The sequence below is a fragment of the Paenibacillus sp. JCM 18996 genome (assembly GCF_055392555.1).
In genome coordinates this window covers 1,299,132-1,356,802 of sequence record NZ_AP043884.1, presented here as the reverse complement: position 1 = coordinate 1,356,802, position 57,671 = coordinate 1,299,132, and the positions used below count along the sequence as shown (strand labels likewise).

The following is a 57,671-nucleotide window of genomic DNA, read 5'->3' as shown; positions in this document are numbered from 1 at the left end:
CCTTTTAAAAAAGAAAGCCTAAGATCATCGTTTATATATATCATCAAATTTTTTGTCCCATTGTTTCCAATGGAATTCAAGTAGTTGGCAAAATGTTTTCATATCCCAATCGTCAAACAATCTTTCTCCATAAAGATCGTGCGAAATAATTGTGAGAAAGCGCTGGAACGTGCGGAGGACATGTTCTTGCGTGGCAAGTTCGATAAAACTAAGTATAATCGGTATCAAACGAGATACCAAGGTGAAATTCTGAATCTGATAGTTGAGCTTGATGAATTGGAAAGGTCAATCGAGGTTCAACGTACCTCACGTTTCAGACGAAGATCGACTTAAAGCAATAAAAGCCTTTAAGGAAGCGTGGAACACAGACGATATTACAGCAGAAAACCTAAACAGAACTTGCGAAAGCAGTGATTGGCCGTATAGAGTACATCCGCGAAAACGATAATGTCCAATTAAATGTCAAGTTTCTATAAGTTTCAGAAGCGAGCCCATGCCAATTTCGGTATGGGTTTTTTCCTTTTCTTAGGGATATGCTAAGATCGTATTGTGGACGTAAATTATTCCAGATCGGAGTTGTTTAAAAATGCTCGATACAACCGAAAAACACAAACACAGACCTAACCGTTTGATAAATGAAAAGTCGCCGTATTTACTACAACATGCTTACAATCCTGTCGATTGGTTTCCGTGGGGAGAAGAAGCGTTCAGTAAGGCAGCAAGGGAGAGCAAGCCTGTATTCTTATCGATAGGCTATTCCTAGCCTTCGGGCTATGAATAAGAACATATGATTGGTTATACTATCAACTTGCCATTGGTGTCATGTAATGGAGAGGGAGAGCTTCGAGAACGAGGAAGTGGCCGAGCTGCTAAACCAAGATTTTGTATCCATCAAAGTGGACCGCGAGGAAAGACCTGACGTCGATCATCTCTATATGTCGGTGTGCCAGGCGATGACGGGGCAGGGGGGATGGCCGCTCACTATCGTGATGACTCCCGAGAAAAAGCCGTTTATTGCCGCAACGTACATACCAAGGGAACGCAAATACGGCAGGCGCGGCTTGATTGAGCTACTGCCCCAGATAGCAGGGAAGTGGAAAGAGGACCGCGAGGGAGTCTCCGGGATTGGGGATCAGGTAGTGGACGAAACGCAGAAGCGGTTGATCGCCAAACTGAAGGGCCAAGTATCCGAGCAGACGCTGGAGAAAGCTTACCGTATTTATGCAACGACGTTTGACGGGGAGTACGGCGGTTTTGGGGATGCTCCGAAGTTTCCAACGTCGCACAATCTGTCCTTTTTGATAAGATACTACAAGAAAACCGGGGAAACTCATGCTCTCAATATGGTGGAGAAAACGCTGGATTCGATGAACCGCGGCGGGATGTACGACCATATCGGCTTTGGCTTTGCCAGGTACTCTACAGACGGGCAGTGGCTTGTTCCCCATTTCGAGAAAATGCTGTATGATAACGCACTGCTCGCCATGACTTATGTGGAGGCCTACCAGGTCACCGGCAAAAAGAAGTACGCCGACGTGGCGGAGCAAATCTTTACCTACGTGCTTAGAGATATGACCGATGAAGGCGGCGCGTTCTACTCTGCGGAGGATGCCGATTCCGAAGGGGTGGAAGGAAAGTTCTATGTATGGACTCCTGAAGAGGTTCTTGAAGTTTTAGGCTTGGAAGAAGGAGAGCTCTTCGCGGAAGCGTACGACATCACGGAGGAAGGCAACTTTGAGGGGCAAAGTATACCCAATCTCATCCACACCTCACTGGAATCCTTTGCGCAGCAGAAGGGGATCAAGCCTGCCAAGCTCATGCAAAGACTGGAAGCGTCACGCCAAAAGCTGTTTCAACACCGCGAGCAAAGAATTCATCCCCATAAGGACGACAAAATCCTCACCGCATGGAACGGCTTGATGATTGCGGCCCTGGCAAAAGGCGCAAAAGCTCTGCAGAAAAGTGAATATGCAGATGCGGCACGAAAAGCAGCCGATTTCATTCTGCACCGCTTGGTCAGGGAAGACGGAAGGCTGCTGGCCCGGTACCGGGATGGAGAAGCGGCTTTTGCAGGATACGTGGACGATTATGCTTTCCTGATCTGGGGGATCATCGAGCTGTACGAAGCGACTTTCGAGATCGGGTATCTGAAAAAAGCGGTTGAGTTGAACGAACAGATGCTGCGCCTGTTCTGGGACGAAGAGAACGGAGGGTTTTTCTTCTACGGCTCCGATGCGGAACAGCTCTTTACCCGCCCCAAAGAGATTTACGACGGGGCCATGCCCTCCGGAAATTCAGCGGCTGCTTTGAATCTGCTGCGACTGTCAAAGCATACATACGACGCCAGGCTGTCGCAAAAAGCCGATGAACAGATCGAAGCTTTTGCCGGTGCGGTCAACACTTATGCTGCGGGACATGCTCTTTTCCTTATGGCGCTTGATTACGCGTTTGGACCAGGCCAGGAGATTGTGATCGCGGGCGATCCTCAGGAGGAAGATACGCGTGAGATGCTTCGCACCGTGCAGCAAAAATTTCTTCCATACGCGATTCTTCTGCTGCATCCGTCCGGTCAAGCAGGGGAAGCGGTCAGGGAGTTGATCCCTCTCGTCAGGGACAAGATAGCCCTCGGAGGAAAAGCGACGGCATATGTATGCGAGAATTTCGCCTGCCACGCTCCGACCAACGATTTGGAAGAGCTTGAGGAGCTATAAAAAGCAACAAAACAGGCCGAGCGCTCATGGTGAGCGTCCCGGCCTGTTTTAATGCGGTACTAATTCTGAGGATAAAGGTTAACTTCACTTTGGAAATTCATTTAAGGATCAATATTTCTTTTGCAGCATCGTTTTCCACAGATCAAGGGTATCGTATCCGAGACGCCAAGCCGCTACTCCGGCAAGGTCGTATTTTTTCGCTATGTCCAGACGCGCCATGACGGTTTCTTCATTTTCCAGCCAGAGTACGTACTTAAAACCGCCTTCTTCATACTCCGCCTTGTATTGGTTAAAGCTGGCGTCCCAGGTTAGAACCGCTTTTTTCGCGGCAAGCAGCTCCGGAACGCTCTTCATGTAAACCGCGCGGTTCGATACGCCCTTGCCGGAACTGTCCAGCTTCCACTCCCGTACATAGAAAGGAATACCCATGATCAGCTTATCTCGGGGAATCCCGTAGGAAAGGAACTCTTTAATTCCTTCCTCGGCCCACTGCAGCCCTGCGACGGAGCCAGGTGTGGCACTGCCGCTGTAATATTGGTCATATGCCATAATCATTATATAATCGGCGATATGGGCCAGTTTCTCGTGGTCGTACGCGCCCAGATGGTTCCATTTCACGCTGCCTCTCGGCAGGTCGATGGAGAGCGTGAGGCCGCGCGCGTGGGCTCCATCCGCAAATTTCTGCACAAACGCTGTGTAAGCGGCGCGGTCTTTGCCGAGCAAAGCTTCAAAATCGAGATTCAAGCCGTCAACCCCGATTTCAGCTGCACGCCCAACGACCGATGCAATGAATTTATTCTGTGCTTCTGCGTTAGCAAGGAACAAATTCGTCATATTTCCGTCAAATTGATTATGAATAAGCGGATGAACCTGAATCCCTTGTTTCTTCACGATATCGACGGCTTCTTTGTTTGAACTGTCTTTAAGCCCGCCGTCCTTATCAGCTAATTGGAAGAATGTTGGAGAATCGGCATCCAGTCCGGTTGTTCCCGCCACATGCGCTTTTACCGTGTTCGCATCCGATTGGCCGTTCCAGCCCCAGAACATCAGCTGGCGGTAATTTGTCCACAAGGTGACGCCGTCCAAGGCTCGTATCGAGCTGCGGCTGTACTTGAGAGCAAGGTCTAAAGCACCGGCAATCGTATTGGAGTCGGCAATAAGAGCCTCTTTTTGATATACACCATAATAAGGATGATTGCTCCAAATGGCTTTTCCGTTCAGCATAATCGAAGAATGCGACAGCTGCCTGGCATAATCCGCGGCTTCGTCCAGAGATACGAACTCGGCCATTGGCGTTTGGTTCTGGTAGACTTTATACTGCATTTCATTCTCAAAAACTACGCTGTTTGCCGTCGTATTCACGATGTGCGAATTCCCCCAACGGAGCGATTCATTGACGGCGTCTCCCAAATACGCGAATTTCCAGTTCTCAGGAGCGTAGTTTCCTTGCACGACTTGATACATCTTTGCCTGCGTGCGAAGCTGCTGCTTGTCGGCGGAAGAAATGTTGTCCCATACCCAATGATTGTCGTTCAGCTGGATAATGTGGGAGTTTGCCCATCGTGCCGCTTCTTTCAAAGCGTCGCCATAGGATTGGAACTGCCAATCGGGGAGCGTTATATCGCCTTGGTATATTTGATAACGGGGATAATTGTTCCACACCCAGCCTGCTGATTGAAGATCCCTGACACTTGCGTGGCTCCAGCGCCTGGCTTCATTGACGGCATCTTCCAATCTGGAAAACTGCCATTCCGGCAATGTCGTGTCATATTGATACACACGGTAACGGGGGAAATTGTTCCAAACCCACTTGCGTGTGCCGATTTCCTCCACATAGGAATTCGTGTAATATTTCGCATAATTCACAGCGCTGTTCTTATCCGCAAATTCAACCAGCAGATGATCGTTCTGATAGACCCTGTAATTTGTCGTCTTGTCTGCTGCCATAACCGTGCCCTGCGCCATAAGGAATGCCGCAAGGCAGCCGATCCATAAAACCTTCTTCTTCAATCTATCACGCCTCTCCAGTTTCTACTCTCCCTAGTATTAAACGCAGATAGAGTAGAAATGGTTGCGGTAAAGAGGAATTTTCTAGTTGAGGATCTTGATAATACGAAAAGCCGCCTCATCCTCAGATGAGACGGCTTGTGTACGTACAGTTACACCTGCACAATCGCTTCGATTTCATGCTCCAGCCTCAGCTGGATCTGGTCCCTGAACACTCGCATTCCATGTTGATTCAGCATATAGCGTTCGATAGCCTCAAGGATATTGGCCGCTATAAGCACCTGGTTTCTTCCTTGCACGGTGACTTCGGCCGAAAACCCGTAATCGTCGTCATACATCAGCCCGACTTGCACTTCCGTGGGACGGACTCCTTTGCGTTCGGCCATATTCAGGCATATGGCGTTGCTGATCTCCTGCTCCGATAAAATCATGGATTAGTACCTCTTGTGATCGAATTTTTTCCGGTTCATAAAATATCTGATTACCCCGACAACGAGCGAAATCAGAATCACTATGGCCAGAACGTTCACCATAAAGCCCAGCAGACTGCCGAGGCCCCCCATGTGACCGAACAATCCGCCGAAAAGCATGCCGGCGAGTCCGCCGATCATCATTCCCTTCAATAAAGATCCTCCGCCGCTGAAAAATCCGCGTTTGGCGGTTGAATTGTTGATCGGATTGGTAGCTGCTTTATCAGGCGCCGGTGTAGGCCGGGTGTAGTTGGTATTAGGCGCTTTGCCCGGAGCGGAAGGGCTGTAGCTTCGCGTCGGCGATTTGTAGGAAGCTGCGTCAACCGAAACCGGCGCGGTAAAGCTGAACACAAGGGCGAAGGCCATTACTAGCGCGATCCATTTTTTGTACATTGTCAGTTTCCTCCTGGGAAGTTATGTTTGTTCATAACTCTAATACGGATAATCTCCTCTATGGTTTCGGATTTTATCCCACCCTGATACAATAATAGAGATAACACGTGTAAATGAGGCGATCAAGTGAACACCTACCCCGAGGAATGGGTGCAGTATCTGGTTTATTTTCACGGTGCGAGGGATTATTTCGAATGCCATGAAGTGATGGAAGCCTACTGGAAAAACCATCCGGGCAGTCCTTGCCGCCCAACCTTTCTGGCTCTGATCCAGATTGCCGTTTCCCTATACCACCACCGGCGAGGAAACCACTCGGGTGCCTATAAATTGATGTCCGGCGCAAGGAGCAATATCCGGCGTGAGCATTTGGACAAGCTCGGTATCGACGGACAGGGATTGATAGAAGTAATAGAGCAAAGGCTTCAGGCGTTTTGCGAGGATGCGCGGCCTCCATTCGCGGATATCTGCATTCCCATAGCCGACGGCCGGCTGCTGGAACAATGCCGAAAAAGCGCGGAGCGGTCCGGATTCCCTTGGAACGGGCGGTCCGATTTAGCCGATGAGTACTTGATCCACAAGCATAAAAAGAGGGACCGCTCTGACGTGATTGCGGAGAGGCAGCGCAGTATAGCGCACAAAGCCAGAATGAGGGGAGAGCGGCCCTGAATAAGCGGAATGAACCGAAGTAGATACCTGCAGGATACCTCAAAGCCAGGCTGGAGGGGAAAGCGGCCATGCATAAGCGCGATGAAGGGGAGCAAGCCAAAGGTCGGGACGGTTCTCTTATTGTTCGTCGAGGATGAATCTGTCTCGAATTTCTTTGGTGGGAATCATACAGGAGTCCAGCCTGCCGAACCATTGATAACGCCTTTCGGCGATAAGCCGGTAGACAGCGTTTCGCAGCGCTCGGGGTACGAAAATAAAGAGATAGATCAGCTTCCAGAAGCCTGACAAATGTCTGCAGATCCTCAAAGCTGCGTCGGATTCGGTGTAATACTGTCCAGCTTCCATCAGAATTATAGAATCGATATTGGCCAGCTCCGGGCGGCGGGCCACTGCCTCCCGGCCGGCAGCCGACTGCAGCGGAGCAAACCGGAACTTCCCTGCCGGATCGTGCCGGATAATAAAATTTACGGCACCATTGCAGAAGCTGCATACGCCGTCGAATAAAATGATCGAATCCCCTTGTTTTGCCATGGACTGCACCCCTCTCGCAGGAAAACAAAGAAACCTCGGCTTCTGGTACCCAGCCGCCAAGATTTCTTTGCGTACGAGCGTGTTACTCGGCAAAGCCTTCTTTTACAATATCAAGCAAACCGGTTTCGGGGTTCATGATCAGGCCGTGCACCGGAACATCTTTCGGCAGAAGTGGATGGGAGCGGACAATATTGACGCTGCGGGTCACGCTCTCTTTTACATCGTCGAAGCCTGTCAGCCATCTGTCAAGGTCTATCCCGGAGTTCCTTATCGTACTGATGGTCTCGTCGCTGATTCCACGCTCGCTGGCTTTGGCGAGAACGGATTGCGGATTCAAGGCCGTCATGCCGCAGCCGTGATGGCCGATGACGAAAATCTCTTTCGCCTGCAGTTCATACACAGCAACCATGATGCTCCGCATTACGCTTCCGAAAGGATGGGAGATGATGGCTCCGGCGCTTTTAATAATTTTGGCGTCTCCGTTGCGCAGGTTCATCGCTTTGGGCAGAAGCTCCACCAGCCGGGTGTCCATGCAGGTTAGAATGACCATGCGTTTATCCGGGAATTTATCGGTCAGAAACTCCTCGTAATCCTTGTTCTCAACAAACTGGCGGTTATACGTTACAATCTCATTCAGTAAACTCATCGGTCATCCACTCCAATACAGGTTTATCTTTTATCTATTATATTTAAGTTTGCGTTGTAGATCTGGTTGTCGCTTTTCAATACGTAACGATGAGAACCGGGCAAATAGTCGATGACCATTTCCTCTTCAAAATATACCTCATGCTTCCGGTCCACTATAACGGGGAAGGGTTCGCCTTCAAGCTCCATATCGTACTCCCTCGACCGGGACACCAGCCAAATGGCGGGTACGCCGTTCACCGCGCAGCCGCATCCCTCCGAATCGAACACCAGTTTCATAAAAGCCGGCTTCTCCTGAATGGAGTGGTTGATTTCATAAACAGCGGTATCCGTAAAAGTTATATGCATGGTCTGTCCTCCTTTTTCAATATTTTATCATATTATCCGTTTCTGTTGCGAATGAATTAGTTACCCGCTATGATGAACATAATTATAGTTGAAAGGGGCGGTCGCCTGTGAGCCGAATCGAAGAATTCAGAGCATACATACGCAAAATGAGAAACTATGAAGAAGCGCTTGGCCTGCTTTACTGGGATTTACGGACCGGCGCCCCCAAAAAAGGCGTGAATACCAGGTCCGAGGTCATCGGCATGCTTTCGGGAGAGCACTTCCGGATGACGACTTCGGAGGAGATGGGCCGTTATGTGGAGGAGCTGTCGCAGCCCGAACAGTTTGAAGGCTTGAGCCGCGTAGACCGCCGCATGGTGGCCGAAGCGAAAAAGGATTACGAGCGCAGCAGCAAAATTCCGGCGGATAAATTCGAAGCCTACGTGGTACTGACGTCCCAGGCCGAATCCGTGTGGGAGGAAGCGAAGCGCAATAACGATTTTGCAGTATTCCAGCCCTATTTGGAGAAAATTGTGGCGATGAAGTCCGAATTTGTGGAGCTTTGGGGCTACGAAGACAACCGGTATGACACGCTGCTGGATATGTATGAAGAAGGAATGACGGTGAAAAAGCTCGACAGCGTATTCGGGGCTCTCCACGGCAGGCTGGTGCCTCTGCTGTCCGAGATTCAGGGGGCTGCCCAGCCGGACACCTCTTTCCTGCATCAAAGCTTCGACACCGCAAAACAAAAGCAGTTCTCCCTGTTCATCCTGGGGCAGCTGGGCTATGATTTTGAAGCGGGGCGGCTGGACGAGACGGTGCATCCTTTTGCAACGGGGCTGAGTCCAGGCGATGTCAGGGTCACTACGCGATACCTGCCGAACGATGTGGTAAGCGCGCTGTTCGGTACGATCCACGAATGCGGCCACGCTCTGTATGAACAGAATGTGTCACCCGATTTGATAGGCACTTCTCTATGCTCGGGCACATCAATGGGAATCCACGAATCGCAGTCGCGTTTCTGGGAGAACGTCGTCGGGCGCAGCGTTCCGTTCTGGAACCGGTACTATGGAGATCTGCAGAAGCAGTTTCCGGGGCAGCTCGATCAGGTGCCTGTGGACGTTTTTTACAAAGCGATCAACCGGGTGGAGCCTTCCCTGATCCGGATTGAAGCGGACGAACTCACTTACAACCTGCATATAATGGTGCGGTATGAGATCGAGAAGGGCCTTTTCAACGACTCGTTCAAGGTGAAGGACCTCCCGGAAGTGTGGAACCAGAAGTACAAAGACTATCTCGGCGTATCACCCAAGACCAATGCGGAAGGCGTGCTGCAGGATGTGCACTGGGCCGGCGGCGATTTCGGCTACTTTCCGTCTTATGCCTTGGGCAACATGTACGCCGCGCAGATTGCGCATACGATGCAAAGGGATATGCCGGAGTTCGACCTGTGGGTCGGGCAGGGAAACCTGGAGCCGATTAAACATTGGCTGGTTGAGAAGGTGTACCGCCACGGCAAGGTGCTGACTCCGAACGAAATTATTACTTCCGTGACGAACGAGGAGTTGAATCCGGAATATCTGGTGGAGTATTTGGAACATAAATATAAGCCGCTGTACGGTTTGAAATAGAGGGGGACCCGCAAGGGTTCTTTTTTTTTTGTTGGCAGGCACCCTCCGCACCTTTTCTGGGCTTATGCATAGGATGGAGTACATATATTATTGGAGGGATTTGTATGAAAAAAGGGCTATCGCTGCTCATCGTTGTAATGGTCAGCTTGGGGGTGCTGCTCTCGGGATGTGCCGGAAGCAACGGGCAAACCCGGAAAATCCGGATAGGTGAAGTCACTCGCTCAATTTTTTACGCTCCTGAATATGTCGCGATGACGCAGGGCTTTTTCAAAGAGGAAGGGTTGGACATTGAGCTCACCACGACACCCGGCGGGGATAAGACGATGACGGCGCTTCTCGCAAACAACATTGACGTGGCGCTCGTCGGTTCGGAAACTTCCATTTATGTGTACCAGCAGGGCTCTGACGATCCGGTCATAAACTTCGCCCAGCTGACGCAAACGGACGGGACTTTTCTTGTAGCGCGCAAGCCGATTGCGAATTTTGATTGGAACAGCTTGAAGGGCGTGACCTTCCTTGGACAGAGAAAAGGCGGAATGCCCCAGATGGCAGGAGAGTTCACGCTGAAAAAGCACGGCATCGACCCGAAAAAGGATTTGAACCTGATACAGAACGTGGAGTTTGCCAATATCCCGCCTGCCTTCATATCCGGTACCGGCGATTATGTTCAAATGTTCGAGCCGCAGGCGACTATTATCGAGAAGCAGGGCAAAGGGTATGTGATAGCGTCCTTCGGCACCGAGAGCGGAAAGCTTCCTTATACGTCTTTTATGACGAAAAAAAGCTATCTAAGCAAAAACTCCGCCGATCTGCAGAAATTCACCAATGCCATCCATAAAGCCCAGAAATGGGTCCAGGAAAAAAGCGTAAATGAAATCGCCGCTTCCGCAGCTCCTTTCTTCCCGGACACCGACATCGAGATCGTGCGTGCAGTGGTGAAGCGATATAAGGATCAAGGTTCTTTCGCGACCGATCCGATCATTGACGATAAAGAGTGGGATAATCTTCAGACTGTAATGGAAGCCGCCGGGGAATTGAAGAAAAGAGTGGATCTCAAGACGCTGGTCGACAATTCTTTTGCGGAAAAAGCAGTGAAGAACGTGAAATGACCGGTCAAACCGCCGCAGGCGGGCTGCTGTCCGGGTTGGGGCATGCACGAGAGCGCCGGGCAGCATACTTGCGGCAATCACAGCATACAAGGGGGCAAGGTCGTGATACCTGCCGTTGATGTGAATGATGTTACGCATGTATATGTAAATGAGAGCGGGGCCGCCCTGGCGATCGAGAAAATCAATCTGACGCTCACGGACGGAGAATTCGTCTCTTTGGTGGGCCCGAGCGGCTGCGGCAAAACGACGCTGCTGTCCGTTATTGCCGGCTTGATTACACCTGCTCGGGGGACGGTTGAGATTGCGGGTCAGCCCGTGAAGGGGCCTACTCCGAAGGTGGGCTATATGCTGCAGCAGGATTTTCTGTTCCCATGGAGAACGATCGGCGAGAATGCAGTCATAGGATTGGAGCTTATGGGCTGCCTGACGTCCGAGAAAAAGGCGTTCACGCTGCATCTGCTGGAAGAATTGGGGCTTGGGCAGTACGTGCATAAATACCCGAACGAACTGTCGGGAGGAATGAGGCAAAGGGTCGCGCTGGTGCGCACTTTGGCGACTGAGCCGGAGCTTTTGCTGCTCGATGAGCCTTTCGCGGCATTGGATTATCAGACGAAGCTGCAGCTGGAAGATCTTATATTTCAAACGTTAAAAGACCACCGCAAGACCGCCTTGCTCGTAACCCACGATATTACCGAAGCGCTGGCGATGAGCGACCGGGTCATTGTGCTGGAGCCGAACCCGGGCAAAATCCGCACGGAAGTCGTCATCCCGCGCCGAATCGCCGAGACTCTTCCTGTCCAGTCCCGCGATCAGGAAGGCTTTCATGCTTTGTTTCGCGCGATCTGGAAGGAATTCGAGTCCATGGAGAGAAAGAGGTGACCTTTCATGGAATCCGGGAGGAAGCCGCTTATTAATGAAATGGCGGAGCCGCAGATTATCTACGAACGTTTTCTGGGCAAAAGAAAAAGGCAGTCGCTGTATGTGCTCACTGCGCAGATTTTGCTGCTCCTTTTGTTCGTCGGCAGCTGGGAGGCGGCAGGCAGGGCCAAGTGGATCGATGTGCTGCTGTTCAGCTATCCCAGCAAGATCGGATGGCTGCTCAGGCAAAAGCTGATGGACGGCTCGCTGCTGCCCCATGTCGGAATCACGGCGGTGGAGACAATAGCCGGTTTTATCCTTGGAACGCTGTGCGGACTGGGAATCGCAGTGGTCATTTGGTGGAGTCCTTTTCTGGCCAGGGTGCTGGATCCCTACTTCGTAGTTCTAAACGCTCTGCCGAAGGTCGCTTTGGGACCGCTGTTCATTGTCGCGCTGGGATCCGGGATGCTTTCGATTATATCGACCATTCTTTCAATTACGGTCATTATAACGACTTTGGTCATTTATTCTTCTTTTAAAGAGGTGGATCCCAATTACATCAAGGTGGTGCGGGTGTTTGGCGCGGGCCGCAGGCAGGTATTTACGACGGTCATTCTGCCCGCTTCAGTTCCGTCGATCGTATCCGCGCTAAAAGTCAATGTAGGCCTAGCCTGGGTCGGCGTCATTGTGGGCGAGTTCCTTGTTGCCAAGCAAGGATTAGGTTATTTGATCATTTATGGGTTTCAAGTGTTTAATTTTACGCTGGTCATCGGCAGCTTGTTCGTTATTGCTATCGTCGCGACCGTTATGTACCAGGCCGTTGCCCTGCTGGAGGCAAGAATCGTGCGCAAGCAGTAGCTGGTGCAGTGGAGCAAGCATGAAGCCCTTGGAGGGCTTTTCTTGTTTAAGCAATGCATTTGTGACCTGGCCCGAAATCAGTTACGATGAAGACGATACTTTCTAACGGGCGGGGTTAAAAAAATGGGTCTTCGAATCGTCAAGTCGGCTGTGGCTTCCGTGCTTTCCATTTATTTGGCAACGGCTTTCGGATTGCATTCTCCGAATTCGACCGGGCTGCTCGCCATTCTGGGTGTAGAGGTGACCAAGAAGAGAGGGCTGACCGTTTCGCTTAAGCGGATTGGAGCCTCTCTGCTCGGGCTGTTCATCGCCTCTTTGTTATTCAGTGTATTCGGGTTTCACGCATGGGTGGTCGGCTTCTATATTATGACCGCGTTTCCGCTGCTCAGCCGCCTGAACCTCAGTCAAGGCATCGTCACCTCTTCAGTTGTCATGTTCCACTTGTTATTGTATCAATCGACAAGCTTCCAGGTCATTTTGAATGAAGTGTATTTGCTCCTGTTGGGATTGGGTACTGCGACCGTCATTAATTTGACCTACATGCCCAAGGTGGACGAAGAGCTGCTGGACGTGAAGGGGCAGGTGGAGCAATTGTTTTCCTCCATATTTAAGGAACTGGCGGGACATCTGAAGGACCAAGTGCATATATGGGACGGAAAAGAGCTGCTGGAAGTGTCCGAAACGATAGAGAAAGGGTTGAAGCTGGCCGAAAGATCCAGGGAAAACGCGCTGATCTCGGAGGACCGCAGCTGGATTACTTATTTTGTAATGAGGCAGCAGCAGCTCGATATAATACACCATATGGTCGATTTAACCTCGCAAGTGTATATGAGGCTTCCCCAGGCGGAGCGGCTTATTTTCATTTTTGAGGAATTAAGCAAGGACGTGAAATCCGATTATTATACGGGAAGATGCGAGCAAGCTTTAAAAGAAATGGGAGAAAATATGCTCAATATGCCGCTTCCGGCGGGCAGAGTGGAGTTTGAAATTCGGTCCGCTCTGCTTCAGCTGCGCCTGGAACTTCTAAACTACCTATCCATCGCCAAGAAAAAGAAGAAAAAACAGGGTCGTCAAGAAAATTGAACAAACTTCCAAAATAGTTGTCACCCTAGACGAATGTCCTGCATACAATTTAAATGAATGATTGTATGGAGGAGGTAGAAAGGATGTCCTTAGATAGAGACATGCAATGCAGAGAGATCATCACCAAGGCAGTCTGCGGCAAAGGTCGTAAGTTCTCGCACGTCAGCCATACCGTGACGCCGTCGAATGCTCCTTCCAGCATCCTGGGGGCCTGGATCATCAATAACCAATATGAAGCGGTGGGTTCAGGGGACGGCGTAGAGGTAGTGGGTAGTTACGACATCAATATTTGGTATTCTTACGACAGAAATACCAAAACAGACGTTGCCAAAGAAACGGTCTCTTATGTAGAAGTCGTGCCGCTCTCTTACCTAGACAAAAAACACAGGTCTTCCACAGCAGAGGTTTCGGCGGTCGCAACGCAGGAACCGAACTGTGTGGAAGCAAGCGTATCCGCTAACGGCAACAGTGTCATTATCCGTGTGGAACGCGAGTTTGCGGTGGAACTGACGGCGGAAACCAAGGTATGTGTGCACGTCTGCAGCCACTGCTCGGATTACGATGAAAAGCACGTTGATTTCGACAGCGCGGACGACGGCGATTTCGAGGATCTCGATCCGGAATTGGTTGATGACGAGCTGAATTGACGCACGGTTGTTTCGTAGTTGACAACAGAAGTTCCTCCCTGGGTTCCGGTTGCAACCTGCCGTGCTGGACTCGAATGATTCGCTGCAATTCGACCCGAACCTGACTTTGCCCTCCGCTCCAACGAACTTGATACATCATATGTTGAGCAAAGAGTTTCGGCAGAGGGCATATGCCCTCTTTTTTGTATTACGGCGGGTTTGCAGTAAAAATGGGCGTTTTTCATTGGACTGCCTAAAAGCAACGGCAATGAACCGCAGAGCTTGGCCTCACTGTGTGAGGATGAAATTAGGGGGCGAGGTCCATGTTTCTGCTTCACTCTAATGAACCGGGTATACGGCATCTGTTAGATCATTTAAGGATTCCGTCCGGGACATTGCCGCCGCAGACGGAGGGAGAAACCATCATTCGTTGGGGCCTGAAGCCTTGCGGCGTCGAAGTCTCTTGTCTGCTGCAGCCGGAGATGCCCGTGCTGAGCTCGCTTGACAGAAGCAAGGCGGCAACCGTGCTCAGAACCCATGGGATTCGCTGGTTGGACAAAAAGCAAGCTCCCCCAAGCGTCGATTATCCCTGCCGGTACATAGTACCGGTTTTTCAACAACAGGCACTCGCCGTATTTGAAAGGAAAAGCGCCGTATTTTTGAACGGTTCGGGTATCACAGTAGGCAGCAGCGGGGGAGGATATTCCGAGCTGCACACGGAAGAGCTCGGCTTTCATTCCAAAAGGGCCAAAAAGGAAGCGGTCAAGGCCGTCTACGCATTAGGGCTGGATTACGGCCTCGTCTATCTTGCCGTGACTTCGCGAAGCCATACGGGCGTATTGCAGGTCAAGCCGATACCTTCGTTGAACCGGCGGCTCGGTCTGCTGTTCGCTCAGGCAATCAATGCGTTTGCCGAAGAGATGAAGCGGGACGAAGGACGGGAGGAGCAGGCCATGCTCGGCTGCGACCCTGAATTTGCGCTGCGCAATCCGGAGGGCAAAGCCGTGTTCGCGTCGCGCTTCATGGAGAAAGAAGGCCGAGTCGGCTGCGACTCCATTGTGCTGAGCGGCCAGCGCAAAATCTACCCCCTCGCCGAGCTGCGCCCGGCCCCAAGCCGCGACCCGCTGACGCTGGCGCGCCAGCTTCGCCGCACGCTGCACCTGGCAGCGGCGAAAATCACCGACCCCAGCCTCGATTGGGTGGCCGGGGGAATGCCGCTGAAGGGATTGCCGCTGGGCGGACACATCCATTTCAGCGGCATTGCCCTCAGTGCCCGCCTGCTGCGGGCGCTGGACAACTATGTGGCCCTGCCGCTCCTCATGGCAGAGGCCGAAACCACCGGCAGCCGCCGTCCGAAGTACGGCTGCCTCGGGGATTTCCGCCGCCAGCCTCACGGCGGCTTCGAGTACCGGACGCTGCCGAGCTGGCTCGTCTCGCCCTTGCATACCAAGGGCGTGCTGGCGCTTGCGGCGCTGGTCGCGAACCATTACAGGCTGCTCACGAGGCAGCCTCTGTCCGAGCCGGAGCTCGCGGCCTGCTACTACTCCGGCGATAAACAGCGGCTGCAGCCCTGGGTGAGGCTGCTGTGGGAGGATCTCGAGCGGCTGCCGGCTTACGGGGAGGTCCGCGAGCCGCTCGATTGGCTGAAAAACCAAGTGCTGGCCATGGTTCCCTGGGGGGAGCAAGACGATATCCGGATAAGCTGGGGAATCTTCCAATTTGACAAGAAACCCACTACCCTCCCGCAATTCATGGTATAATGGGTCGAATAGAAATAGTCGGCAATCATCCAGTATTACACAAAAGGACAGTACAACGACAAAGCTCCGGAGGTCCGAAAAGGAACAAGCCACGAGCACTTTAAGAGAGTTCGTACGGCCCCGGGGCCCACAGGTAAGGAGCGGAAATTAACGACCGATGGCCACGAAATATACGCCGATGATAGAGCAGTACCTTTCAGTGAAAGAAGGGGCCAAGGACGCTTTTTTGTTCTTCCGGCTAGGCGATTTTTATGAATTGTTTTTCGAAGACGCGGTCCTGGCAAGCAGAGAGCTGGAGATTACGCTGACAGGCAAGGACGGCGGGGCCGAGGAGCGCATCCCCATGTGCGGCGTGCCTTACCATTCGGCGGAAACTTACATAGCGAGACTGATTGAAAAAGGGTATAAAGTCGCCATCTGCGAACAGGTGGAGGACCCCGCCCAGGCTAAAGGGATCGTCCGCAGGGAGATCGTGCGCATCGTTACTCCGGGGACGGTTATGGACAGCAGATCTCTCGGCGAAAAAGTCAACAATTACATCGTGTGCATCACCGGGCAGGAAGGCGGTTACGGCTTCACGGCATGCGACATTTCAACCGGGGAGCTGTACGTGACGGAAATAGGCGGATCGCTCCAGCTGGTGCTGGACGAGACGAATGTGTACAATCCGTCGGAGCTGGTGGCGGACAGCGGGCTTTTGGAGAGAGTGCGGCCTCACGCGGCCGAGAGGGACAAGCCTCTCGTGCTGACTCCCTGGAGTTCGATTGATGCTGAGCTGCCTGGGCGGCATTTTGGCGGGGAAGCCCTTGACTGCTTATCCGCCGTGCAAAAAGAAACGGTGTCCATGCTGCTCTGCTATCTCCAGGAAACTCAGAAAAGGTCGCTGCTCCACATTAAACATTTGAAGCTGTACGAGCAAAAGCAGTACATGACGATGGACCCTTTTACGAGGCGCAATCTGGAGCTGGTGGAAACGGTCCGCGACCGGTCCAAGAAAGGCTCGCTGCTGGGGCTGCTGGACCGCACAGTAACGGCAATGGGCGCAAGGATGCTGCGCAGATGGATCGAGAAGCCGCTGCTGCAGGCGGCACAGATCGAAGAGCGGCTGGAAGCGGTGGACAAGCTGTACAACGGTCTGATCGCGCGAGAGGAAATCAGGCAGCAGCTGAAGGAAGTGTACGACGTCGAACGGCTGAGCGGCCGCGTCTCGTACGGAAGCGCGGGCGCCAGAGACTTGCTGTCGCTGAAGGCGTCGCTGGCGCAGGTGCCGGTTCTCGCCCGGCTGTGCCGGTCTTCGGGGTCGCAGACGCTGATGAAGCTGGTGGATTCTCTAGATGAATGCGGCGATATCAAAGATTGGATCGGCGAGGCGATTGCGGAAGAGCCGCCTGTCGGCATCAGGGACGGCGGGATGATCAGGGAAGGGTTCCATGCCCATCTGGATCAGCTGCGGGAAGCGAGCAGGAACGGCAAGCAGTGGATCGCCGAACTGGAAAAGCGCGAGCGCGACCTGACCGGCATCCGTTCGCTGAAGATTGGATACAACAAAGTGTTCGGCTACTACATTGAAGTGACCAAAGCGAATGCGGCGATGCTGCCGGAAGGCCGCTACGAGCGCAAGCAGACGCTGGCGAACGCGGAGCGCTACGTGACTCCCGAGCTGAAGGAGAAGGAGGCGCTGATCCTCGAAGCGCAGGAGAAAATGGCTGACATCGAGTTCGAACTGTTCACCGGGCTGCGCGAGCGCATTGCGGCGCAGATTTCGCGCCTGCAGAAGCTGGCAGAGACCGTCGCCACGGTCGACGTGTACCAGTCGCTGGCCGCCGTGTCGGCAGCGAACCGCTACAGCCGCCCGCAGATTGGCGGCGGCTACGATCTTCGCGTCGCGGACGGCAGGCACCCTGTCGTTGAAGCGGTGATGAACGATGGATCGTTCATCGCCAACGACACGGAGCTGACGTACGCGGACAGCCGCATGCTGCTCATCACCGGCCCGAATATGGCCGGGAAGAGCACGTACATGCGGCAGGTGGCCATCATCGCCCTGATGGCCCAGATCGGCTGCTTCGTGCCGGCGCGGGAGGCGGTCCTGCCGGTGATCGACCGCATTTTTACGCGGATCGGCGCGGCGGACGACCTGATCGGCGGACAGAGCACGTTCATGGTCGAGATGATGGACATCCGGACCATGACGGAGAAGGCGACGCCGAACAGCCTGGTCATCATCGATGAGCTCGGGCGCGGCACGTCGACCGGGGAAGGGATGGCCATCGCGCAGGCGGTCATTGAGTACCTGCATGACCGCGTCGGCTGCAAGACGCTGGTATCGACGCATTTCCACGAGCTTGCGCACCTGGAAGAAAGCTTGGGCCATCTCCGCAACCACTGCATGGCGGTGAAGGAGAACTCCGGGCAGGTGACGTTCCTGCGCAAGCTGATCCGGGGCGCGGCTAGCACCAGCTACGGCATCTACTGCGCGCAGATTGCGGGGCTGCCCGAGAGCATAATCCAGCGCTCTTATTCGCTGCTGCACGCCTTTGAGGCGAGGGCCGCCGTACCGGAGGGGGCGCTGCAGGAGAATGCTGCGGCCTATGCCGCAGCGGGCGGCACTCACGCCGCGGACGCTTCGCCGGCTGCGCAGGCGGCAGGCTCCGCCGTGCAGCTGAGCCTGTTCGGCGAAGCGCCGGAGCCTGCGGCCGCAGGCCAGCCGCGAAGCGCGCCGGCTGACATTCTCGGCCCGGCGGACAAGGCAGCCGGCTTGGCTGCCTCCGAGACGACCGAATCCGCCCAAGCCGCACCCGTCCTGCCCGCTGTGGAAGCCGAGCTCATTCACTCGCTCAAAACCGCGGATCTCATCAACATGACGCCGCTGCAGGCGATGAATCTTCTCTACGAATTAAAGCAGAAGCTGCAGCACCCATGATTCCAACTTCCGAAAGGGGACATCTCATGTTCGCCCGAAAAAACAATAAATTCAAGCTCGTTCTCGCAGCAGGCGCCGTTGCCCTTGCGATTTCTCCCTTTCATGCTTTTGCGGAAAGCAATGCGGCTTCAGTGAGCGATTTGCAGGAGGTGCTGCAGCTGTTGCAGACCAAGCATATAAGCGGAACGGCGAAGGAAGAGCTGGAAAAAAACGCCATCAACGGTATGATCCATTCCCTGAAGGATCCTTATACTTCCTATTATTCCAAAGATGAGCTTGCTTCCTTTACGTCGTCGTTGGAGAACGAGTTCGTGGGCATAGGCGTGCGGATGAGGCTGGTTGAAGAAGGGATGTATTTGAGCGAGGTCATGCCGGACACTCCTGCGTCCAAAGCGGGCCTGCAAAAAGGGGACCTGGTCACCGCACTGAACGGAGCCTCCCTGCAAGGGAAAAATGCCGGTGAACTCGCCCGCAGCATACAAGGTAAAGAAGGAGAGTCCGTTAAGCTGACGGTAAAGCGCGGTGCCGCCGTACTTGACTTCAATGTAACCCGGGCCAAGTTTCAGGTGCCTGCCGTCACCAGTAAATATTTTAAAGAGAGCGGTGTCGGGTATCTGCAGCTGACCGATTTTTCAAGCGCGTCGGGGGACCAGTTCGCCAATCTGCTGCAGGCCTTGAAAGCGCAAGGAATGAAGTCGCTGATCATCGATCTGCGGGATAATCCGGGCGGTTACGTCACTACAGCTGAGCAAATAGGCAAGCTTTTTATAAAAGAAGGGGCCTTCATACATACAAAAGACCGCGATAATGTCGATCATCCCGATATCATTGAGGGCGGAGCGACCCAGTCATTCCCTGTGGCCGTTCTGGTCAACGAAAACAGCGCAAGCGCGTCGGAAGCGTTAACCGGGGCCCTGCAGGATTACAATGCGGCAAAAGTGATCGGCACACGAACCTTCGGCAAAGGTGTGATGCAGTCGATCATCCCGCTCAGTTCAGGCGGAGCGCTTAGAGTCACCACTGACGAATATTTGACGCCAAAGCTGCGTAAGGTGGACAAGCTCGGCATTCAGCCGGATCTGGAGGTGCAGGGGGATCTGCCTCAGTGGCTGGCGGCTTTTCATACGCTCGGAGCTCCCGATCCGGAAGTGAAGCTGGGGGCGTATTCGGCACAGATCAACGGTGTGGACATCGATGTGCCGGGTTCGGTGCTCCGATCCGAGGGCAAGGTCTATGTGCCGACCCGAATCCTTGTTTCTGTGCTGGGCGGAACCGTGGTTTGGAACGGGGTGGACCAATCGCTGCAGGTTGCTGTGGACGGGCTAACGAATCAATTCAAGCTGTCGAACGGCGATTTTGTAATGAACAATGGGACCACCTACATCAACCCCGCTGTATTCGCCAAGCTGTACCCTCGGTTGTATTGGAAAGATTCGGCGGACGGGGTTGTCCTGACAACGCGCAAAGGGAAATAGCAGAAGGGGAAATGGCCTATGGGGAAAATACAAATACTGGATGATCATATTGCCAACCAGATCGCTGCGGGAGAAGTGGTGGAGCGCCCATCCTCGGTGGTGAAGGAGCTTGTGGAGAACTCGATCGACGCGCAGAGCACACGTATTGACGTGACGGTGGAAGAAGGCGGCCTGCAGCTGATCCGGGTGAGCGACAACGGTACCGGGATGGAAAGCGACGACTGCGAGCTGGCGTTCAGCCGCCATGCCACCAGCAAAATCGTCTCCGGCAGGGACTTGTTCCAGATCCGGACCTTGGGATTTCGCGGGGAGGCGCTGCCCAGTATTTCAGCGGTAGCCAAAGTGGAGTGCACGACCTCGGACCGCAGCGACGGTTTAGGGCGGAGGATCCTCATTGAAGGAGGCGCGGTCCAATCCTTCGGCGAGGCGGCCGCTTCGCGGGGCACGGACATTCAGGTGCGCGAGCTGTTCTTCAACACCCCCGCAAGGTTGAAATATATGAAAACGATCCAGACCGAACTGGGGCATATTTCGGACTATATGTACCGGCTCGCTTTGGCTCACCCGGGTATTTCATTTTCTTTAAGGCATAACGGCAATTTACTGTTTCAAACGTTGGGCAATGGTGATTTGCTGGGCGTTATCGCCGCGATCTACGGCACTTCCACCGCCAAGCAAATGGTCGCGGTCCAAGGGGAGCACCCCGACTATAAGCTGGCCGGGCACGTATCCAAACCGGAGCTTACGAGAGCCAACCGGAATGCGATGACTACGATCATCAACGGCAGATATATTCGAAGCTATCCGCTGAATTTGGCGATTGCGGGCGCTTTTCACACGTTGCTGCCGATCAACCGGCATCCGATCGCCGTTTTTCACATTGAGATGGATCCGGTGCTGGTCGACGTGAATGTTCATCCCGCTAAGCTTGAAGCCCGCTTCAGCAAGGAGCGTGAGCTCGTGCACTTTGTCGAGCAGCTTGTTCGTGAGGCTTTGGGGAAGCAGGTGCTGATCCCTCAGGGGGCGAAGCCGGTACCCAAAAGGCAGCTGGTCCAGGAGCAGATGGTGCTCTACCGGCCTGATGCGGGGGCGGCACCCTCTGAAGGCGGAGGAGCCACTGTCTCGACTGCCCGTGAGGGCAGCGGCTCTGAACATGCTCCGAGTGAGTCTGACGGTATCGAATCGAATAGTCACTCGCCTATTCACTCGCCCTCATCGACTGACGGTGCCGGATATGGGCGCACTTCCGCTCCGTCCGAAGCAAAAGGAGCGGAGTCCGGAGCGAAAGAAGCGGAGTTCGATGCGAACGGCACACCGGTGCCTGGTACCCGTCAACGTCAGGAGTCCGTTTCCTCGGGACCGGAGGGACTGCTTGCACGGGATTCTTATGGCGCCGCCATGAGCGAATCCGGCCGCCCATCAGCTTCTCCGCGCACGGACTCGGGCCGATTGACAGCCGAATACCAACGTGCTTCGGGAAGCCCGGCCGCAGTAAAGAAGTATATGGAGTACGCTGCTCCCGGGCAGTCGGGCCATGCTGCAGAGCTGCCCGCTTTCCCAAGGCTTTATCCGATTGGTCAGATGCATGGGACTTACCTTTTGGCCCAGAACGAAAACGGTCTGTATTTGATCGATCAGCATGCTGCGCATGAACGTATCAACTATGAATATTACTATGAACGATTCGGCCGCCCGGCGGACGCCAGTCAGGAGCTGCTCGTACCCATCACGCTGGAATTCACTCCCTCGGATTCGGAATGGCTGAAAGGTCAACTGAAGCTTTTTGAAGGCGTGGGAGTCTATATGGAGCACTTCGGCGGCAATACGTTCCTTGTCAGAGCACATCCGCACTGGTTTCCTTCGGGACTCGAGCAATCGATCGTGGAAGAAATGGCCGAATGGGTGCTGGCAGAGAAAAAGTCCGTCAATCTGGCAAAGCTGCGGGAGCAGTCTTCCGTCATGTGTTCGTGCAAGGCATCGATCAAAGCCAACCAGAACTTGAGCATGGCCGAAATGGAGTCATTGCTGGACAGGCTGGGCCAATGCAGCAACCCGTACACCTGCCCTCACGGCCGCCCGATTGTCGTGAGCTTCTCCACCTATGACCTGGAGAAAATGTTCAAGCGGGTCATGTAACATTCCGAACCGGCGCGCCGAGGGGCTCGGCTGGAAGCGGCTCAAACACCCGACAAGACGAACTGGAAAACGTCCAGCTAATCTTGCCCTGATGCGCTCTTTCGGATCCTTTTGCTGTAAAAGCGGCTAGGCCCCCTAAATCCGGAGTCCGCACCAATTAAAACCGTAGTTTATCAGAATAGCTCTATTTCTCGAGATTTTACAGGGCTTTGTGGAAGATCGAACGGTCTTCCAGTTGCATGACCCACTCTGAAAATTTAGCAGGCGGCATTCGTTTTAAGCTGCCGTGCATTTTTCGATTATTGTAAAAGTCCATGTAACGATCGATCTCGGCGTAAGCCTCCTCAAAGGACATGAAGTCCATCTTTGAAAAGAGGTCACGTTCCAGCAAGCTATGGAAGGATTCAATATATGCATTCATGTTTGGGGTTCGCGGCGGGATCCGCTCATGAACCATTTCGAGACTTTCACAAGTATCTCCGAAAAGTGTGCTGACGAATTGAGGCCCGTTGTCCGTGCGAATCACGGGTAGCGTTTCTCCCGCATGGATTCGCTTCTGTAGCGCTCGCCATAACGTTTGACAGGCATGTTTGGCTTCGCATACAGGACCTCTATAATAGTCGACGACGACACGGTCGAACACATCAATGATGCTGAGTACAAAAAAGAAGCGTTCACGACCAGGAACATAGCCGTATTTAATATCCATTTGCCACAGCTGGTTCGGTCCAGTCACTGTGCGGTTCTTAGGCAGTCTGCGAGGGTGCTTGGTGTGCTTCTCCCGCTGTTTCTGCAGGATACCGAGTTCCTTACAAAGTCGATAGGACTTCTTTTTATCCAGCACCAATGCGCGCTCATTTCGGAGAGATTGGGCGAGGAGCTTATACCCATACACATGTTCCTCGCCTTCTACAAGCTCCAAGAGCCATTCTTTAATCTGTTCATCGCTTATTTTCTTCCCTTCGGTTGTCAATGAATAACCGGGGCAGGGCCTACCTTTCTGGCCGTTAGACGCGTGAACTGTCTCTGTAGCCGCTCGCTTCCTCCGATCGTAGTAAGTTGACTCTGACAGACCTATGATTCGCAGAACTAGCGCTGCTTGTTCACCCCGCTTAATAAACCGGTCTGCTATTTCGTATTTTTCGGATAAGCGGGGTTCTTCTTTTTTAAGAGTTCACGCAGTATTTCAATCTCAAGCTCTTTTTCACCAAGAATTTTGACTGCTTTCTCATATTTCTCTTCGACCTCTTGAAGCCTTTTCAGCTCCTGAATTTGTTCATCAGTCGAAGGGATTTCGTCGGTACCCACTTGATCTCGGTACTCCCTAAGCCAGTTACGGATGGTCTCGGGATGAATCTCGTATTTTCTAGCTAATACCGCAATCTTGATCCCTGAGAGGGCCTCTCGAACGATCTTTAACCGAGTCTCTTCAAATACTTTTTTCGAACGCATTTTGTCCCGCCTCCCATTACCTTCAGTCTAATTTATTGGGGGCTCGGACTCCAGTTTAATTAGGGGGCCTAGGAGAAAGCTCCAGTTAATATTGTAAAAAACTTCTCCTGCAGGGGTCAAAGTGCCCAATTACATGGAGAAAATCACGTTAGAGCCGATATGTACATCTAAGAAAGCAGATTAGATGGAGCTTTTCCAGTTGCTTGATGCGTAACCGTATCCATTTCAATCTTTAGATCAACTATAATCTAAACTCAACAACGAATTGAAAAGACTTTCGACGGATGGACGACTTAACAATGAGTCGTTTTGGGGACTAACACCCGTCATACATAAAACAAAGTTCACGTTGATTTTTTGAGGGGAGGGAAACCGCTTCTTGAACATTTTGAAGTTATTAATCATGCCGAGGCTATCAGGTTTGTCGAGGAACTGGTTCGTCAAGAGGCTTCCCTAAGCGAGTTTATTATTAAGCAGCTTCACCGACTGTGTTGAAAAATATCAGGGAGCGGGAAGCGGGAACCTACCGCACCATGATGAAAACTAACTATTATAGCCCTAGACATACATGATTATACCTGTTAGAGGGACACTATCAGTAAAGCTTTTTGAACAAAAATAGTGCCGCGACGTTTTCGAGGATACTGCCGGTTTTTCAGCAAAAATGGAATGCCCGAAAATTTATGGCATACAGTTTTGTAGCGTGTATCCGTAAACCCGCGCCACGACTGGTTTTCCTAGCGACCGTCAACGGTCGGCAACATTTGACCCGAATGAAAGAGGGGACTGAAAGCAGCCTTATATTGAAGGCGGGCCAAAAACAGAACCTCAAGCAGGCTAACTTAACAATATTCCCAAACGTAATCGCTTTTATACCAAGGTCTAAAAAATAAATGGGCCTGGGCATCCTATTGTCAATTTTGACTAATCCTGCAACTTTCATAAAGACGAAAAGCGGACATACGTGCGTTATGATTTTCACAGAAAAAAAGGAGAAACTAAAGTCTCCGCTTAATATCCCTAATCTCTAAATCGGCTTCCACATACTTCAATGACAATGTTTCCAATATGCGTTCATGCCGTTCCTGATTATTATTAATCTCTTTCACGTCCTACTCTACTCTCCCAAGCCCTTCTTCTACTCGTTCAAGCGTTTCTTCTACTCGCTCAAGCCTCTTTTCAATTGCATCGACTTTGTGCGCTAAACTGGCAACCATCGTGACCAATTGACCAACCATTTGATGCGTTTGTTCAAGCAAATTTTCTTTATCCACACGCTTTACCATCCCACTTAAATATATCATTTTGAATATAATATTAATACAACGGTGTTCTAAAATCACACACAATTCCTCTAAGTCATCATTGGCTTTAACCGCATCTATGCAACATCTGTGTAACATTTGACCCTAATGAAAATAGGGACTGAACCTCCCGCACTGCGGAAAGTTGTTCCGCAATAAAGAATAAGCTATAATTTGAATATCTTTCCGCGGCGAACCTCTGAGAAAGAGCTTTCTCTTCTTTTGGAAGGTTTATTTTTTACCGCTGCTACAGAACAGGTGAAATCAATGCTTGTTACAACTACATACGACCCTGCCGAAGAAGCGGTGCGCACCGCCAAAGGGCTGGCTGTGGAGTTCTCCGCACGTTGGGTGCCCAGGCGCAGAATGTCTCTTCCCCAGTTAACCGAGAAATTTGGCGATGACGAATTCCTTGTCGTTTCCAAGGAAGGCTTGAAATGGATTCGAGGGGGACAGGCTCCTTTCTTTTTTCATCCCAGCACGGCGCAGGTGCGCGCCAAAAGATGGCTTCGCGGCGAAACCGACATTCTGCTGAAGGTGGCCGACGTGCAGCCAGGGGACCACGTGCTGGATTGTACGGCAGGGCTGGCTTCTGACGCGATCATATTCGCTTTGGGAGTCGGTGCTGAAGGCTCGGTTACCGCTATCGAGAGCCAGAGGATGCTGGCTTTTATCACAAGGGTAGGGCTTGCCGTATATAAATCGGACGTGCCGGAGCTGAACCGGGCGATGAGGGCTGTCCGGCTTGAGCATGCCGATCATTTGGAATATTTGAAGCGGCTGCCGGACCGGTCTGTCGATATTGTTTATCTGGATCCGATGTTCAGGCATCCGATAGAGGAATCGGCTGCCATTTCCGCGCTGCGGGGAGCAGCTAACAATCATCCGGTCCGGGAGGAAACGATCGGAGAAGCTAGACGGGTGGGACGGAAAACTATCGTGCTCAAAGAGCATCGGAACAGCAGGGAATTCGTCCGCCTCGGTTTTCGGGAGATCCACAAATCCGGAGCCAAAATTGCCTATGGAGTGATCAGACTGTAATGCGGCAACCACAGAAAAATAAACTGCTGGTCTTGATCGGGCCTACGGCGGTCGGCAAGACCAGACTCAGTTTATACATCGCTCAACGCTACGCTTGTGAAATTATTTCTGGCGATTCGATGCAGGTTTACCGGGGGATGGATATCGGTACAGCCAAAGCGTCCGAGGAAGAACGAGATTTGGTCCCGCATCATATGATCGATATACACGATCCGGATTTTCCTTATTCGGCAGCGGAATTCCAGAAGGAAGCCGGAAGGCTGATCGAGGAGATTTCTGCCAGGGGCAAGCTGCCTTTTGTCGTTGGCGGCACCGGACTGTATATCGAATCCTTATGCTATAATTTTACGTTTAACGAGACCGGCGCGGATGAGGCGTTTCGGGAAGAGCAGCGAATTTTCGCGGAAACGTACGGAGCGGAAGCGCTTCATGCCAAGCTCAGGGCAGTAGACCCGGAAATGGCGTCACGACTGCATCCCAACGACCAAAGAAGAATCATCCGGGCGCTTGAAGTCTATCATGTGACCGGAGAAACTTTGTCGGAGCAGCAAAAGGGACAAAAGAAGGAATCCCCCTACGAATTATGTATCATCGGGTTGACAATGGATAGAACTGTACTATATAAACGGATTGAGGAGAGAATCGATCAAATGCTGCATGAAGGCTTGGTCGATGAGGTGCGCCGCCTGCTTGCAGACGGTTACACCCGGGGGATGGTATCGATGCAGGCTTTGGGCTACAAGGAAATTGCCGCGTATCTACATGGGGAAATTACACTATCCGAAGCCATCGTCCTGCTAAAAAGAGACACCCGCCATTTTGCCAAAAGACAGCTCTCCTGGTTCCGCCATATGAAGGACATCGAATGGGTGGACGTAACGGAACAGGCAAAATTTGACGAGCAATTGCGAGAAATCAATGGTATAATAACAAGAAAGCTTATGTTCCATTAAGGGCGGTTTTCCGTTGAGCCGCATAGGCGAAGCAAGCCTTTAAGTCATTCGTTTTCTAATTTATAGGGGGACCCAGGGATGAATAAATCGATCAATATTCAAGACAACTTTCTGAACCAGCTGCGCAAGGACAGCGTCCCGGTTACGGTTTACTTGACGAACGGTTTTCAAATTAAAGGGGTAATCCGGGCGTTTGACAATTTCACGATTGTCATTGACAGCGAGGGCAAGCAGCAGATGGTTTACAAGCACGCTATTTCTACTTTCACACCGCAAAGAGCGGTTTCCCTAATGAATAACGAAAACCAACCGGAAGCATGACCCAAAAAAATCACATCTGGTTTCAGCATAAATTTTTCAGTTTACAAGAGTATATGGCAGAAGGAGCAACCCATGGACATGAGGTTGTTCTTTTGCTTAGTGGTAAATAATATTTTTTCCGAACAGACCGAAGAGTATCAATGATGTGCTTGAACTTGTCATCGCTTCAGGGCTTGCGTCAGAGGGCAATTACAAGGCAAATAGAGAGAAGTAAGGGGTCGGTAGAATGGGAACGAGCAAGGAGAAAAACGCACCTGGGAAAAAGAAGAAATCCGGCTTCAAAAAGTTTATGGCATGGGTCCTTGTCGCCGGCTTGTTAGCGGTTGTCTGCGCATTGGGATTTTATATCTGGATTATTTATAACGGCCAAAGAATGCTGAACGCAAGCTTGAACGACAATAAATTCGATTTGGCGGAATCATCCCATATCTATGACAGCTCGGACAAGCCTCAGGAGATTTACACCCTTGCCAGAGAGAACCGCCAGATAGTAACCGGCGATCAAATTCCAAAGAGGCTGAAAGACGCTTTTATCGCTACGGAGGACCGCAGGTTTAACGAGCACGCAGGAGTCGACTTCTATGCCATTGGCCGCGCGATTTATAAAGACGTAGTCGAACGCCGCGCCGCGGAAGGAGCAAGTACAATCACGCAGCAGCTCGCCAAGAACGTGATCGTCGGATCGGATAAAACGATTTTCCGTAAAGCGAACGAGGCGGCGGTAGCTGTAGCACTGGAGAACCAATATACGAAAGATCAGATTCTGGAGCTGTATTTGAACCGGATTTTGTTCGGAGGCAACGCTTACGGCGTGAAAACAGCTTCCATGCGTTATTTCGGAAAAGACGACCTTAACAAGCTGGAGCTGTGGGAAATTGCTACGTTGGCGGCTTTGCCTAAAGCGCCGAATACGTACTCCCCCCTTACCAACCCGGAGAAATCCAAGGAGCGCCGCGGGGTTGTGCTTCAGCTTATGAAAGACCAGGGATATATTACCGAAGCCGACAGGGCAGCCGCCGCCGCGGTGGATTATGTTCCGCCGAAGCAAGCGGCCACCGGGGTAAAGAAAGATTTTGCAAGCTATGCCGATTATGTAGTGAAAGAAGCCGCGGATATGTACAACATCGATGAGGATGAGCTGCTGCGCGGAGGCTACAAGATTTACACGTCTATCGATATCAACGCACAAAAAATTCTGGAGCAGGCATATGCCAATCCGAAGTTTTTCCAAGAGGATGCACCGGATGGGGTCAAAATGCAGAGCTCTACCGTTATCGTCAATAACAAAGACGGCGGTATTGTGGCGATGATCGGCGGACGTGACTACAAAACAAAGGATATGAACCGCGCCGTGGTTGGCCAGCAGCCGGGTTCGTCTTTCAAGCCGATTGTCGATTACGCGCCTGCTTTGGAATCCGGGAAATTTAATCCGTACAGCAAGCTTCCCGACGACCCGAGCATTTCCTTCGGAGATTACAAGCCGCGCAACTGGGACGGCAAATACCGCGGGGAGGTCACGATGTTTGACGCGCTTAAATATTCGATCAATGTGCCCGCAGTATGGACTCTGAATGAAGTAGGGATTACGAAAGGAATGAAAATGGCTGCGGATATGGGCATCCCGCTCGATCCGGCCAAAGACCGCAACCTGGCGATTGCGCTGGGCGGTTTGACGGGTGGCGCGTCTCCGCTTCAAATGGCCCAAGCCTATTCGGCTTTCCCGAACAACGGCGTAATGTATAAAGCCCATGCGATCTTGCGTATTGTAGACTCGAAGGGCCGCGAACAGGTCGCTTTCAAGCAGGACAAAAAGCAGGTCATGAGCGCCAAGACCGCATATTACAGCACCTTTATGATGCAAGGTGTCGTGGAGCCTGGCGGACTGGGCTCAGCCGCAAGGTTTAACCGCCCTGTGGCCGGTAAAACCGGAACGACGCAGCTTACGATTCAAGGCTTAGAAAAATACAATAAGGACGCCTGGTTTGTAGGTTATACGCCGGAATGGACGGCGGCTACATGGATGGGATTCGACAAGACCGATTCCAAGCACTATGTGAGAACGGGCAGCGACAAAACGGCGGCCCTCTTCAGGGAATATATGTCCAAATCGCTGGATGGCGTTCCGATTACCGATTTCAAACGACCGCCGGGTGTTCCGGACTTGAACGCGCCGGATATGAATACGCCCAAAGGCATTGGAGACTTGTCTGCGCATTATGCGAGAGATAGCCGCTCCGTGAAGCTGGACTGGTCTCCCATAGGTCAGAATACGATTTATCAGGTGTTCAGGAAAGACTCCAAATCACCGGACTTTGTTCAGATCACCTCTTCTGCCACTCCGACCGCCACTGACTTGTCCGTAATCACGGGCGAGACTTATCAATATTATGTGGTTCCGGTTAATCGCGATACGAATGAAACAGGGGACCGTTCGAACGTGGCATCCTTGACGATTCCGCAGGATCAGTTGCCGGCGCCGGGAACTGATCAGAATCAGAAGCCGGGAGGGCAGACCGGAGGAGGAACGCAGCCGGGAGGGCAGACCGGAGGAGGAACGCAGCCGGGAGGGCAAACCGGAGGATCGACGCAGCCGGGAGGGCAGACCGGAGGAGGAGCGCAGCCGGGAGGCCAAACCGGAGGATCGACGCAGCCGGGAGGCCAGACCGGAGGAGGAACGCAGCCGGGAGGGCAGACCGGAGGAGGATCGACGCAGCCGGGAGGGCAGACCGGAGGAGGATCGACGCAGCCGGGAGGGCAGCCCGGAGGACCGACGCAGCCGGGAGGGCAGCCCGGAGGACCGACGCAGCCGGGAGGCCAAACCGGAGGAGCAACGCAGCCGGGAGGCCAAACCGGAGGAGCAACGCAGCCGGGAGGCCAAACCGGAGGAGCAACGCAGCCGGGAGGCCAGCCCGGAGGATCGACGCAGCAGCCTAAACCGGTGCAGCAAGGCGGAGGAAATCCTCTACCTGTGCCTGGACAATAAAACAGATCAGCTCGGGGGAAAGGTTCCTCGGGCTGTATCAATTTCTTTTTCGGAGATGACAACTATAAATGAAGCAAATGAAAATGATGAAACTTTTGATTCCAGTACTAAGTTTATTGCTGCTTCTTGCGGCTTGCGGCACGAAACCAGCGGATAATTCGAATGCTTCAGGAGGCCAAACGCCTAAACAGGATAGCAATCAGAATCCTGCTCTGGCAGAACAAAATAAGGCGAAACCCTGGAAAACTCCGCCTGCCATGTCGATTGATCCTAACAAGAAGTACAAGGCGGTCGTTGCTACCTCCAAAGGAACCTTCAGCATGGAGCTGTTCGCCAAAGAAGCACCCAAGACGGTAAATAATTTTGTTTTCCTGGCTAAAGAAGGGTTTTACAACGATATCGTGTTCCACCGGATTATTAAATCGTTCATGATCCAAACGGGAGATCCAAAAGGAAACGGCTCGGGAGGCCCCGGATATACTTTTGAGGATGAATTGAAAACTCCCTACAAATACGAGCCAGGCATTGTCGCCATGGCTAACTCGGGCAAGAATACGAACGGAAGCCAGTTTTTCATTTGCACCGGAGACGACAGCAAGAATCTGAACCGAAAGCCGGATTATACGATCTTCGGCAAAATTGTTGACGGAATGGATACCGTTCAGGCTATCGCAAGCACACCGGTCGCGCAGGGCGGCGAGTCTGTACCCAGCAAACCCATAGAAAAGGTAACGATACAATCTATTTCCATACAAGAATCGCAATAAGCGTGGTTTCCACGCTTTTTTCCTACTTTATATTATGCCGGGGTGAGCGCTTATGAAGAAATTCCCTTGCTTGCTGCTGCACGGTTTTACCGGCGGGCCCTTCGAGGTTGAACCTTTAGCCGATTATTTGCGTCATGCAGGATGGGAATGCATCGTGCCAACACTGCCCGGCCACGGCGGAGACCTGTCCAGGCTGCGGGGCGTAAAATGGGGAGAATGGCTGGATTGTGCAGTCATGGAAGCCGAAAAACTGACAGAGCAGTACGGAGGGTTTAATTTAGTCGGATTCTCCATGGGCGGGCTGATTTCAGCCTATTTGGCCAACCGGTATCCTGTCAAAAGGCTGGTGTTGCTTAGCACCGCTGTCGTCTTCTTCAGCCCGGGACGTCTGGCGAAGGATATCAGGTACAGGATCAGTCAGAGGGATTGGAGAACACTCCGTAAAAAAACTATCACTCCGATCGGCTCCGCTCTGCAGTTTGTGAAGCTTGCCTTGAATTTAATCCCCCAGGTTTCTCAGATTCAGGTTCCCACGCTCATCGTGCAAGGACAAATGGATGAAGTGGTGCATCCGGTGAGCGCCGCTTACATATACAATAACTTGCAGGGTCAGAAGGAACTGCACTATTTGCCAAGATCCAAACACATGGTCTGTTTGGGGGAAGAGACGGAAGAGCTGTTTGGAAGGATCGGAAGCTTCCTGGAAATGGAATAAGAGGCGCCACAAAATAACCTGACGAAAAACCGCTGAATCGGTGCGGTTCCATCAGGTTTTTTGTTAGGGTACAGAAAACGTTACTTGGCAGGCGGTTAACCGTTGATGATTTGTCCGCCGTTGATATGCAGTATTTGGCCTGACATATAAGAAGAGTCGTCGCAGGCCAGGAATACATAGGCGGGGGCAAGCTCCTCCGGCTGTCCCGGGCGTTTCATCGGTGTGTCGGAGCCGAATTTCGCCACCTGTTCTTCCGTGAATGTCGACGGAATGAGCGGCGTCCAAATTGGTCCGGGAGCCACACCGTTTACACGGATGCCTTGTTCGACCAGCTGCTGCGACAGGGAACGGGTAAAGGACACGATCGCTCCTTTAGTGGAGGAGTAATCGACTAGCATCGGATTGCCTTTGTAGGCTGTGATCGACGCGGTATTTATGATGGCGCTGCCTTTTTTCAGGTGGGGCAGGGCGGCTTTGGTCAAGTGGAACATTGCGAAAATATTGGTGCGGAACGTCCGCTCCAGCTGTTCGGCGCTGATGTCTTCCAAGCTTTTTTGCGGATGCTGCTCGGCCGCGTTGTTGACCAGGATATGCAGGCCTCCCAGTTCCTGGACCGTCTGCTCCACCGCCTGCTTGCAGAAAGTTTCCTCACCGATATCGCCTGAAATGAGCAGGCATCTTCTGCCCTCCTGCTCCACCTGCTGCTTCGTTTCCTCGGCGTCTTTGTTCTCATTCAGGTAGACGATGGCGATATCGGCGCCTTCTTTGGCGTATGCAACGGCTACCGCGCGGCCAATCCCGCTGTCTCCTCCGGTGATCAGGGCCACTTTTTGCTGTAATTTACCTGCAGGCTTATAAGCTCTGTCTTCGAATTCGGGCTGGGGATGCATTTGCGATTCAATCCCTGGCTGCCGGTTTTGATGCTGCGGGGGATTGGTCTGTTCATTGCTGGAACTATTCGACATGTTCAATTCCTCCTTAGGCATAAGTCGCTTAAATATACTCTCCTTACGCGGTAAATCTATGCGATGTCCATCTATTTGTTACCCTTCATGCTACCCGTTTAAACAATAACTGTAGACGAGCCGGCAGGAAATAACGATAATAAAAGGATCATGGACCATTGGTCGTTTCACGGGAGGGAGATTGGATCTTATGGAGGAAAATGTCCGGCATTACGAAGCATTCAGCCCCAAAGCCGGAAAGGGCAATCCTGCCGGACTCGTGCTAAACGGGGAAGATTACACTGAACAGCAGATACAGCAATTCGCATATGAAGTGGCGCCGCAAAAATATAATTCACCCTCTTCTGGGCTCCTGCGTATATTGATATCACCTTACAGTGAGGTGAGAAGCAATGAACGAAGTTGTGATGACCGACAGCGCCAATGCGTTAAAAAGATCCAGGCAAATTAATATCGTGCTGCGAAACGGAGAACCGGCAGGTTCGGCCGCTGCCGGTCCAGCATCAATAGGCGCGGGGAGAGCTTTTGCAGAGCAGGGTGCTTTAGGGGAGATACTCAAAGAGCTTGACCGTATGATCGGTTTGGATAACGTCAAGGACCTAGTCTACGAGATTTACGCACTTCTGCAGATCGGTCAATTCCGTGAGGATGCGGGGCTTCAGACTAACACGCAAGTATATCATATGGTGTTCAAAGGCAATCCGGGAACCGGCAAAACCACCGTTGCGCGCATCATGGGGAAGCTGTTCCAGACGATGGGCGTGCTGAGCAAAGGCCATTTGATAGAAGTGGAACGGGCGGATCTGGTAGGGGAATATATCGGGCACACGGCCTTGAAAACCCGCGAACTCGTGAAAAAAGCGATCGGCGGCATTCTTTTCATCGATGAAGCTTACAGCCTGGCCCGCGGCGGGGAAAAGGATTTCGGCAAAGAAGCGATCGACACGCTGGTCAAAGCGATGGAGGACAACAAAAACCAGTTTATTCTTATTTTGGCCGGTTACTCTGAGGAGATGGAATATTTTCTCTCGATGAATCCGGGCATGCCTTCCCGTTTTCCCATCCAGATCGATTTTCCCGATTACACTGTGGACCAGCTGATGCAGATCGCCGGATTGATGCTAAAGGACCGTGAATACACCTTCAGCCCGCTGACCGAGCAAAAGCTGCGCCTTCACCTGATGAGCGAGAAAGACGAGGCGTACTGCTTCAGCAACGCGCGTTATGTGAGAAATATCATCGAGAAGTCGATGCGGGCCCAAGCCGTGCGGCTGTTGAATTTGCGCGTCACTCCGAGCCGCCAGGATTTAATGACGATCCGTCCGGAGGACATGAAATTTGAAAAAAGACCCTCATTTGATAGATAATAGGGGTGAGGTTCGTTCAGAAAGATCAATAACGATCAGACCTTACAGGAGATGTGCCATGAGACCGAATTCACATGAAGTGCAGAAAGAAAGCAATGACCGCGCCATTCTGATTAGTTTGGTCACGCAGGAAGATAAGCGAAAAGCCTCCCAGCTGGAATATTCACTGGATGAGCTTGTCCAATTGGCCGAGACCGCGGGGGTAACGGTGCTGACCACGATTACTCAGAACCGGGAAACGGCGGATTCCAAATGGTTTATCGGCAAAGGCAAAGTCCAGGAGCTCAAAGCGTTGATCGACGAGCTCGACGCGAACACGGCCATATTCGATCAGGAGCTGTCCGGAGCCCAGGTGCGCAATCTGGAAGAAGCTTTGGATGTGAAAATTATTGACCGGACGCAGTTGATTCTGGACATATTCGCCGGAAGGGCCAAAACACGGGAGGGGATCATCCAGGTTGAGCTGGCCCAGCACAGCTACCTGCTGCCCCGCTTGTCCGGCCATGGGAAAAACCTGTCGAGGCTGGGAGGGGGCATCGGCACAAGAGGTCCCGGGGAAAGCAAGCTCGAGACGGACCGCCGCCATATCCGCAACCGGATCAGCGATTTGAAGCGGCAGCTGGAAGAGGTCGTCAAGCACCGCAATCTTCACAGGGAACGCAGAAAGAAATCGGGCATATTCCAGGTGGCGCTGGTCGGATACACGAATGCGGGCAAGTCCACGCTGCTTAAACAGCTGACCGACGCGGACGTCTATATCGAGAACCAGCTGTTTGCCACATTGGATCCCACCTCACGCAGCATGCAGCTTCCGAGCGGCAAAGAGATCGTTCTGACCGATACGGTCGGCTTCATCCAGAACCTTCCCCACGATCTCGTGGCCTCGTTCCGCGCTACATTGGAAGAGGTGCTTGAAGCGGATCTGGTGCTGCTGGTAGTGGACAGCTCTTCTCCGATGAAAGAGGAACAGATGAAGGTGGTGCACGAGGTGCTGGAAGAGTTGGGGGCCGACGATAAGGAGAAAATTACGGTTTTCAACAAAATCGACCTGATTTCTCCCGGACAGTCGGACATGCTTTATACAGACGGGCTGTTTCTCAAAATTTCCGCTTATTCCGATTCGGATTTGGAGAAGCTGAAGGAATTTATCCAGGATAAGCTGATGGGCGGCACGAAGACATTCCGTATTCCAGCCGACAAAGGCGACGCCATCTCGGTGGTGTACCGGGTCGGGGACGTGCTGGAAAGCGGAGTGGACGGAGAAGAGATGGTGTTTAAAGTCCGCATTGACAAGCAGGATTATGAAAAGGCCGGTCATTTAATCGAGCCGTTTGAACAGTGACCGTGTAAAGACAGAGGAGTGTAGGATGTATTGTTTAGCGAACGCATTACGGCGCTGATGGAAACTTCTGAGACGCTGATTGAACCAAGATTGAAAGACATTGACCGGATCGTAGACCATAATCAATGGAAGGTGATACGCGCTTTTCAGAAGCATAAAGTAAGCGATTACCACTTTGGCGGCTCGACAGGCTATGGTTATAACGACAGAGGCCGGGAAGTACTCGACCTTGTGTATGCGGAAGTGTTCGGCGCAGAAGCGGCTTTGGTCAGGCCGCACTTTGTATCGGGCACGCATACGATAGGTACGGCGCTGTTCGGGTTGCTTAGGCCGGGAGACGGGCTGCTGTACATAACGGGCAAACCGTATGATACGCTGCATAAAGTGATCGGGAAGCCGGGAGACGGTACTGGTTCGCTCCAGGATTGGGGAATCGCCTACGACGAGGCGGCACTGCTGCCGGACGGCAAGCCGGATTGGGAAGGCATCCGCGCCAAGCTGACGCCGCGCACCAAGGTGGTTGGCATTCAGCGCTCGCGGGGGTATGACTGGAGGCCTTCCTTTACGGTGCGGGAAATAGGCGAAATGGCCGCTTTTGTCAAAAGCCTCAGTCCGGACGTGGTGGTGTTCGTTGACAACTGCTACGGAGAATTCACTGAAACGATGGAGCCCACCGAAGCAGGGGTCGATCTCATCGCCGGATCGCTGATTAAAAATCCTGGCGGAGGCTTGGCAGCCACGGGAGGTTATATCGCCGGCAAGCGAGATGCTGTGGAGCTGGCGTCTTACCGGCTGACCGCGCCGGGCATCGGCGGGGAAGTAGGCGCGATGCTGGGAACGGCAAGATCGATCTACCAGGGGTTGTTCCTCGCTCCGCATTTGGTCGGACAGGCGGTGAAAGGGTCTGTTTTTGCAGCCGCCATGTTCGAGCAGCTGGGCTTTACGACCCGCCCGCATTGGAACGGCGAAAGGACTGATTTGATACAAGCTGTCCAATTTACCTGTGCGGAGCATTTGATCGCTTTTGTGCAAGGAATCCAGCAGGCGGCCGCGGTCGATTCGCATGTCGTGCCTGAGCCATGGGACATGCCAGGATATGAGCATCCGGTGATCATGGCTGCGGGAACGTTCATTCAGGGAGGCAGCCTGGAGCTGTCCGCCGACGCCCCGATTCGGGAGCCTTATATCGCATACATGCAGGGAGGTCTAACTTACTCCCACTGTAAGCTCGGTGTTTTATCGGCCATTCAGAATATGATAAACAACCAATTACTGTAATCAAACCTTACACAGATTGACACTTTTATGTCGTTCCGGATACAATAGAGAGTAGATTGACATTGTACAGGAGTGATGGTCATGACTGATGAGATCAGGCGCAATATGGCATTGTTTCCAATCGGCATCGTAATGAAGCTTACAGACTTGACGGCAAGGCAGATCCGCTATTATGAGCAGCATGAGCTGGTCATTCCGGCAAGAACGTCCGGCAACCAGCGGCTGTATTCGTTCAACGACGTCCAGAGATTGCTTGAAATCAAGGATTTGATCGAAAAAGGGGTCAATATCGCCGGGATTAAACAGGTTCTTCTGCCGGTGTCCAAAGATTCCGAGGACGCAACGATCATAACGGAGCAAACCGAAGTCAAGCGTAAGGAATTGTCCGAAACCCAGCTGCACAAGATGTTGAAACAGCAGCTGATGGGAGACAGGCGCCCGGGTCAGGTATCGATTATCCAGGGAGAGCTCAGCCGATTTTTTAAGCGTTAAAATTTCGGTCAAGTCTGTTATGATTAGGTAATGGTATCTTGCTTATTTAGGCGATTGTTATTTTCTAATAGTGCTAGGAGGAGAAGCTAATGGGTTACACAAAAGAAGACATTCTCAAGGCCGCCAAAGAACAGAACGTGAGGTTTATCCGGCTGCAGTTCACGGATTTGCTGGGTACGATCAAGAACGTGGAAATTCCGCTCAGCCAGCTGGAGAAAGCTCTGGACAACAAGATGATGTTCGACGGTTCATCCATCGAGGGGTATGTCCGCATCGAAGAGTCGGATATGTACTTGTATCCCGATTTGGACAGCTGGGTCGTGTTCCCTTGGGTGACGGAAGACCGTGTGGCAAGACTTATCTGCGACATTTACCTTCCGGACGGCCGCCCGTTTCCAGGTGACCCGCGCGGTATTCTGAAGCGTGCGCTTAAGGAAGCTGAGGATATGGGCTATACGGCTATGAATGTGGGTCCGGAGCCGGAATTTTTCTTGTTCAAAACAGACGAGAAAGGCAATCCTACCACGGAATTGAACGACCAAGGCGGATATTTCGACCTGGCGCCGACGGATCTGGGCGAAAACTGCCGCCGAGAGATTGTGCTGACTCTGGAGGAAATGGGCTTTGAGATCGAAGCCTCCCACCATGAGGTGGCACCGGGCCAGCATGAGATCGATTTTAAATACGCAGACGCCGTTAAGGCGGCTGACCAGATTCAAACCTTCAAGCTCGTTGTAAAGACGATTGCAAGGCAGCACGGGCTGCACGCTTCCTTTATGCCAAAACCGCTGTACGGAGTGAACGGGTCAGGCATGCACTGCCATCAGTCCTTGTTCATTGACGGTGAGAACGCGTTTTACGACGAGAAAGACAAGCTCGGCTTAAGCACAACGGCAAGACAGTATATGGCGGGAATTCTGAAGCACGCTAGAGCGTTTGCGGCAGTGACCAACCCAACGGTTAATTCGTATAAGCGACTGGTGCCAGGTTACGAGGCTCCTTGTTATGTGGCGTGGTCGGCGAGCAACCGCAGTCCGATGATCCGTATTCCGGCCTCCCGCGGATTGAGCACACGTATCGAAGTGCGTAATCCGGATCCCGCCGCAAACCCTTATCTGGCACTTGCCGTTATGCTGAGGGCCGGATTGGACGGCATTCAGCATAAAATGCAGCTGCCTGCTCCAACGGACCGCAATATCTACGTCATGACGGACGACGAGCGGGAAGATCAAGGTATTCCAAGCCTGCCGCTTGACCTGAAGGTTGCGCTTGATGAATTGATCCGCGACGAGGTCATCTGCGATGCACTGGGCGAGCATGCTCTCACGCATTTGTATGAATTGAAGGAAATCGAATGGGATATGTATCGCACCCAGGTCCATCAATGGGAACGAGATCAATACATGAGCTTGTACTAAAATAGAGGGCAAGAAGCCTGTCAGCCGATTCCGGTTGGCGGGCTTTTTTAAAGACTCTCATGCTGCTTAGGCAGCACTAATGAAAATAGTGTCAAAAGTACTGCTAACACCGCGGCTATTTCTTACTGACGGCTATAGGTTTAATTAGTCTATTTGAAGTGTAGCGCATTCAAAGGGCGAATGTGCCTATGTAAACAGTGCCGCCCCGGTTCAAATGCTGTTTTCGAGAGTATAGAGGATTTGTCTTATGAATATAAAGAGCCTGTCGGCAGCGAACGGAATTCTTGGTTAAAAGGAATCCGCCTGAGACAGGCTCTGATGATAGTTATGAAAATATAGACTGGCGGGAAGCTTGCGAGAATTAGTAAATGTCGCGGAATAATCCGATGACCTTGCCAAGAATGGTGATATTATGAAGCAGAATCGGTGCCATGGTGGAGTTCTCAGGCTGAAGCCGTATGTAATCCTTCTCTTTGTAGAATCTTTTGACGGTGGCTTCATCCTCTTCCGTCATGGCAACCACGATATCCCCATTGTTCGCGGTCTGCTGCTGCCTTACGATAACATAGTCGCCGTTGTGGATTCCGGCCTCGATCATACTGTCTCCGATAATGGAAAGCATGAACACGTTATAGTCGCCCACATAATGGCTTGGAAGCGGGAAATAATCCTCGATGTTCTCGGTAGCGGTAATGGGAACGCCAGCCGTAACTTTACCGATAAGCGGAACGCGGACAACCGACAGATCGAAATGAACATTGGCCTCCTCTTCGCCGAGGATTTCAATTGCTCTTGGCTTGGTGGCGTCTCTGCGGATAAGCCCTTTCTTCTCCAGCCTTTCCAAATGTCCGTGCACGGTGGAAGAAGAGGCCAGTCCGACAGCTTCCCCGATCTCTCTAACGGAAGGTGGATATCCTTTCTCCCTGACCTCGTTCTTGATAAATTCCAGTATTGCTTGCTGGCGGCTTGATATCCTGCTCAAATTCGATCACTCCATTTATGGTAATAATTACTTTGAAGTATAACACAGAACCGGAGTTCGTACAAACATAAGTTCGAGAAAAAAGGTTGACTCAAACACACGTTCGTGTTAAATTGATAACAGAACAAATGTTTGGGAGGTCATTACTATGGCAAATACATACGGTTATATGAGTTATAATCCTTCGGCTTCGTCAGCAGGCATACCGACTGTAGATAGAATTTTAGATGCCGGTCCCCACGGTTCTACTAATAAGAAGATGAAAGAAGACAGCACGAGATCCCGCGTGAATAAGGCAGACAGCAATAGAGTGTTCGTAAAAATATTCCGTTACCTTTTTATGCTCGCGATTTTATCCGCTGCTTTTGGGTTTGGGGCGCTTGTCCATGCGTATGCCGGCGGTTCCGCCAGCAGCAATATTTACGCATCGACGCTGAGCGCTGCGGATCACACAAAGCGCACTGAAGTAAGGCCGGGGGATACGTTGTGGAGCATAGCCAGAGCGAACGTTACGGACAGGCAGGATATCCGCGACTATATCTCCGAAATCAGGAAGTTGAACGGGTTGAAGAGCACCGTATTGAAAGAGGGCCAAACGCTTCTACTGCCGTGATCGTTGTCAAGCAGCATAGGTGCACATGTGAGTCTTGCGGTGGATAAGAATATCCGGAATACTGCGAATGAGTTGACCGATTTGAACACATGAAGGAAGGTTTAAATGAGGATTGCAACTGTATCAGAACTTCCGGAAATTGCAGATTTGAAATTGAAAATGTTTCAAGAGGTTGGGATGGAGCAGATTTTGATGGACGGATTCATTGACGAAGTCATCAATCGCTATGGCCAAATGTATGAATCGAGGACTGCATGCCACTTTGTTATCGAATCTCATGGACAAATTGTTGCTTGTGCAGGAGCTTTTATCAAGGACGATATGCCATATTGCTTTTATCGTGAACAAAAATATGCTTTTATCGGAGATGTGTATGTCTGTCCAGATCATAGGCGTAAAGGGTATGCACGCAACTTGACTCAAGCGGTTATAGATTGGTTTCGCAAACAGGAAATCAAGACGGTTCGGTTGCTTGCAAGCCATGATGCTCGAAGCCTCTATGAGAATATCGGATTCAAAAGAACTGATCAAATGAGTATGGATTTATGAGTGCTTGATTTTACCATGTTGGATGAACGTTGTCGTATGAACTATGTCGAGTGAAAGATGGACGATAGTCAATTGACCGCCTTTTCAGGAAGGCGGTTTGCTTTTGACCTAAAAATAAACAATAAGATTTAACAGCCCAAAGATAAGAAAATATAAATCCGAGGGCAGCGCGCTGTGCAGTGGGAGGAACTGCTGTAAATGGTGCGTTTACTGTGGTAACGTATCCGGAAACGGAACGATTGCAGCTAGACGTTTTTCGCAAGACATTCTTCTTATCATTTTAAATAATTGGGCTTGTTTAGTCCATCTTGACATGAACCCCTTACCATGGCAAAGTTATAAAGAAGTAAAGAACATAACGAATCACTTCGAGAGGAGACAAGCATGAAAGGTGACAGCAATATCCCTTATATAGATCGAATTAATGAGCTGGCCCGCAAAGCCAAGACAGTCGGATTGACCGAAGAAGAAATTGATGAAAGAAACGGGCTGCGCAAACGTTATATTGAAGCGATTAAGTCTTCCGTGAAGGATCAGCTGGAGAACATTGAATTCATTGAGGACGACCCGGAGAAGCCATAGCACGTTTGATTGTCTTGCAGTTGAAATAACACAGATGAATGAGGGGTTAACCGATGTCTCGCAAATGGGAGAGAATGGTTCGCAAAAATACAAAAAACGTGAACGCGAAAAGAAAAAAGCAGGGAACAGCGCTGATCAATGGGACGAGCGTTGAAGATCAGCTCACTTACCGGGGCCGAAGCTGGGTGCTGGCCCTATTTCTGTTGGCCATCGGCATATTAAGCTTGGCAATGTTCCCGCAGTTCTACGGAAAAGACCCGATGTACCTAGTAACGGCGGGCTTATATGTCGTACTCGCTTTCATTGTTTATTTCATGAGAAGGCCTTATTTGAGAATTGGAACCAGGCAGATTTCCTCCCGCAGGTTTGGCGGGGAAAGAACCATTCCTGCGGAGCAGATCAAGTCGATTCGGATGACCGGAAAGGAAGTCTCCTTTTCCTTCACTTCCAACAAAGCTCCTTGGATTTTCTCCCGCTTATTCCATCGGATTGACATAGATGCCATAACGCCATCCGTTAAAGAGTTCGCTGACCGCAACTCAATCCCGGTGGAGCAATAATCCATACAAAGAGGGGAACCGTATGACCATTAAGGCAATTTTGTTTGATTTGGACGACACGTTATTGTGGGACGAGCGCAGTGTGAACGAAGCTTTCCAAGCGACGTGCCAGGAAGCGGCAAGACGCGTCGGCGTTGATCCGGAGAAGCTGGAAGAGGCGGTAAGAGCCGAAGCGAGAGCGCTGTATGAGTCTTTTGAAACCTTTCCTTTCACCAAAATGATTGGGATTAACCCTTTTGAAGCTCTGTGGGCGCGGTTTAGCGAGGGAGAGAATGAAAATTTCCGCAAACTGCAGGAGCTGGCTCCTTCCTATAGAGTGGAATCGTGGACGAGAGGCTTGATGCGGCTGGGGATCGAAGACAGGGAGCTCGGCGCCGTTCTGGCGGACAAGTTTCCGGCGGAGCGCAGAGCCAGACCGATTGTGTATGAGGAAACTTTTGCGGTATTGGACGAGTTGAAGCGCGATTATCGTCTGCTGTTGCTGACCAACGGCTCTCCCGACTTGCAAAAAGAGAAGATCGCCGGCATACCGAAGCTTGCGTCATATTTTGACCATATTGTAATTTCGGGTGAATTCGGGGAAGGCAAGCCTGCCGTTTCCATCTTTCAGCACGCGCTAAAGCTTCTTGCTATAGAGCCGGATGAAGGAATCATGATCGGAGACAAGCTGACGACGGACATTCTCGGATCAAACAGCGCCGGAATGAGAAACATGTGGGTGAACCGCCACGCAGCAGCTAAGCCGGAGGAGTTTGAGGCCTCCTATACAATAACCAATCTGAGGGAAATCAGCGAATTGATCCGCGCAATTTCCTGAAAGAAAGACGCATTCGACTTAATCCTTCAGACAGCTGAACATCCTGCAACATAAAAAAACCTGTGCCTCACGCTTTCCGTGCGGTACAGGTTTTTTGGGATAATTTGAAGAACAAGTTTTTTAGGCATGATTTAAGTCACGGCATTTTTTAGGGATCATTTACTGTAATCAGGCCTTTTGGAAGGAAGCATCTTCGTACGGGTGGGCGATCCAGCCTTCGGTTTCAATAAACAGGCGGACGGCAACGATTTGGCGGTTCTCCATTAAAGTGAAGAAATGAGGCTTGGCTTCCGGTACGGAAATTACATCTCCCGCTTCAAGCTCTACATCGAAATAGCCGACATCGTCTGTCCCTTTAATAATAAAGATTCCTTTACCCGCGGTGATGGCGCGTACTTCGTCCTCCGTATGGGTATGCACCTGTTCGAATTTTTTCAACAGTTCATCAAGATTCGGAGTGGCGTCGGATAAGGCGATAACATCCCAAGTAAGGTAACCCCGGCGGCTTGCGAGGTCTTCGATTTCTTCCTTATAGGTGGAAAGAATCGCCGCCTTTTCCTCATCGGTCAGTACGAACTTCTCTTGCAGCTCTGCGGAAAGCTTGCCCGGATTCCAATGCTCGTACAGCACTTCCTGTTGATCCAGGAATGCTTTCACCTGCTCTTCTCCTTGGATTCTTTCATTAGTATTGCGAATCCGTATCTCAGCCATGGCTAATTCCCTCTTTCGAGTAGAGTTAAACAATCTAACGCTATTATATTCAAAATTCGCTCCACTGTCGATGCTTAGGAGCTGTCACTTTGGAGTTTTCATTCTTTTCACGGGACGGTCAATCTGTTACACTATTAGCTAAATATCAGGCACGAACAGAGCTTGACCAGATATAGAGAACGTTGAAGGAGAGAAGCGCAATGGCAAAACTGGCGTTACAAGAGCAGCTGCAGAAGAAAATTCTCATACTGGACGGCGCCATGGGCACCATGATTCAGCAGGAAAACCTGACGGAAGCGGATTTCGGCGGTGAAGAGCTGGATGGCTGCAACGAAATGCTGGTGCTTACCCGTCCGGATGTCATATCCAAAATACATGAGGCCTATTTTGCCGCAGGTTCTGATATCATTGAAACCAATACTTTCGGAGCGACAAGCATAGTATTGGCCGAATATGGCCTGCAGGATCGGGCCAGAGAGATTAATCTTGCGGCAGCCAGGCTTGCGGTAGAGGCAGCCGATAAATTCTCGACGCCGGAATGGCCGCGTTATGTAGCCGGAGCGTTGGGGCCGACTACAAAGACATTGTCCGTCACCGGCGGGGTTACTTTTGACGAGCTCGCGGACAGCTACTATGAACAGACGGCTGCTCTTATCGAGGCCGGAGTGGATGCTATTCTGCTTGAAACCTCCCAGGATACCCTGAATGTCAAGGCAGGCTCGATTGGAGTGCGCAAAGCTTTTGAAGCTGCGGGAAAGACGCTGCCGGTTATGATCTCCGGTACGATCGAGCCGATGGGCACAACGCTGGCCGGACAGAATATCGAGTCCTTTTACATCTCGCTGGAGCATTTGAACCCGATATCGATCGGTTTGAACTGCGCTACAGGCCCTGAATTTATGCGCGACCACATCCGCACTCTGTCGGATATTGCCGGCACTGCTGTCAGCTGCTATCCAAACGCGGGCTTGCCGGATGAGAACGGCCATTATCACGAGTCGCCCGAATCGCTGGCCAAGAAGCTGGCAGGATTTGCCGAGCAGGGTTGGCTTAACATCGCCGGCGGCTGCTGCGGAACGACACCGGACCATATCCGTACGCTGGCCGAAACGTTAAAAGAATATAAACCGCGGCCTCAAACGGGATCCCATCCTACAGCAGTGTCAGGCATTGAGACGGTGTACATCGAGCCTGAAAACAGGCCGTACATGGTGGGGGAAAGAACGAATGTTCTGGGTTCCCGCAAATTCAAACGGCTTGTCGCTGAAGGAAAATATGAGGAAGCGTCCGAAATTGCCCGTGCCCAGGTAAAAGGAGGAGCACAGGTAGTCGACATTTGTCTTCAGGACCCGGACAGGGACGAAGCGGCGGATATGAAGCTTTTTCTCGAGTTGGTGGTGAAAAAGGTGAAAGTACCGCTGATGATCGATTCCACGGACGAAAAAGTCATCGAGCTTGGCTTAAAATACTCGCAGGGCCGGGCCATAGTTAACTCTATCAACCTGGAGGACGGTGAAGAGAAATTCGTAAAAGTGGTTCCCCTTCTTCACAAATACGGAGCCTCGGTTGTCGTCGGCACGATTGATGAGAGGGGCCAGGCCATCACGCGGCAGGATAAACTGGAAGTAGCCAAGCGGTCGCACGACCTGTTGGTGAACAAGTACGGACTCAAATCGTCCGCGATCATTTTTGACCCTCTCGTATTTCCTGTAGGGACAGGGGATCAGCAGTATATCGGATCTGCGGAGGAAACGATCGAAGGAATCCGTCTGATCAAAGAAGCGCTGCCGGAATGCCAGACGATCCTGGGCTTAAGCAACGTTTCTTTCGGGCTTCCGCCTGCCGGAAGGGAAGTGCTGAACGCCGTGTACTTGTATCACTGCACCAAAGCGGGGCTGGACTATGCGATCGTCAATACGGAAACCCTCGAGAGGTACGCTTCGATCCCTGAGGAAGAAAGAACGCTGGCGGAAAAATTGATCTATGAAACCAATGACGATACTTTGGCCGGGTTTGTCGCCCATTTCCGCACCAAAAAGGTGGAGAAAACCGAGAAAGTATCCAACCTCACATTAGAGGAGAGGCTTGCTGCCTATGTCGTGGAAGGAACAAAGGAAGGCCTCCTGCCCGACCTGGACGAAGCTTTAAAGAAGTATTCTCCGCTTGAGGTGATCAACGGCCCGCTGATGAAAGGGATGGAAGAGGTAGGCCGCCTGTTCAACAACAACGAGCTTATTGTCGCCGAGGTGCTGCAGAGCGCGGAGGTTATGAAAGCGTCGGTGGCTTATCTGGAGCCTTTTATGGAGAAGAACGAGAGTGCCGTCAAAGGAAAAATACTGCTGGCCACAGTCAAAGGCGACGTGCATGATATCGGTAAAAATCTGGTGGAGATTATCCTCTCCAACAACGGCTACCAGATCATCAACCTGGGAATCAAAGTGCCGCCCGAGCAGTTGATCGAAGCGTTCCGCAGAGAGAAGCCGGATGCGATAGGATTATCTGGCCTGCTCGTTAAATCTGCGCAGCAGATGGTTATCACGGCACAGGATTTGAAAACTGCGGGCATTGATGTGCCAATTATGGTTGGCGGCGCGGCATTGACACGGAAGTTTACCAAAACGAGAATCTCTCCCGAGTACGACGGTTTGGTTCTTTACGCCAAAGACGCCATGGACGGTCTGGATATCGCCAACCGGTTAACCGATCCGCAGCACCGCCTCAGGCTCGTACAAGAATTAAGGGAATTGAAGGAATCGGATGTCATGGAATCCGGGAAGAGAGAAGAACCTGCGCTGCCTGCGCTGACAAGGGTGAAAACCTCTCCTGTCGACCGGACGCTTCCGGTGCAAGTTCCCCCTGATCTACAGCGCCATGTGCTGAGGGACTATCCGATTTCGCATATCATACCTTACATTAATATGCAGACGCTGCTCGGCCATCACCTTGGGCTGAAGGGCAAGGTGGATCAGCTGCTGGCGGAAAACGATCAGAAGGCAATTTCGCTAAAAGAGACGGTGGACGGAGTCCTGTCGGAGGCGATGCGCGATGGAATCATCAAAGCTCAGGGAGTGTACCGTTTCTTCCCCGCCCAATCGAGCGGGGACCGGATCCTGGTGTACGATCCGGACGATCGGACGAAAGTGCTGCAAACTTTCGATTTCCCCCGCCAGAACACGGAGCCATACCTGTGCCTGGCAGATTATTTAAAATCCGTCGAAAGCGGAGTAATGGATTATATAGGCTTCTTCGTTGTCACGGCAGGCCATTCCATCCGCGAGCGTGCCGAGGCGTGGAGGGACAAGGGCGATTACTTGAGGTCCCACGTCCTGCAGGCCACCGCCTTGGAAACGGCCGAGGCCTTTGCCGAGCGTATCCATGAGATGATGCGCGATGTGTGGGGGTTCCCGGATCCTGCGGATATGACGATGAAGGAACGCTTCGGGGCCAAATACCGCGGCCAGCGTTTTTCGTTCGGCTATCCGGCATGCCCTAACCTGGACGACCAATTCCAGCTGTTCGGGCTGCTGAGGCCGCAGGATATCGGCGTGGAGCTGACCGAGGGCAGCATGATGGAACCGGAAGCTTCGGTGTCGGCCATTGTGTTCTCCCATCCGGAGGCGCGCTATTTCAACGTCGAGAAGGTATAGTTCCCGCCCGCGCTCATGAAAAAAACGCAGATGTTATCATTTCAGTTGTTTTAGAAACCGGAAAGCGGAGATGTTTTTCATCAGCAATTTTCGTGAAAGTTCCAGCGGAGGGCTGGCATAACGGTCGGAAGAGTGGAACGTCCGCCTTTGAAATTGAGTTCCCGCCATTGAATCTAATCAAGGAACTCAATTTCAACAGCGGCTGGAGGCCGTTATGCTTAGCTCGGAGCGATGTGGTTTCACGATTCTGTGCAATGAAGCCATCTGCGCTTTTTTCGCCGTTTGACATGTTATTCCAAATCCATTAGGATGAGAACATGCTTTCGTCTGAACGAATAAGGCATGATTCCGATCATGATTTGGATATAAAGGAGCAATCGGTTATGGAACTGTATTTTCTGGGAACCGGAGCGGGAATGCCGACCCGCAAACGCAACGTCACCTCCATAGCGCTGGATTTGTCCGCCGAACGGGGAAGCCTGTGGCTGTTTGACTGCGGGGAAGGCACCCAGCACCAAATTTTGGGTTCGCCCCTCAAATTAAGCAAACTGGAAAAGATATTTATTTCCCATCTCCATGGAGACCATATTTTCGGACTGCCCGGGCTGCTTTCCAGCCGGTCTTACCAGGGAGGGGACACCCCTTTGACCTTGTATGGTCCGCAGGGGATCCGCAGCTTTATTGATACGGCGATGTCCGTCTCCGAGTCTCACTTAAGCTACACGGTGAATGTAATTGAATATGAGTCGGAGGGTACACTTTTTGCGGACAAGGATATCCGGGTGGAAATTGCCAGGCTCGAGCACCGTGTGGAGAGCTGGGGATTCCGCATTACGGAAAGCGGCGAACCCGGAGCTCTGCAGCATGAGAAGCTGCGCGAGCTGGGAATTCGTCCCGGCCCGATCTATGGCAAGCTTAAGCAGGGAGAGCCCGTACAGCTGGCTGACGGCAGAACTCTGCTCGGAAACGACTATGTAGGTCCGGAAATACCCGGCAGGATCATTGCGATTCTGGGGGACACGAACAAATGTGAAGGCGCTCTCCGGCTGGCGAGGAATGCCGATGTGCTGGTGCATGAAGCGACTTTCGCGCAGGATCTGCAGGAGATGGCGGTGAAATACGGCCATTCCACTTCAATTGACGCCGCAAGCACAGCCGAAGCAGCGGAGGTGGGAGCATTGATTATGACGCATCTCAGTTCCCGTTATCAGGAGGAAGGTACCGCGCTGCTGCTTCAAGAAGCGGAAGCGATCCATAAGCCCGCTTTTATCGCTGAGGATTTTTGGAGGTACACGATTCCCCGCAAAAAATCCGAGGAACGATAAGGAGTGTGGAGTATGGCTCATTTTACGTTAATGCCGAGGCGGCCTTATGATTTCCAGCGAATGCTGGACAGATTATCCGGAGTCAACCATGAAATGTACCGTTATGAGCCCTGCTGCCTGAAGAGGACAATCAGAGTCGGCGGTAAGGTCTGTTGGGTGTCCGTGAAGTCTACGGGTACGGTGGACCGGCCCGAACTTGAGGTCGAGGTGAGAAGCCGGGAAGCGGCCCCTGATGCTGACGCGGTAAAAAGGCATCTGTCGGCTATGCTTTCGATCGATGTGGATTTGGGCGAGTTTCACAAGCATATGGAGGGCATCCCGGGGATGGAGCGGCTCGCCAAAAAGTTCAACGGACTGCATATTATCAGGGAGTCGGATTTATTCGAATGTATGACCAAGACGATCGTCGGACAGCAGTTGAACCTGGCTTTTGCGGCGACATTAAACAAGAGACTGATCGAGCTGCTGTCTCCTCCTTTTGAGACGGAAGGGCAGCTTTATCCCGTGTTTCCCTCCGCCGAACAGGTGGCGCTCTGCTCCTACGAACAACTAAGAGAGCTGCAGTTCAGCCAGCGAAAAGCGGAATACACCATTGACTTTGCCAGGGAAGTGGTGAGCGGGAAAATAGATCTGCCTGCTATGGAGAGCATGGAAGACGGGGAAATTATGGAGCTGCTCATCAAGCAAAGAGGAATCGGCAGATGGACGGCGGAATGCTTTCTGTTGTTCGGATTGGGAAGAACTGACCTGCTCCCTGCCGCGGATATCGGACTGCGCAACGCTCTCAGGCGCTGGTACGGACTGGAAGACCAGCCGTCGGAAGCGCAAGTGCGGGAGATGGGAAGAAAATGGAGTCCATGGAGCTCGTACGTTACCTTTTATCTGTGGGAATCTTTGAATTTGAAGACATAAAAAATTCACCATAAATTAATAGAAATTGGAAATGGTTTACATTGACCTCTTGTTAGTCCAATGATTAAATGAGATTAGCATATGTTTCCTGCAATACGTTGGAGCTGTGAATGGCTATCCGTAATATGGGCGCTTGGGTAGCCGGGAGCAAGTAGCGCAACCGGCCATTCGTTTATTTGAAATGGTCATTTTTGTATTTCTGTGATATAAGAGGGATGAAGATGGCTCCGCGCAAACGAATAGGAGATTTATTAGTCGAATCCGGACTAATTTCGGAAGATCAATTGGGAAACGCGTTAAAAGAACAGCGGGAGCTCAAGATGAAACTGGGTGACGTTCTCCTCACCCGCAATTACATAACCGAACAGCAGCTTATCGAAGTATTGGAATTTCAGTTGGGCATTCCCCATGTTCAACTGTACAGGCAGAAAATCGACAACAAAGTCATTTCCATTATTCCCCAGCGGTTGGCAGAGCAGCATCAAGTACTCCCGCTCAAGACAGAGGGAAACAAATTGATCTTGGCTATGGCGGATCCTCTGGATTATTTTGCCATAGATGAATTGAGGATGGCTACCGGTCTTCGCATCGAACCGGCTATTGCTTCCAAGGACGAGCTGACCCGGGCAATCAAACGGTACTACGGACTGCAGGAAACGGTGGATCAGATTATGCAGAATCTGCAGCCGGGCCCGATGGATGAGTCCAATGCCGCGCCAAACGATGAAGACTCGCCTGTAGTGAAGACGGTAAATCAGATCATTATCCAGGCGATCGGACTGGGGGCAAGCGACATCCACATCGATCCTCAGGAAGACAGCCTGCGCATCCGGTACCGGGTAGACGGAATGATGAGGACGGAGCGGACGCTGCCGCCCCATATGCAGAGCGTTATCGTCGCCCGCATCAAAATTATGGCGAACTTGAATGTGGCTGAACGGAGGGTCCCGCAGGACGGACGCGTGGAAATGGATATCGAGTTCCGCAAGGTAGACATCCGGATCGCGACGCTCCCTACTATCCACGGGGAAAAAGTGGTGATGAGGATACTCGATCTGGGCAGCACTTTGACGGAAATCGAGAAGCTGGGGTTATCCGAGCCTAATCTTCAGCGGTTTCTGAAAGGCATCCATTCCCCTCATGGCGTTGTTTTGATAACCGGGCCTACAGGCAGCGGAAAGACAACGACACTGTATTCTGCGCTTTCCCGGTTAAATAAAGACGAGGTTAACATAATCACTGTAGAGGACCCGGTAGAGTACCAGCTGCAGGGAATCAATCAGGTACAGGTGAACCCGGTCACCGGATTGACATTTGCAAAAGGGCTGCGGGCGATATTGAGGCAGGATCCCAATATTGTCATGATCGGTGAAATCCGCGATTCGGAGACTGCGGAGATCGGCATAAGGGCTGCCATGACAGGCCATCTGGTGCTCAGCACGCTGCATACGAACAGCGCTGTCGGCTCCATCACGCGTCTCATTGATATGGGAATAGAGCCGTATCTCGTTTCCTCCGCAGTATCGTGCATTGTTGCTCAGCGGTTGGTCCGCAAGGTTTGCCCGGCCTGCGCAGCAGACTATAGTCCAAGCGAGCAGGAGGCCCGGCTTTTGGCATCCTCAGGTTTGGCTGTGGACCGCCTGAAAAAAGGGACAGGCTGCGGTGAGTGCGGAAGAAGCGGATACAGGGGCAGAGCGGCGATTCATGAGGTTCTGCTCGTGGACGATAAGATCCGTTCGATGATTCTTGATAGAGAACCTGACAGTGATTTCAGGGCTTACGCTTTGTCGAACGGGATGATACCGATGGTGCAGGACGGACTGGCTAAAGCAGCGGCGGGGATTACTACGATTGCGGAAGTATTCAGGGTCGCCATATCCGAAGAGAAAGAGAGTGAGCGGCATTGATTTCCGCATTAGACTGGATGAAGAAAGCTTTTGACCAGAAAGCGTCTGACATACACATCACCGCCGGATCTCCCGTAATGTTCCGAATCCATGGCAAGCTGACGCCGGCCGGAGAGGTGCCGATGTCGTCCGAGGATATGCTGGAGCTGGCCAGGCAGTTAACGACTGCCGAGCAGTATGACAGGTTTATGCAAAAAGGGGACCTTGACTTCTGCTACGCCATACCTGGGCATTCAAGATTTCGGGTAAGTGCGTTTCGGCAAAAAGGGTCCGTATCGCTCACCATTCGGCTGATTCCTGCGCAAATTCCTTCCATGAAGGCGCTGGGGCTCCCGCAGATGGCTGAAGAGTTTGCCAGAAAACCTCAAGGGCTTGTATTGGTCACAGGACCTACAGGCAGCGGTAAATCAACGACTTTGGCCGCCATATTGGACTATATCAATAGAACAAGAAGCGCACACATCATCACCTTGGAAGATCCTATAGAGTTTGTCCATTCCCATATGTTCTCAATCGTGAACCAGAGGGAAGTCGGAGAGGATACCGAGTCGTTCGCAACCGGCCTGCGCGGGGCGCTAAGGCAGGATCCGGATGTGATCCTTGTCGGAGAGATGAGGGATCTTGAAACGATCTCGATTGCGATCACTGCAGCGGAGACCGGACATCTGGTATTCGGGAGCCTGCACACCGCAGACGCCCCCCAGACCATCGACCGGATCATCGATGTGTTCCCGCCGGCCTCCAAGCAGCAGACACGCGTTCAATTGGCTTCGGTCCTGCTGGGTATCATGGCTCAAAGGCTGCTGCCCTCGGCAGACGGCGAAGGAAGAACGGCCGCGATTGAAGTGCTGGTGAATACGCCTGCGGTAGCGAATTTGATTCGCTCTGAGAAAGTGCATCAAATCCGTTCCGCCATGCAGACGGGAAGGGCCCAAGGGATGCAGACTATGGAAGGCGCTCTTCGTGAACTGCTGCAGACGGGCTCTATCACCATTGAGTCGGCGAAGGAGGCGATGTTCGGCTACGGGGAGCTGTAGACAGTGATCGGAGATGACATAGCATGCCTAAGTTTAAATATCACGCGGTAGATGACGCTGGGAACCATTTCAGAGGAACGATGGAATCCCAAACTTTTCATGGGGCTGCGGATGAGTTGAAAGCCAAAGGCTACTGGATCTTGAACCTGGTCGACTTAAGCCAGAGTGTTCTTTACAAAGAACTAACGTTAGGCGGACCGAAAGTGAAAAGCGGCCATTTTACCGTTTTCTGCCGCCAGCTTGCCACTCTGTACAAGTCCGGGATTTCCCTTGTGGAAGCGGTAAGGGTGCTCGGGGAGCAGGCGGAAAGCAAGGTGATGAAGAAGGTTCTTCTCGAAATTTCCGGAGAGATGCAGAAAGGCAGCCAATTCTCTGCGGCAGCTGTCAAATACCCGACCGTGTTTTCGGATATTTTCGTTCATTCGGTCCGGGCGGGGGAAACCAGCGGCAACTTGGATGAAATGCTCAGCCGGATCGCTGTCTATTATGAAAAAGAGTTTTACACAAAGCAAAAAGTGACCTCCGCCATGGTGTATCCGTTCATTATGAGCATTGTTACAGTCATCGTCGTCATTATTTTAATGAATTTTGTCGTACCCAGATTAGTAGGCAACTTCGCAGCGATGGGGCTGGAGCTGCCTCTGCCGACCCGATTTGTAATTGCGCTCAGCCAATGGATGAGATTGTACTGGTATCTGGTGTTAGCGGGTTTACTTCTACCGCCGATTCTTTTAAAAACCGTCACTAACAACCCTCAGGGCAGATATGCGCTGGATTATATCAAGCTTCGAATCCCGGTCTTCGGCAAGCTCTGGCACAAACAAGCGCTGTCCCGGTTCAGCCGCACATTCTCTTCCTTGTTCGCTTCAGCCATCCCTATGCTGCAGACGATGTCCATCCTGTCAACCGTAGTAGGCAACGAAGTGATTGCCAAGCTGATCAGGGAATCCCGGGAAGGTTTGCGAAGCGGCAGCTCCATAGCGGATCCGTTCAAGGGAACCTGGCTGTTCCCGCCGATGATGTTGCAAATGCTTGTCGTAGGAGAGCGGACCGGCGCTCTGGATGCGATGCTGGAAAAGGTGGCGGACTTCTACGAGGCAGAGGTCGACGCCTTGGCCGATCGGCTGAAAAGCCTGCTGGAACCGATCATGATCGTCATTCTGTCCGTCGTCGTCGGAACGATCGTTCTGGCTGTCATGCTTCCATCCTTTAAGCTGATGGAGAATCTTCACTAAAGTTTTAACATCATTAAAACATAAATGTTCTTAGAGATTGAGAGGAGAAAATCAAATGGTTAAAAAGTTTACGCGCGCAAAATTTCGTTTCATCCGCAATCAAAAAGGGATGACGCTGATCGAACTTTTGGCGGTAGTAGTAATTTTGGGGATTTTGGCTGCTGTAGCCGGGGTGGCTGTTGTCAAGGGATTTGATTCGGCTAAAGCGAATGCCGATAACGCCAGCACTGTTGTGATAAGAGACGCTGCCCAAAGATATATCATTGATAAAAATTCGAGTGATGTTACAGTGACGAAATTGGTTAGCGAAGGTTATTTAAATCAGATTCCAACTCCTGCTTCAGATTCCACCAAGAAATTTAAAGTTGCCGCATCAAAAAATGATACTTCTGGTGCCTGGACCATTTCAGTTACAACAGATGCAACCGGAAACTAGAAACCAACCGAAAGGTAACTCCTGCCGAGTTACCTTTCTTCCGATTTTATCAGGGGAGTCAATATGGATATTCTGACCATCTACATTCTGACCGTTGCGGCACTATTCGGATTACTCATTGGCAGCTTCCTGAACGTGGTGGCGATTCGGCTGCCGAAGGGCGAGTCTTTTGTCTATCCGCCTTCTCACTGCATGCACTGCGGGCATGGATTGGGTGTTTTTGACCTCATCCCCGTATTTAGTTATCTGCTGCTTGGGGGCCGTTGCCGCTACTGTAAAGGCAAGGTGTCCTCCGCCTATGCTTGGGGAGAAGGGATTACAGCAATTGCGTTCTTTGTTGCCGCCCGGGTGATCGGGCCCGTACCAGAGCTCGCTGTCGGATTGTTTTTCGCCTCCCTATTGATGCTCATTGCAATGACCGATTTAAGAACGATGCTGATTCCGGATAAAATCATTTTGTTTGGGATCGCGGTATGTCTTTTGCTGCGCTTCTGGATTCATCCGCTTCCGTTCTGGAATTACGTTGCGGCTTTTTTTCTTGGCGGAGGGATTCTTTATTTGATTGCCTGGTGCGGCTATTTATTCACCGGGAAAGAAGCCATGGGCGGAGGGGATATTAAGCTTTTAGCGCTCATCGGGTTATTTGCCGGTATCAAATTGACGCTGTTGACCATTTTTTTGGCAAGCTTGTATGGAACGGTGATCAGCGGGCTTCTCATCCAGTCTGGCAAAAGAATGAGGCAGCAGCCCATTCCGTTCGGACCGTTCATCTCCGCAGGGGCATACACCGCTTATTTATGGGGAGACCGGATGATCGAATGGTACGTCCAATTATTTTTATAGATTCTTGACATAAGGTGTGAAGCAGCATGATACGACTGGGAAAAGGATGGGCCGCCCTGTGGAAGTCTTCGTCCATCGGCATCGAAATAACGGATTACGCCGTGAAAATGACGGAAGTTATGGTTCGCAAAGACGGGAAACCGTATCTTCTTGCTTCGAAAACGGAACCGCTGCCTGCTGACACCGTCCAGGACGGCAAAATTCTGTCTCCGCTAAAGGTCATTCAGACTCTTCAGTTGCTGGCTGTCCAAATGGATTTCTCCAGCCCAAAAGTTCACTTGGCGATTCCAAGCCAATCGGTCATGGTGAGGTATTTGAAGCTCCCCGACATTCCGGCTGCCGACTTGAAAAAACTGATCGATTTTGAAATCAAACATAATATCCATCTTCCCTTCGACGAGCCGGTCTATGACTTCATCAAGATGAATGGAGTGAATCAAACAAGGAAAGGGTTTCTCAAGAAAGCCCGCACACCAAGAGAAGAGGATTTTGAGGAAGAGGGCATGAAGGAAGCGGCTGCGGGGGAAGGAGCTCTTGACAATTGGGAAACTAACCCGGACGAACAAGCCAAAAAAGCACAATCCGATATATTGCTGGTTTCCGCACCGAAGGAGTTGATCGATCAATATTGTGAAGTCGTCAAAAGGGCCGGACTTTCGCTGCGCTCGATTGAGATCAAAGCTTTCTCGCTCTACAGGTTTGTCGAAGCCGCGCGTTTGACGGAAACCGGCGGAACTTTTCTCTCTGTGGATATCAATAATAACTTATCGGATCTCAGCATCTATCATGACGGCCAGCTGAAAATTAACAGAAGTGTACCGATTGTATTCGGCGGCCCGGTTGACGAGCCGGAGCTTGAGAGTACAGCTATGAACGATTTGGCGCATGAGATCGAACGGATGATGAATTTTTACAGATACAGCTTAAATAACCGCAGCGAGCAGTTTTCTGAAATTATTGTCAGCGGGGATGTGCCTCAATTAAATAAAGCCGCCGATTATCTGAGGGAACGTCTTTCTTTGAGTGTCAGGGTTCCCGGTTTGGACAATGTCCAGGCGGCAAATGGTGCGAATTTTGACATTCCGGGTATGGCGGTTTCCATCGGTTTGGCTCTAAGGGGCGGGAAATAATGAAGAATATCAACCTCCTTCCCAAAGTCCCGCTTATTAAAAGGGTATTGGTTCCCGCTCTTGTTGCGGCTGTGATGCTTGCTATTGCCTTAAATGCCGCTCTTGTGCTGTTTCAATTCGGGCTGAAGGATGAGCTGCAAGCAAAGCAGGCGGAGAAAACGAGGTTGGAGTCATCGATTTCAGTGTTAACAGCGGAAAAAACGATGGATTCCCAGACCAAGGAATACCTTCAGCTGAAAGCCGATCTGGATAAAATATTTAAATCACGCCGGGATTGGGTTCCCGTGTTTCAAGCGATCACGTCGAATTTGCCGAAGACAACACGGCTGCTCTCTGCGGGCACAGCTGCTGCCGTCTCCGCAGTTCCGGCAGCGGCGCAAGCCCCGGCAGCAGTGCAGGCAGCGGCGCAAGCTCCAACAGCACCAGCATTGTCGGCGGCTTCCACCGCGGAAGAGAAGATAAAGGTAAAATTGGAAACAGCCGTCTTCACGGACAGCGCGGAATATATTATTTCTCTAATGACTTCACCTGTTGTAGACAAAGTGAATCTCCTAGAGGTTGTCCGGTCAAAATCGGAGGGGGTTGCCCTGCCGCAGGGTTTACCGGTTAAACCCCAAGCACCGCAGCAATTATTTCCCGGACAGCTGAACCAGCCGGTCACCGGGGCCGAAGGGGAACAGCTGATGAATCAGCTTCAATCAATGATCGCTGCAGCTTCAAACGATACAGCCAGAGCTGAATATAAATACAGCATTTCTTTAGAGATCACATTGAAATCGATGGAAGTAGCCAGGAAGTAGGGATGTTATGTCGATCAGCAAAAAACAAAAAACTTCCCGGAAGGCGTTCTTCCAAACGTCGAGTGCTCCGTGGTACCTTTTAGGCGGCGTTCTGTTGATTAGTGCATTGTGCACGTCAGTCTTTGTCCTCTTGGGTATCGTGCCGAAACAGCAGGAGCTTCAAGCGATGGGTACCAGAATAGAGCAGCTTCGAAACCAGAAAGCTGTTTTGGAGAAAAAGCCGGCTCCTTCGAAAGCGGCGCAAAAGGATATTCAAGCTTTGCTCACTGCAGTGCCGCTGACAGATGAACAGGCCAGGTTGGTCCGCGCGTTAAAAGAGATCCAAACCTCCAGCGGAGCCTCTATACAAAAGCTGTCTTTCGTCGAAAAAGGACAAGAGAGCTTGCTGGGGAGCAACCTGCCTTTTGCAGTAGAAAACCAAGGCGGCGCCGCGTCCGCAGCCAAAGGCGCGGCAGGAGGGGTTCAATTAAGGGAGCGGAAAGCGAAGCTGGAATGCAGCGGAGCTTACGCGCAGATTGTGGATTTTATCGGGAAGCTTTATGGCATGGAGAGGTTTGCAAGTGTGAACAAGTGGATCCTGGAGGAGTATAAAGAGAGCGCAGCGCCTGCTGACACTCGTGTGTGGAAAATCACTTTGGAATTATCGCTGTTTACTTCAGAGGGCTATGCCGGCAAGTTCAATCCGGTCCCCCAATTGCCCGCCGGTGAGTCCCAGAACATAACGGAGCCGCCGAAACCCGGCGATGGGTCTTCCGCCCCTTTACAGACAGCAGAGTGAACGATACGAGCGTGGGTGCCGGCTGCAAATGGGGCAGCGATCACCGGCCCTTTACAACTGGCCGAGCGACGAAACGAGTAAGGGAGCAGTTAATTGTTTAGCAGCTTGACATTAAGCGGGGTGGAGGAGTCGGGATAGCCCGACGCTTTCGTGGAAGCGTCCAGATCGAAATGAATTTGCAGCACCGCCGCATTATTTAA

At 51.7% G+C, this 57,671-nt stretch carries 52 protein-coding genes, 1 pseudogene and 1 riboswitch (1 of these 54 only partly in view); of the genes and pseudogenes, 40 read left to right on the top strand and 13 right to left on the bottom strand.

The window, feature by feature from the left end; translation table 11 throughout:
- Positions 1-586 precede the first annotated feature (586 nt).
- Positions 587-760 (top strand): annotated as a pseudogene (locus ACZ5N7_RS06645) (DUF255 domain-containing protein); the annotation flags it as partial.
- 67 nt (positions 761-827) lie between these two features.
- Entirely contained in the window at positions 828-2,711 is a 1,884-nt protein-coding gene (locus ACZ5N7_RS06640; RefSeq protein WP_464658332.1) for a thioredoxin domain-containing protein, read from the top strand.
- Positions 2,712-2,819: 108 nt separating this feature from the next.
- On the opposite strand, the gene ACZ5N7_RS06635 is transcribed toward ACZ5N7_RS06640, so the two are convergent.
- The 3 genes from ACZ5N7_RS06635 to ACZ5N7_RS06625 all read right to left on the bottom strand — a co-directional run bounded on the left by ACZ5N7_RS06635 (position 2,820) and on the right by ACZ5N7_RS06625 (position 5,581).
- Complete coding sequence (locus ACZ5N7_RS06635; RefSeq protein WP_464658331.1) at positions 2,820-4,721, bottom strand: glycosyl hydrolase family 18 protein; 1,902 nt, start codon at positions 4,719-4,721, stop codon at positions 2,820-2,822.
- A 149-nt stretch (positions 4,722-4,870) separates the two neighbouring features.
- Positions 4,871-5,149, bottom strand: a complete 279-nt coding sequence (locus ACZ5N7_RS06630) for a YxcD family protein (protein ID WP_464658330.1) — start codon at positions 5,147-5,149, stop codon at positions 4,871-4,873.
- Between the two features lie 3 nt (positions 5,150-5,152).
- Positions 5,153-5,581: a hypothetical protein gene (locus tag ACZ5N7_RS06625; protein ID WP_464658329.1), complete on the bottom strand. Its 429-nt coding sequence runs from the start codon at positions 5,579-5,581 to the stop codon at positions 5,153-5,155.
- A gap of 126 nt (positions 5,582-5,707) precedes the next feature.
- On the opposite strand from ACZ5N7_RS06625, the gene ACZ5N7_RS06620 reads away from it, so the two are divergent.
- Positions 5,708-6,247, top strand: coding sequence for a DUF309 domain-containing protein (locus tag ACZ5N7_RS06620; RefSeq protein ID WP_464658328.1), 540 nt, complete (start codon positions 5,708-5,710; stop codon positions 6,245-6,247).
- Between the two features lie 117 nt (positions 6,248-6,364).
- Here the strand turns inward: ACZ5N7_RS06620 and ACZ5N7_RS06615 are convergent, their stop codons facing one another.
- From ACZ5N7_RS06615 to ACZ5N7_RS06605, 3 genes are all read right to left on the bottom strand, one after another.
- Positions 6,365-6,778, bottom strand: coding sequence for a thiol-disulfide oxidoreductase DCC family protein (locus tag ACZ5N7_RS06615; protein ID WP_464658327.1), 414 nt, complete (start codon positions 6,776-6,778; stop codon positions 6,365-6,367).
- Between the two features lie 82 nt (positions 6,779-6,860).
- Positions 6,861-7,424, bottom strand: coding sequence for a beta-class carbonic anhydrase (locus ACZ5N7_RS06610; RefSeq protein ID WP_464658326.1), 564 nt, complete (start codon positions 7,422-7,424; stop codon positions 6,861-6,863).
- A gap of 23 nt (positions 7,425-7,447) precedes the next feature.
- Positions 7,448-7,771 (bottom strand): iron-sulfur cluster biosynthesis family protein, encoded by a 324-nt coding sequence (locus ACZ5N7_RS06605; protein ID WP_464658325.1) that lies wholly within the window; start codon positions 7,769-7,771, stop codon positions 7,448-7,450.
- A gap of 107 nt (positions 7,772-7,878) precedes the next feature.
- On the opposite strand from ACZ5N7_RS06605, the gene ACZ5N7_RS06600 reads away from it, so the two are divergent.
- From ACZ5N7_RS06600 to mutL, 10 genes are all read left to right on the top strand, one after another.
- Entirely contained in the window at positions 7,879-9,381 is a 1,503-nt protein-coding gene (locus ACZ5N7_RS06600; RefSeq protein WP_464658324.1) for a carboxypeptidase M32, read from the top strand.
- A 104-nt stretch (positions 9,382-9,485) separates the two neighbouring features.
- Positions 9,486-10,490, top strand: a complete 1,005-nt coding sequence (locus tag ACZ5N7_RS06595) for an ABC transporter substrate-binding protein (RefSeq protein ID WP_464658323.1) — start codon at positions 9,486-9,488, stop codon at positions 10,488-10,490.
- A gap of 102 nt (positions 10,491-10,592) precedes the next feature.
- Positions 10,593-11,369 carry an ABC transporter ATP-binding protein gene (locus ACZ5N7_RS06590; RefSeq protein ID WP_464658322.1) on the top strand — a complete coding sequence of 259 codons (777 nt, stop codon included), beginning with the start codon at positions 10,593-10,595 and terminating at the stop codon, positions 11,367-11,369.
- Between the two features lie 6 nt (positions 11,370-11,375).
- Positions 11,376-12,206 carry an ABC transporter permease gene (locus tag ACZ5N7_RS06585; RefSeq protein ID WP_464658321.1) on the top strand — a complete coding sequence of 277 codons (831 nt, stop codon included), beginning with the start codon at positions 11,376-11,378 and terminating at the stop codon, positions 12,204-12,206.
- A 123-nt stretch (positions 12,207-12,329) separates the two neighbouring features.
- Entirely contained in the window at positions 12,330-13,289 is a 960-nt protein-coding gene (locus ACZ5N7_RS06580; protein WP_464658320.1) for an aromatic acid exporter family protein, read from the top strand.
- Positions 13,290-13,372: 83 nt separating this feature from the next.
- Positions 13,373-13,936 carry an outer spore coat protein CotE gene (locus ACZ5N7_RS06575; RefSeq protein WP_464658319.1) on the top strand — a complete coding sequence of 188 codons (564 nt, stop codon included), beginning with the start codon at positions 13,373-13,375 and terminating at the stop codon, positions 13,934-13,936.
- Between the two features lie 302 nt (positions 13,937-14,238).
- Positions 14,239-15,675: a putative amidoligase domain-containing protein gene (locus ACZ5N7_RS06570; RefSeq protein WP_464658318.1), complete on the top strand. Its 1,437-nt coding sequence runs from the start codon at positions 14,239-14,241 to the stop codon at positions 15,673-15,675.
- Positions 15,676-15,832: 157 nt separating this feature from the next.
- Positions 15,833-18,598 (top strand): DNA mismatch repair protein MutS, encoded by a 2,766-nt coding sequence (gene mutS / locus ACZ5N7_RS06565; RefSeq protein WP_464658317.1) that lies wholly within the window; start codon positions 15,833-15,835, stop codon positions 18,596-18,598.
- Positions 18,599-18,624: 26 nt separating this feature from the next.
- Positions 18,625-20,073, top strand: coding sequence for a S41 family peptidase (locus ACZ5N7_RS06560; RefSeq protein ID WP_464658316.1), 1,449 nt, complete (start codon positions 18,625-18,627; stop codon positions 20,071-20,073).
- An 18-nt stretch (positions 20,074-20,091) separates the two neighbouring features.
- Positions 20,092-22,209 (top strand): DNA mismatch repair endonuclease MutL, encoded by a 2,118-nt coding sequence (mutL, locus tag ACZ5N7_RS06555; protein WP_464658315.1) that lies wholly within the window; start codon positions 20,092-20,094, stop codon positions 22,207-22,209.
- 199 nt (positions 22,210-22,408) lie between these two features.
- Here mutL and ACZ5N7_RS06550 read toward each other — a convergent pair whose 3' ends face one another.
- The 3 genes from ACZ5N7_RS06550 to ACZ5N7_RS06540 all read right to left on the bottom strand — a co-directional run bounded on the left by ACZ5N7_RS06550 (position 22,409) and on the right by ACZ5N7_RS06540 (position 25,004).
- On the bottom strand, positions 22,409-23,296 hold the full coding sequence (locus tag ACZ5N7_RS06550; RefSeq protein ID WP_464659169.1) for an IS3 family transposase: 888 nt from the start codon (positions 23,294-23,296) through the stop codon (positions 22,409-22,411).
- Between the two features lie 41 nt (positions 23,297-23,337).
- Positions 23,338-23,661 (bottom strand): transposase, encoded by a 324-nt coding sequence (locus ACZ5N7_RS06545; protein WP_464656153.1) that lies wholly within the window; start codon positions 23,659-23,661, stop codon positions 23,338-23,340.
- 1,112 nt (positions 23,662-24,773) lie between these two features.
- A complete protein-coding gene (locus ACZ5N7_RS06540; protein WP_464658314.1) occupies positions 24,774-25,004 on the bottom strand; it encodes an SNARE domain-containing protein in 231 nt (76 codons plus the stop codon).
- A gap of 228 nt (positions 25,005-25,232) precedes the next feature.
- Here ACZ5N7_RS06540 and ACZ5N7_RS06535 point away from each other — a divergent pair, with 228 nt between their 5' ends.
- The 6 genes from ACZ5N7_RS06535 to ACZ5N7_RS06510 all read left to right on the top strand — a co-directional run bounded on the left by ACZ5N7_RS06535 (position 25,233) and on the right by ACZ5N7_RS06510 (position 31,745).
- Positions 25,233-26,006 carry a class I SAM-dependent methyltransferase gene (locus ACZ5N7_RS06535; protein WP_464658313.1) on the top strand — a complete coding sequence of 258 codons (774 nt, stop codon included), beginning with the start codon at positions 25,233-25,235 and terminating at the stop codon, positions 26,004-26,006.
- A complete protein-coding gene (gene miaA, locus ACZ5N7_RS06530) occupies positions 26,006-26,959 on the top strand; it encodes a tRNA (adenosine(37)-N6)-dimethylallyltransferase MiaA (protein ID WP_464658312.1) in 954 nt (317 codons plus the stop codon). Before ACZ5N7_RS06535 ends, miaA begins: the two co-directional genes overlap by 1 nt.
- 78 nt (positions 26,960-27,037) lie before the next feature.
- Positions 27,038-27,280 (top strand): RNA chaperone Hfq, encoded by a 243-nt coding sequence (gene hfq, locus ACZ5N7_RS06525; protein WP_464658311.1) that lies wholly within the window; start codon positions 27,038-27,040, stop codon positions 27,278-27,280.
- A 226-nt stretch (positions 27,281-27,506) separates the two neighbouring features.
- Positions 27,507-30,263 carry a transglycosylase domain-containing protein gene (locus tag ACZ5N7_RS06520; protein WP_464658310.1) on the top strand — a complete coding sequence of 919 codons (2,757 nt, stop codon included), beginning with the start codon at positions 27,507-27,509 and terminating at the stop codon, positions 30,261-30,263.
- 77 nt (positions 30,264-30,340) lie between these two features.
- Positions 30,341-31,030, top strand: a complete 690-nt coding sequence (locus tag ACZ5N7_RS06515) for a peptidylprolyl isomerase (protein WP_464659168.1) — start codon at positions 30,341-30,343, stop codon at positions 31,028-31,030.
- A gap of 52 nt (positions 31,031-31,082) precedes the next feature.
- Positions 31,083-31,745 (top strand): alpha/beta hydrolase, encoded by a 663-nt coding sequence (locus ACZ5N7_RS06510; protein ID WP_464658309.1) that lies wholly within the window; start codon positions 31,083-31,085, stop codon positions 31,743-31,745.
- Between the two features lie 95 nt (positions 31,746-31,840).
- Here ACZ5N7_RS06510 and ACZ5N7_RS06505 read toward each other — a convergent pair whose 3' ends face one another.
- The gene (locus ACZ5N7_RS06505) at positions 31,841-32,710 is read right to left on the bottom strand and encodes an SDR family oxidoreductase (protein ID WP_464658308.1); all 870 of its coding nucleotides are present in this window, start codon (positions 32,708-32,710) and stop codon (positions 31,841-31,843) included.
- Positions 32,711-33,102: 392 nt separating this feature from the next.
- On the opposite strand from ACZ5N7_RS06505, the gene ACZ5N7_RS06500 reads away from it, so the two are divergent.
- The 5 genes from ACZ5N7_RS06500 (at position 33,103) to glnA (ending at position 38,607) form a co-directional block, all read left to right on the top strand.
- Positions 33,103-34,077, top strand: a complete 975-nt coding sequence (locus tag ACZ5N7_RS06500) for an AAA family ATPase (RefSeq protein ID WP_464658307.1) — start codon at positions 33,103-33,105, stop codon at positions 34,075-34,077.
- 58 nt (positions 34,078-34,135) lie between these two features.
- On the top strand, positions 34,136-35,419 hold the full coding sequence (gene hflX, locus ACZ5N7_RS06495; RefSeq protein ID WP_464658306.1) for a GTPase HflX: 1,284 nt from the start codon (positions 34,136-34,138) through the stop codon (positions 35,417-35,419).
- Between the two features lie 57 nt (positions 35,420-35,476).
- Positions 35,477-36,697 (top strand): methionine gamma-lyase family protein, encoded by a 1,221-nt coding sequence (locus ACZ5N7_RS06490; protein WP_464659166.1) that lies wholly within the window; start codon positions 35,477-35,479, stop codon positions 36,695-36,697.
- A gap of 81 nt (positions 36,698-36,778) precedes the next feature.
- Entirely contained in the window at positions 36,779-37,189 is a 411-nt protein-coding gene (locus ACZ5N7_RS06485) for a MerR family transcriptional regulator (RefSeq protein WP_464658305.1), read from the top strand.
- Positions 37,190-37,278: 89 nt separating this feature from the next.
- Positions 37,279-38,607: a type I glutamate--ammonia ligase gene (glnA, locus tag ACZ5N7_RS06480; RefSeq protein WP_464658304.1), complete on the top strand. Its 1,329-nt coding sequence runs from the start codon at positions 37,279-37,281 to the stop codon at positions 38,605-38,607.
- Between the two features lie 361 nt (positions 38,608-38,968).
- Here the strand turns inward: glnA and lexA are convergent, their stop codons facing one another.
- Positions 38,969-39,589, bottom strand: coding sequence for a transcriptional repressor LexA (lexA, locus tag ACZ5N7_RS06475; protein ID WP_464658303.1), 621 nt, complete (start codon positions 39,587-39,589; stop codon positions 38,969-38,971).
- 148 nt (positions 39,590-39,737) lie between these two features.
- Between lexA and ACZ5N7_RS06470 the strand changes: the two genes are divergently transcribed.
- The 5 genes from ACZ5N7_RS06470 to ACZ5N7_RS06450 all read left to right on the top strand — a co-directional run bounded on the left by ACZ5N7_RS06470 (position 39,738) and on the right by ACZ5N7_RS06450 (position 42,710).
- On the top strand, positions 39,738-40,202 hold the full coding sequence (locus tag ACZ5N7_RS06470) for a LysM peptidoglycan-binding domain-containing protein (RefSeq protein ID WP_464658302.1): 465 nt from the start codon (positions 39,738-39,740) through the stop codon (positions 40,200-40,202).
- A gap of 105 nt (positions 40,203-40,307) precedes the next feature.
- A complete protein-coding gene (locus ACZ5N7_RS06465; protein ID WP_464658301.1) occupies positions 40,308-40,751 on the top strand; it encodes a GNAT family N-acetyltransferase in 444 nt (147 codons plus the stop codon).
- Positions 40,752-41,135: 384 nt separating this feature from the next.
- A complete protein-coding gene (locus ACZ5N7_RS06460) occupies positions 41,136-41,333 on the top strand; it encodes a DUF896 domain-containing protein (RefSeq protein WP_464658300.1) in 198 nt (65 codons plus the stop codon).
- A 53-nt stretch (positions 41,334-41,386) separates the two neighbouring features.
- A complete protein-coding gene (locus tag ACZ5N7_RS06455) occupies positions 41,387-41,893 on the top strand; it encodes a hypothetical protein (RefSeq protein WP_464658299.1) in 507 nt (168 codons plus the stop codon).
- A 22-nt stretch (positions 41,894-41,915) separates the two neighbouring features.
- On the top strand, positions 41,916-42,710 hold the full coding sequence (locus ACZ5N7_RS06450; protein ID WP_464658298.1) for an HAD family hydrolase: 795 nt from the start codon (positions 41,916-41,918) through the stop codon (positions 42,708-42,710).
- Between the two features lie 168 nt (positions 42,711-42,878).
- On the opposite strand, the gene ACZ5N7_RS06445 is transcribed toward ACZ5N7_RS06450, so the two are convergent.
- On the bottom strand, positions 42,879-43,421 hold the full coding sequence (locus ACZ5N7_RS06445; RefSeq protein ID WP_464658297.1) for a 1,2-dihydroxy-3-keto-5-methylthiopentene dioxygenase: 543 nt from the start codon (positions 43,419-43,421) through the stop codon (positions 42,879-42,881).
- Between the two features lie 200 nt (positions 43,422-43,621).
- On the opposite strand from ACZ5N7_RS06445, the gene metH reads away from it, so the two are divergent.
- The 11 genes from metH to ACZ5N7_RS06390 all read left to right on the top strand — a co-directional run bounded on the left by metH (position 43,622) and on the right by ACZ5N7_RS06390 (position 57,471).
- Positions 43,622-47,068, top strand: coding sequence for a methionine synthase (gene metH / locus ACZ5N7_RS06440; protein ID WP_464658296.1), 3,447 nt, complete (start codon positions 43,622-43,624; stop codon positions 47,066-47,068).
- Positions 47,069-47,451: 383 nt separating this feature from the next.
- Positions 47,452-48,393, top strand: a complete 942-nt coding sequence (rnz, locus tag ACZ5N7_RS06435) for a ribonuclease Z (RefSeq protein WP_464658295.1) — start codon at positions 47,452-47,454, stop codon at positions 48,391-48,393.
- Between the two features lie 12 nt (positions 48,394-48,405).
- Positions 48,406-49,305: a DNA-3-methyladenine glycosylase family protein gene (locus ACZ5N7_RS06430; protein WP_464658294.1), complete on the top strand. Its 900-nt coding sequence runs from the start codon at positions 48,406-48,408 to the stop codon at positions 49,303-49,305.
- A gap of 92 nt (positions 49,306-49,397) precedes the next feature.
- A riboswitch (cyclic di-GMP riboswitch) is annotated at positions 49,398-49,480 on the top strand.
- A 46-nt stretch (positions 49,481-49,526) separates the two neighbouring features.
- Positions 49,527-51,212 (top strand): GspE/PulE family protein, encoded by a 1,686-nt coding sequence (locus ACZ5N7_RS06425; RefSeq protein ID WP_464658293.1) that lies wholly within the window; start codon positions 49,527-49,529, stop codon positions 51,210-51,212.
- Positions 51,213-51,229: 17 nt separating this feature from the next.
- The gene (locus ACZ5N7_RS06420) at positions 51,230-52,249 is read left to right on the top strand and encodes a type IV pilus twitching motility protein PilT (RefSeq protein WP_464659164.1); all 1,020 of its coding nucleotides are present in this window, start codon (positions 51,230-51,232) and stop codon (positions 52,247-52,249) included.
- Positions 52,250-52,272: 23 nt separating this feature from the next.
- Positions 52,273-53,484, top strand: a complete 1,212-nt coding sequence (locus ACZ5N7_RS06415; protein ID WP_464658292.1) for a type II secretion system F family protein — start codon at positions 52,273-52,275, stop codon at positions 53,482-53,484.
- A 55-nt stretch (positions 53,485-53,539) separates the two neighbouring features.
- Positions 53,540-53,920: a competence type IV pilus major pilin ComGC gene (locus tag ACZ5N7_RS06410; protein WP_464658291.1), complete on the top strand. Its 381-nt coding sequence runs from the start codon at positions 53,540-53,542 to the stop codon at positions 53,918-53,920.
- 63 nt (positions 53,921-53,983) lie between these two features.
- Positions 53,984-54,763, top strand: coding sequence for a prepilin peptidase (locus tag ACZ5N7_RS06405; RefSeq protein WP_464658290.1), 780 nt, complete (start codon positions 53,984-53,986; stop codon positions 54,761-54,763).
- A 26-nt stretch (positions 54,764-54,789) separates the two neighbouring features.
- Positions 54,790-55,893 carry a type IV pilus biogenesis protein PilM gene (pilM, locus tag ACZ5N7_RS06400; RefSeq protein WP_464658289.1) on the top strand — a complete coding sequence of 368 codons (1,104 nt, stop codon included), beginning with the start codon at positions 54,790-54,792 and terminating at the stop codon, positions 55,891-55,893.
- The gene (locus ACZ5N7_RS06395; RefSeq protein ID WP_464658288.1) at positions 55,893-56,693 is read left to right on the top strand and encodes a hypothetical protein; all 801 of its coding nucleotides are present in this window, start codon (positions 55,893-55,895) and stop codon (positions 56,691-56,693) included. The genes pilM and ACZ5N7_RS06395 overlap by 1 nt, the downstream gene beginning before the upstream one ends.
- A gap of 7 nt (positions 56,694-56,700) precedes the next feature.
- Complete coding sequence (locus tag ACZ5N7_RS06390) at positions 56,701-57,471, top strand: hypothetical protein (RefSeq protein ID WP_464658287.1); 771 nt, start codon at positions 56,701-56,703, stop codon at positions 57,469-57,471.
- An 89-nt stretch (positions 57,472-57,560) separates the two neighbouring features.
- Here ACZ5N7_RS06390 and ACZ5N7_RS06385 read toward each other — a convergent pair whose 3' ends face one another.
- Positions 57,561-57,671, bottom strand: partial view of a PulJ/GspJ family protein gene (locus tag ACZ5N7_RS06385; protein WP_464658286.1) — the 3' portion only. It continues 477 nt past the right edge of the window; 111 of the gene's 588 nt are visible here — the last part of the coding sequence; its start codon lies beyond the right edge, outside the window — the gene reads right to left on this strand; the stop codon is at positions 57,561-57,563.

Coding starts and splice junctions, on each gene's coding strand:
- ACZ5N7_RS06615 (WP_464658327.1), bottom strand. CDS start 6,778: ATGGCAAAACAAGGGGATTCGATCATTTTATTCGACGGCGTATGCAGC.
- ACZ5N7_RS06605 (WP_464658325.1), bottom strand. CDS start 7,771: ATGCATATAACTTTTACGGATACCGCTGTTTATGAAATCAACCACTCC.
- miaA (WP_464658312.1), top strand. CDS start 26,006: ATGCGGCAACCACAGAAAAATAAACTGCTGGTCTTGATCGGGCCTACG.
- hfq (WP_464658311.1), top strand. CDS start 27,038: ATGAATAAATCGATCAATATTCAAGACAACTTTCTGAACCAGCTGCGC.
- ACZ5N7_RS06560 (WP_464658316.1), top strand. CDS start 18,625: ATGTTCGCCCGAAAAAACAATAAATTCAAGCTCGTTCTCGCAGCAGGC.
- ACZ5N7_RS06465 (WP_464658301.1), top strand. CDS start 40,308: ATGAGGATTGCAACTGTATCAGAACTTCCGGAAATTGCAGATTTGAAA.
- ACZ5N7_RS06570 (WP_464658318.1), top strand. CDS start 14,239: ATGTTTCTGCTTCACTCTAATGAACCGGGTATACGGCATCTGTTAGAT.
- ACZ5N7_RS06610 (WP_464658326.1), bottom strand. CDS start 7,424: ATGAGTTTACTGAATGAGATTGTAACGTATAACCGCCAGTTTGTTGAG.
- mutS (WP_464658317.1), top strand. CDS start 15,833: ATGGCCACGAAATATACGCCGATGATAGAGCAGTACCTTTCAGTGAAA.
- metH (WP_464658296.1), top strand. CDS start 43,622: ATGGCAAAACTGGCGTTACAAGAGCAGCTGCAGAAGAAAATTCTCATA.
- ACZ5N7_RS06500 (WP_464658307.1), top strand. CDS start 33,103: ATGAACGAAGTTGTGATGACCGACAGCGCCAATGCGTTAAAAAGATCC.
- ACZ5N7_RS06450 (WP_464658298.1), top strand. CDS start 41,916: ATGACCATTAAGGCAATTTTGTTTGATTTGGACGACACGTTATTGTGG.
- rnz (WP_464658295.1), top strand. CDS start 47,452: ATGGAACTGTATTTTCTGGGAACCGGAGCGGGAATGCCGACCCGCAAA.
- ACZ5N7_RS06460 (WP_464658300.1), top strand. CDS start 41,136: ATGAAAGGTGACAGCAATATCCCTTATATAGATCGAATTAATGAGCTG.
- ACZ5N7_RS06490 (WP_464659166.1), top strand. CDS start 35,477: ATGGAAACTTCTGAGACGCTGATTGAACCAAGATTGAAAGACATTGAC.
- ACZ5N7_RS06625 (WP_464658329.1), bottom strand. CDS start 5,581: ATGTACAAAAAATGGATCGCGCTAGTAATGGCCTTCGCCCTTGTGTTC.
- ACZ5N7_RS06545 (WP_464656153.1), bottom strand. CDS start 23,661: ATGCGTTCGAAAAAAGTATTTGAAGAGACTCGGTTAAAGATCGTTCGA.
- ACZ5N7_RS06630 (WP_464658330.1), bottom strand. CDS start 5,149: ATGATTTTATCGGAGCAGGAGATCAGCAACGCCATATGCCTGAATATG.
- ACZ5N7_RS06430 (WP_464658294.1), top strand. CDS start 48,406: ATGGCTCATTTTACGTTAATGCCGAGGCGGCCTTATGATTTCCAGCGA.
- ACZ5N7_RS06445 (WP_464658297.1), bottom strand. CDS start 43,421: ATGGCTGAGATACGGATTCGCAATACTAATGAAAGAATCCAAGGAGAA.
- ACZ5N7_RS06420 (WP_464659164.1), top strand. CDS start 51,230: ATGAAGAAAGCTTTTGACCAGAAAGCGTCTGACATACACATCACCGCC.
- ACZ5N7_RS06580 (WP_464658320.1), top strand. CDS start 12,330: ATGGGTCTTCGAATCGTCAAGTCGGCTGTGGCTTCCGTGCTTTCCATT.
- ACZ5N7_RS06515 (WP_464659168.1), top strand. CDS start 30,341: ATGAAAATGATGAAACTTTTGATTCCAGTACTAAGTTTATTGCTGCTT.
- ACZ5N7_RS06505 (WP_464658308.1), bottom strand. CDS start 32,710: ATGTCGAATAGTTCCAGCAATGAACAGACCAATCCCCCGCAGCATCAA.
- ACZ5N7_RS06485 (WP_464658305.1), top strand. CDS start 36,779: ATGACTGATGAGATCAGGCGCAATATGGCATTGTTTCCAATCGGCATC.
- ACZ5N7_RS06395 (WP_464658288.1), top strand. CDS start 55,893: ATGAAGAATATCAACCTCCTTCCCAAAGTCCCGCTTATTAAAAGGGTA.
- ACZ5N7_RS06410 (WP_464658291.1), top strand. CDS start 53,540: ATGGTTAAAAAGTTTACGCGCGCAAAATTTCGTTTCATCCGCAATCAA.
- ACZ5N7_RS06425 (WP_464658293.1), top strand. CDS start 49,527: ATGGCTCCGCGCAAACGAATAGGAGATTTATTAGTCGAATCCGGACTA.
- ACZ5N7_RS06405 (WP_464658290.1), top strand. CDS start 53,984: ATGGATATTCTGACCATCTACATTCTGACCGTTGCGGCACTATTCGGA.
- hflX (WP_464658306.1), top strand. CDS start 34,136: ATGAGACCGAATTCACATGAAGTGCAGAAAGAAAGCAATGACCGCGCC.
- mutL (WP_464658315.1), top strand. CDS start 20,092: ATGGGGAAAATACAAATACTGGATGATCATATTGCCAACCAGATCGCT.
- glnA (WP_464658304.1), top strand. CDS start 37,279: ATGGGTTACACAAAAGAAGACATTCTCAAGGCCGCCAAAGAACAGAAC.
- ACZ5N7_RS06470 (WP_464658302.1), top strand. CDS start 39,738: ATGGCAAATACATACGGTTATATGAGTTATAATCCTTCGGCTTCGTCA.
- ACZ5N7_RS06575 (WP_464658319.1), top strand. CDS start 13,373: ATGTCCTTAGATAGAGACATGCAATGCAGAGAGATCATCACCAAGGCA.
- ACZ5N7_RS06640 (WP_464658332.1), top strand. CDS start 828: ATGGAGAGGGAGAGCTTCGAGAACGAGGAAGTGGCCGAGCTGCTAAAC.
- ACZ5N7_RS06510 (WP_464658309.1), top strand. CDS start 31,083: ATGAAGAAATTCCCTTGCTTGCTGCTGCACGGTTTTACCGGCGGGCCC.
- ACZ5N7_RS06520 (WP_464658310.1), top strand. CDS start 27,507: ATGGGAACGAGCAAGGAGAAAAACGCACCTGGGAAAAAGAAGAAATCC.
- ACZ5N7_RS06595 (WP_464658323.1), top strand. CDS start 9,486: ATGAAAAAAGGGCTATCGCTGCTCATCGTTGTAATGGTCAGCTTGGGG.
- ACZ5N7_RS06535 (WP_464658313.1), top strand. CDS start 25,233: ATGCTTGTTACAACTACATACGACCCTGCCGAAGAAGCGGTGCGCACC.
- ACZ5N7_RS06585 (WP_464658321.1), top strand. CDS start 11,376: ATGGAATCCGGGAGGAAGCCGCTTATTAATGAAATGGCGGAGCCGCAG.
- pilM (WP_464658289.1), top strand. CDS start 54,790: ATGATACGACTGGGAAAAGGATGGGCCGCCCTGTGGAAGTCTTCGTCC.
- ACZ5N7_RS06415 (WP_464658292.1), top strand. CDS start 52,273: ATGCCTAAGTTTAAATATCACGCGGTAGATGACGCTGGGAACCATTTC.
- ACZ5N7_RS06455 (WP_464658299.1), top strand. CDS start 41,387: ATGTCTCGCAAATGGGAGAGAATGGTTCGCAAAAATACAAAAAACGTG.
- ACZ5N7_RS06390 (WP_464658287.1), top strand. CDS start 56,701: ATGTCGATCAGCAAAAAACAAAAAACTTCCCGGAAGGCGTTCTTCCAA.